Origin of the sequence: Nostoc sp., assembly GCF_036917155.1 — a bacterium.
In the GTDB taxonomy this organism is placed as follows: Bacteria; Cyanobacteriota; Cyanobacteriia; order Cyanobacteriales; family Nostocaceae; genus Nostoc.
On the sequence record NZ_JBALDZ010000143.1, the window covers coordinates 1 to 49935 of the forward strand.

A 49935-nucleotide genomic window follows, 5' to 3' on the forward strand; every position below is an offset into this window, starting at 1 on the left:
ACTCATAACTCATAACTCATAACTCATAACTCATAACTCATAACTCATAACTCATAACTCATAACTCATAACTCATAACTCATAACTCATAACTCCTAACTCATAACTCCTAACTCATAACTCATAACTCATAACTCATAACTCATAACTCATAACTCATAACTCCTAACTCCTAACTCATAACTCCTAACTCCTAACTCCTAACTCATAACTCATAACTCATAACTCCTAACTCCTAACTCCTAACTCATAACTCCTAACTCCTAACTCATAACTCCTAACTCATAACTCCTAACTCCTAACTCATTAAAGGTACTCGCGTAAGAATTCAAAGGGATCATCTTCCCAACAAGGTTCAGGTATCAGCCAAAACAAACTACCACTGATGTCGGCTTCAATTTCATCACCGTCGTCTCTATCAAATAGTTCTATCAAAGCTGTCCAATCACGTTCTCTCAGAGACGTTAACGATGGGGTATATACCTGGAAATTATTTGAGTAATTCACGCGCAAAGTTGTGCTTGACAGCCGTAAAAAGTTAGTATAGGAATTTGTAAATAATCAAATTTTAGCTTCGACAATCGCAGTTAAATAGTTATTTTGATACTATTAAATAGTAACTGCTCTCACAAGTGTCTCACAATTTAAATCGGACTACTATAGTATTTCTTACATAATTACAAGCTAAATTTACTCAGGCTGGAAAAATTCTTGAGATTCGACTAATTCCACACCAAAGACTTCCGCAAAGGACTGTGCTACATAAAAACGCACTTCTTGGCAGGTGATACCTGGAATCCATTCGGCTAAACTGCCTACAGGTTTATCAGAAATACCGCAGGGTACAATGCGCTCAAAGCCTGTCATGTCTGGACAAACATTTAATGCAAAGCCGTGCATAGTAATCCAACGGCTGACTTTAATACCAATCGCTGCAACTTTTCGCCCTTGTAACCAAACGCCAGTAAAAGCCGGAATTCTTTCTCCCTGTAATCCATAAACTGTCAATACGCGAATTATTACTTCTTCGAGTTGCCGTAAGTACCAATGGAGGTCTTTACGATAACTTTGCAGATTTAAAATTGGATAGCCTACCAGTTGACCAGGACAATGGTAAGTAACCTCACCGCCTCGTTCAATTCGATGTACATCATACTGACTTTTGTCAATATCAAATTTGAGAAAATCTGAGTTGCTTCCTTGTCCCAGAGTGTAGACAGGAGGATGCTCTAGTAAAATTAACACGTCATCTAGATTTGGGTTCTGGATGCGCTCGTTTAGGAGCGATCGCTGCCATCCATGAGCTTCTAAGTAAGGTATTAATCTTTGGTTATACAACAAACAACGGTTTTTCTCTGGTTTTATACTATGAATCATGCCAAAAATCAACTGTATTAAGGACTAAATATATTTCAAGTTACAGGATTAGAATCAACAAATATTAAGCTTTGCAAAGGATTTTAAAGGAAAGTCAAGGGAACCTGCATTAGAAAATACAAAGTGCTAGCTTGAATATTAACCTCAATAGGTTTTTAGGAGGAATTCTCTGCAATAAGCATCATGCCAAGATGATCAAGACGAATGCACTGGCTGATGATTCTCATAAAATTGTTTGCATTTCAAACAGAATCAAACTTCCACAAAGACTTGTATTATTTAACAACAGCAAGCAAACTTCAACCGAACACAGAAGGAGCAACTATCAACAGTTCTGTAAGCGTTGCTTTAAAGAAGAGGGTACTCATGGGAGCTACCATTCAGATTGCCTCACCCAAGAGTTCTAAGTGGATATCGAATTGGATATCAGCGCAGAGATAAGGAGGTAAATCAAGGGTATAGTTGACAACAACTCAAATGCAGGAAGCTGAGAGACAGCTTACCAGCACTATATACAATATAGTTCACAATTTGTTTTGGCGGGAATAATAAACCTTACCGCAACTTCTTTTCATAACAAAGCAAATTCACACATCCAAATATTCAGCGGGAGAGTATTACATGAAGCTTGTCATCCACAGCAAAAATATTGAAATCACCGATGCGATTCGTGAGTATGTACATCAAAAGATTGAAAAAGCAGTTAGTCACTTTCAGAATATTACAAACGAAGTGGATGTGCATCTTAGCGTCGCCCGGAATCCCCGAATTAATACAAGACAAGCAGCTGAAGTAACTATTTATGCTAACGGTAGCGTTATTCGTGCCGAGGAAAGTAGCGAAAACCTATACGCCAGCATTGACTTAGTTGCAGATAAAATTGCCCGTCAACTGCGGAAATACAAAGAACGACGCCAAGACCAGAAAACTCATGCTCTACCAACAGAAGTAGTTGTTGCAGAGACGGTAGTCACAGATTTAATTGGCGATCGCACCCCCGAATTACCCAACGAAGTCGTCCGCACCAAATATTTTTCCATGCCGCCGATGACCCTTGCAGAAGCCTTGGAACAACTGCAACTCGTGGGACACGACTTTTATATGTTCCACAATTCTGAAACTGGAGAGATTAATGTCATTTACGAACGCAACCACGGCGGTTATGGTGTGATCCATCCCCGCAATGGTAACGGTCATACTAACGGCAAGAATGGCAAGGCAAGCCACGCTAATATTGTCATGCCGGAAAAGTCGCATTCTAAATAGGGAATGGGGACTGGGGACTGGGGACTAGGGACTGGGGACTAGGGACTAGGGACTGGGGACTAGGGACTAGGGACTAGGGACTAGGGACTAGGGACTAGGAGAGAGTTTCCCAATCCCCAGTACCCAGTACCCAGTACCCAGTACCCAGTACCCAGTACCCAGTACCCAGTACCCAGTACCCAATCCCCAATCCCCAATCCCCAGTACCCAATCCCCAGTACCCAATCCCCAATGCCCTATTTCGCAATCTGTTGCAAAGTTTTCAGTGCTTCCTCAACATGACCTTTAAAGTTAAACATTGAATCAAACACGTATTGCACAACTCCCTGTTGGTCAATGACGTAAGTAACGCGACCAGGAAACAAGCCAAAGGCTGCTGTTGCACCATATAGCTTCCGCACTTGGTCGCCTTTGTCAGTTAACAAAGTAAAAGGTAGATTGTACTTTGCAGCAAATCGCTGGTGAGATTCGCTGGAATCAGCACTGACACCGACAACTTCAGCGCCAGCGGTTTTAAACACTTCATACTGATCGCGAAAGGCGCAAGATTCCGCCGTACATCCGGGTGTGTCGTCCTTGGGATAAAAATATAGAACAACAGCTTTGTTGCCGCGAAAGTCTTGGAGGCTTACTGTTGAGCCATTTTGAGCAGGTAGAGTGAAATTAGGAGCGGTATCTCCAACTTTGATTGGCATAGCAAATGTGGTAATTAATTACTTAACAAAATTTTACCTTGTATCCAAGTTTATAAATTTTGCTTGATTACCTGCATCAAGGGGAGTAGCTTATATACTCATCTAACACAAAATTCCGCTTATGCGCCTGACTTCATTAGATGTTTTTCGCGGCATTACCATCGCTGCGATGATTCTCGTCAATATGGCGGGAGTCGCAGATGATGTATATCCTCCCTTAGCTCACGCTGATTGGCACGGTTGCACACCAACTGATTTAGTATTTCCCTTCTTTCTCTTCATTGTCGGTGTAGCGATGACTTTCTCGCTGTCAAAATACACTGAAGGCAATAAACCAACCTCAGCTGTTTACTGGCGGATATTGCGCCGCGCGGCCATTCTCTTTACTTTGGGATTGCTACTAAATGGCTTTTGGAATCAAGGTCTTTGGACTTTTGATTTGAGTAGTATCCGCATTATGGGAGTGTTGCAGCGCATTAGCCTTACCTATCTACTGGCTTCTCTAGCTGTTCTCAACCTTCCGCGTAAAGGTCAATGGATACTTGCAGTAGTTCTACTTATCGGTTACTGGGTAACGCTGATGTATGTACTGGTGCCAGAATACGGTGCGGGAGTTTTGACGCGGGAAGGTAATTTCGGTGCTTATGTTGACCGCCTGATTATTCCCAAAGCACACTTATACAAGGGTGATGGCTTCAAATTCATGGGAGATCCAGAGGGACTCTTCAGTACTATTCCCGCTATAGTAAGTGTCCTCGCTGGCTACTTCACTGGTCAATGGATACGCAGTCAACCTGTACAGTCACGCACAAGTACAGGTTTAGCATTATTTGGAGTTGGTTGCTTAATTATCGGTTGGGCGTGGGGATGGACATTCCCTATTAACAAAAAGCTGTGGACAAGTTCTTATGTGTTCTTTAGCAGCGGTTGGGCATTATTATTGCTAGCAGCTTGTTATGAATTCATCGAAGTCCGGTTGATGCGTCGCTGGAGTAAGCCTTTTGAAATTATGGGCTTAAATGCGATCGCTCTTTTCGTTGCATCAGTTTTGTTGATTAAAATCTTAGTCAAAACCACTATTGGCAGTGCCAAAGACGCTCCCACTACTTACAATTGGATTTACCAGAATTGTTTCGCATCTTGGGCGGGGGCGTTGAATGGTTCCCTGTTATTTGCCCTAATCACTGTGTTGTTATGGTGGGCTGTTGGTGTTCTAATGTATCGGCAACGCTGGTTTTTGAAAGTGTAAATTTGCAACTAGGCGTCAGAAATTAAAAAGATTTTGGTTGTTATTTACGTTTTATTGTTGTCAATGTTACAACAGGTATTAAGTGATAGATTTGTAACAGTTTAGGAACAAAGGCAAGCGCAACTTTATCTATATTACTGGTGCGTTAATCTGCGCTTTCTTTTGGCGAACTAACTTAAGTTCTTGATATCGTTTCTAACTTTGGAAGCTTCCACAGACTTATCTGTGCGTTGAAAATTCTTATTTCTTCTAATTCACTAAATTAATCCATAGAAAAATTGTGAGGTAATGTGTGCGTCGCATGAAATTTTGGGTATTTTTGCCAATTGCCTTGATATTGGGCTGCTCAGATCAACTGTTTCAATCTAACCCCTCTGTAGCCAACCCTCATCCAGCAGTACAAACTAGTCCAACTTTGTTAGCAAAGGCGAGTTATCTTTCACCGCTAGAACAACAGGTAATTGTTGAGACAAATAAGGTCAGAACAAATCCCAAGTCATATCTCCCGATTCTGGAAAAGTATAGAAAGCGTTTTGAGGGGAACCGAGTCAAAATTTCTAATAATACTTATTTGCGAACTCAAGAAGGAGTTAAGGCAGTTGATGAAGCGATCGCATTTCTCAAATCAGCACGTCCTATAGGAGCCTTGAGTGCATCAAAGGGTATGTCTTTAGGAGCAAAAGACCACGTTAAAGACCAAGGGCCAAAGGGTGTTACAGGTCATGATGGTAGCGATGGTAGTAACCCTTTTACTCGCATCAACCGTTATGGCACATGGCAAACAACGGCAGGTGAAAATATCAGTTATGGGCCAAACACCGCTCAAGATATAGTTATGCAATTAATTATTGATGATGGTGTGCGCGATCGCGGTCATCGGAAAAATATTTTTAACGGCGCTTTCAAAGTCTCTGGCGTTGCTTATGGAACTCACAAAGCATACAGAACAATCTGCGTGATTGACTACGCTGGTGGGTATCAGGAAAAATAACTTGAAGTGGGGAATAGACATCTGGTGAAAATGAATGTAGAGACGTAGCAGTGCTACGTCTCTACAAGGACTCTGGATAACGCATATTTAATTTCTGGAGATGTCTAATGGGGAGATCGGGGAGAAAATAAGAAAAATAAAACTCGAAAAATCTTCCGTAAATGCAGGACTCATTTTAATGGAGCGATACCTGCGACGGGCTGCGCCTACGCGTTCTAATTTTTCGATCAAGACCGAAAGTCGGCAGAAGATTCTGCAAGGAAGCATTTGGGTGTACCTGCACCAACCTTAGATAAAGATAAGTCAATACTACCTCATGCTGTTTCGCCTAATGAAAATGTTTGATACTAAGATATAGGCATTTTTTGCCTATATACGCTCCGTACCATTATCAAGTTAGACAAAATGCAGATTTATCAACTTTTCAATCGATTAAACAGTAGAAAATTCGCTAAGTTACTCACTCAAACAGTAGCTTTAGGCGTAGGTGCTATTGTTCTATTCTCAACTACTAATGCTAATGCTGCCGAGCAAGTTGTTTTAAAATATGGTACTTTTCAGGGGCAAATATCTGTTGAAGAATTAAGTCAGTTTACAGAGACAGGCAAGACTACCCCAGTATTAACAGCTTATTTGCAGGCGGCTAAACAAGACCCCGCCTTAGCTCGTAAGGCACTGAAAGCACCAATCAAAGCCGATCCTGCTTTTTTAAATAACTTACTGTCTAGTTGGGCTGGGCCAATTTTAGTTAACCAAATTGGTGAGGTAGTTCATCCTCCCGCAGGACAACTAGATCAACAAGCGTTGCGAAGCGCTTTAAGTGCATCTATTAAACAAAAGGGTGAAGTTACACTACTTGGAGCTATTCAGAATTATCCAAATACTTCTGTTGAACTTGAAGGCGATCGCCTCATCTCTGTTTATGAGCGTCTAAGCAGACTTGCAGAACTTTTGTAAGTTAATACCAATGAGTCTACCTATGGGTTATACCCTGTGACTAAAAAATTCCCTAACCTAAATTTAGAGTTTAGTCTGAGCATAGGGAAAAGATTTGTATGACAACCGATGTTTCTAGAGATATTAAGAAGGATGTTAATGGGTCACTGATAACTGGTATTCTCCTGAGTGTTTTAGGGGTAATTGCGATCGCAGTGCCTAATTTCGCCACTATATTCGCCGAAACTTGGATTGCAGCGATTTTGATTTTCGCCGGATTTACAAAACTAGTTTATGCTATTCAAACCCGCGATCGAGGAGGTTTTATTTGGAAACTTCTATTGAGCGGACTCTATATTGCAACGGGCATAATGCTGTTTGTTTACCCTTATACAGGTGTTCTCACCCTAACTCTGTTGCTTGGTACCTTTTTGTTGACTGAAGGCACATTCGAGTTAATTCTGGCATTCCAATTACGCCCCCAAGACAACTGGACGTGGATACTAGGTAATGGCATTATTACGCTAGTCTTAGGTGCAATGATTTGGTTCCAGTGGCCCTTCAATGCGCCCTGGCTAATTGGGACACTAGTTGGTGTCAGCATTATTTTTACCGGCATTTCCCGCGTGATGCTGGGATTGAATGCGCGTTCTACCTGAATGGGGATTGGGGATTGGGGACTGGATATTGGGGGACTCTAGAGAACAATTTTCTGAACGCCTAATCCCTAGTCCCCAGTCCTTAGTACCCAAAAAAGTTTACAAGATATTGCAGCAGCGATTGCCAACAAAATTGCTAGATTAACTAAGGAAATCAAAATCAATGCCAGCTAGCTGCAATCAACAATGGTATCTATTGCTACTCCCTTCTCGGATATTCAAAACCATTGGGCACGCTCATTTATTACAGCATTAGCCCAACGTGGTATTGTCAGTGGGTCGCCTAACGGCATCTATCGCCCCGATAACTCAGTAACCCGCGCTGAATTTGCTGCCATCATCGCTAACGCATTTGGGACAATTTCCAAGAAGCGGCAGTATGTCCCCTTTGTTGATGTACCTACCAATTATTGGGCAGCAGCCGCCATTCAAACAGCTTACGAAAAAGCATTTCTGAGTGGGTTTCCTGATACAACTTTCCGTTCTGCTAACCGAATTACGAGAGTAGAAGTCTTAGTTGCTTTGGTAGGAGGGTTAGAAATTGCCACCAAGGTAAAATCTGACCTCCTCTCACAACTTCCACAGATTTATCAAGATTCTGTTCAGATTCCTGAGTATGGTAGAAATCAGGTAGCTATTGCCACCAGCGCGGGATTGGTGGTTAGTTTCCCAAATATCAAATTACTCAATCCCAATCTCGCAGCCACCCGTGCAGATGTGGCAGTGATTATTTATCAAGCTTTAGTGTATTTAGGTAAGGCAGAAAAAATTGCCTCTAGTTACCTAGTGCAGCCACCAATATCAACGCCGACACCGACACCGATACCCACACCCATACCAACGCCGACACCAACACCCACACCTGTCGGTAGCGTTAGGCTAAATCATAGCCGGGAATTCCGGGGTGCATGGGTAGTATCTGTGTGGAATGGTGATTGGCCTTCTAAAGCGGGACTGCCTGTTGCCCAACAAAAAGCTGAACTCACCGAGATTATTACTAAATTACAAGCGTTAAACTTCAATGCCCTCATTTTCCAGGTGCGACCAGAGGGTGACGCTTTATATGAATCCCAATTAGAGCCTTGGAGTGCTTGGATTACCGGAACTCAGGGGAAAGCACCAGAACCATTTTATGATCCTTTAGCGTTTGCGATCGCAGAATGTCATAAGCGCAATATTGAACTCCATGCTTGGTTTAACCCCTACCGCGCTAGCACTTCCACTGACCCAGCCAAAACAGTCCGTCCCCACATAGCAGTTACTAATCCAGAAAGCGTTTATTTATGGAAAACTCAACGGTGGATGGATCCAGGACTAAAAATAGTTCAGGATAGGGCGTATAACGTAATTATCGACGTAGTGAAGCGCTACGATGTTGATGGCATTCACTTAGATGATTATTTCTATCCATATCCCATCGAGGGACAGTCTTTCCCCGATGACAAAACTTACGCTGCATATAAAACAGCCGGTGGCACCCTCAGCCTTGGCGACTGGCGACGGGACAATGTTAACAAAATGGTACAGCGCCTCTACCAGGGAATTAAAGCAACCAAACCCGACGTTAAATTTGGTATTAGTCCCTTTGGGATTTATCGCCCCGGACAACCCGCTGGTATTACTGGGTTAGATGCTTACAACGTGCTGTATGCCGACTCGAAAAAATGGTTAGAGGAAGGCTGGATTGATTATATCGCGCCTCAACTTTACTGGCGCACAGATCAAGCACAACAAAGTTATCCGGCGTTGCTAAAGTGGTGGACACAGGTAAACACAAAGCAAAGGCACGTTTACGCTGGTAACAACTTAACAGAACCAAGCAACAAGAGTCGAGAGAGTGATGAGATTGAAAAGCAGGTGAAAATTAGTCGTAGCCAGGCTGGACAGTTGTCACTGGGTAATATCTTCTTTAACCTCAGTGTTTTGACAGAAAATAGTCAGGGCATTGCTGATAAATTTCAAAGTCTACTTTATAATAAACCTGCGCTACCACCAACTTTGCCCTGGCAGGATACAACACCACCTCCTCCACCTATTGGACTACAAGTCAATAACCGCAAACTGAGTTGGCAGCCTGGAGATAATCAGCCAGTTCGTTCTTGGACACTTTATCGGCTGAGTGGCGATACTTGGACAATTGGGCGAATTTTGTCTGCTGGCACAACCTTCGCTACCGTCCAACAAGCCGGAACCTATGCCGTGTGTGCGGTGGATAGATCGGCCAATGAGAGTGTGGGAACAGTTATTACAGTGAGTTGAACTGGGGATTGGGGACTAGGAATTGGGGACTGGGAAGATAAATATGTGGATTCAGACCCCAATCAAAACAATCAAGGAATTTATTGCCCAGTCCCCAGTCCCCAGTCCCCAGTCCCCAGTCCCCAGTCCCCAGTCCCCAGTCCCCAGTCCCCAGTCCGATAAAGGTAAATTATTAACAGTTGCACAAGTATATACACTTAAGTTAATGTTTAAGCTAGCTATAGGACTCCTATTTGATTTTTGAAAAAACTCAGTATATCTTTCTTCCCTGTTCCCTATTCCCTATTCCCCGTTCCCTTTTTCTACGAGTGATTCAGGAATAAAATTGGATTGCTATATGAACATTGCAATTAAAAACACATCTAAAATCAATTGGCAACAATAAAAAAGATGATCGACTTTTAACTTAATGACTAACAGACGCCAATTTTTAAAAGGAGTGGCAGCACTTTCTGGCTTATCTTTAGCTGGTTGTGGCTGGAAGCTGGCTGAAGTACGTGCTAATTCTAATACAAATAGTCAGCGTGACCAACTTTATATCTTTACCTGGACACAATATACTGACAACCAATTATTGAAAACCTTTAGCACCCAAACTGGCATGAAAGTGCTAGCGGATGTGTATGATTCTAATGATGTCATGCTGGCTAAATTGCAAGCTGGAGGCGGTGGCACTTACAGTATTATCAACCCATCTGATTACATGGTGCAGAAGATGGTAGACAAGGGTTTGCTAACAGAAATAAATCACGATCGCTTAATCGGTCTAGAGAATTTATTTCCTCGGTTTCAGAATCCTAGTTACGATCGCAATAACCGCTACAGTATCCCTTTTAACTGGGGGACAACAGGTTTACTTTACAATTCCGAAAAAATTAAAGATGCACCACAAGACTGGGATTATCTTTGGCAAAATCAAGAGCAACTTAATCAGCAGATGACTTTGCTCAATGATGTTCGAGAAGTAATGGGTGCAACGTTACGAATGCTAGGTTATTCTTACAACTCCAAAAATGAACAAGAAATCAAACAAGCTTATGAAAAATTGAAGGTGCTAAAACCTGCGATCGCACGTTTTGATACTGACGCTTGGCAAAATCAAATTCTGGCAGGAGATTTAATACTAGCAATGTGTTATTCAGCAGATGCAGTGAAAATCTCTCAAGAAAACCCTAAACTAAAATATGTGATTCCTCGCAGTGGTTCTTCATTATGGACAGACACTATTGTAATTCCCAAAACAGCCCCCAACAGGGCTGGAGCCTATGCTTGGATTAACATGATTTTGCAACCAGAAATAGCAGCCCAAATCAGTCAACGCTTAAACATTTCTACACCGAATAGCGCCGGATTTGAGCAATTGCCAAAAATAATCCAAAGCAACGTTAATTTGTTTCCGCCAGAGTCACTTTTAAAAAATTGTGAACGTGTTGCTCCTGTACAGGAATTTGAAGAGGTTTACGATCGTTATTGGACTCAATTAACTAGCAGTTAATTGAGTTAGGAGTTAGGAGTTAGGAATTAGGAGTGGTGAATTTGGAAAAAAATGATATTTCTAAAATAGAAGAATTGCATCGCCCACAAGTAAATTGGCTCCAACCCTTGGTATTACTTGCACCATCTGGGATTTGGTTATTACTTTTGTTGGTGTTGCCAGCTTTGATAATTTTCGAGTTAAGCTTAGTTGCAGATATCCGACCGGGAGATATAGTCAATCCTAACGGATTCAAAAACTACATCCGAATATTGGACTCTCTTTACCTGCAAGTAATTGGGCGATCGCTATTTTTTGCATTTGGTACTACAATCATTTGTTTAATTTTAGGCTTTCCTGTCGCCTATTGGATTGCTCAGATAGCGCCGCAGCGTTGGCGAAATTTACTGTTATTAGCCTTTGTCCTACCTTTGTGGACTTCTTCGTTACTCCGCTCTTATGCTTGGATTACCATTCTTCGTCCTACTGGTTTATTGAACGGTTTATTCAGCAATTTAGGCTTACCTACTTTGGAATTACTGAACAATAGTCAAGCCGTATTAATTGGCATGAGTTACAGCTTGTTACCATATATGGTTTTGATTTTATATGCCTCTCTCGAAAAGCTAGACAAGCGGTTACTAGAAGCGGCAGCTGATTTAGGTGCAAATCCTGTGGAAACTTTTTTCCAAGTAACTGTACCGCAAATTTTTCCGGGAATTGCGGCTGCTTCCATGCTTGTATTTATCACAGGTTTGGGGGATTTTGTCGATCCAGAATTACTCGGTGGTGCTTCTAGTATGACGGCGGCGCGGTTAGTTTATAACCAGTTTCTTGGAGCAACGCAAAATTGGGGATTTGGTTCGGCCTTGAGTATGACGTTAATTTTACTTGTTAGTATTGCGATCGCACTTTTGATTAAGTTTGGTGAAGCTGCACCCAAACCCTAAACTTTTCGTCACTCATTTATAATAAAGGCATCAAACGCCAGCGAGACAACGGTTATGCTCTCACCCGATCTCAAAAATGCGTTACCGACGACTGACGAACTTCCCTGTTCAGACGATACGCTTTCCAAAAAATTACTAATTCGTAATAACGCTTGTGCGTCTTGTAGAGATCGTTATTAGTAAATTACGAATTACGTAGCTTGCTTCTTGCCAGAGGCAATTATTACGAATTGTTAATGATTTGCCACTATTAGTAAATTGTCTAAACCATCTGTCTTACTGTTAATTAACTCCTTAATTTTAGAGATAAACTCATGCTCTAAAAAAGGCTTGGTCAAGTAAGCCTTTGCACCCAATTCTTGGGCAAGTTGGCGATGTTTTTCAGCGCTACGAGAAGTGAGAATCACCACAGGTATTTTTGCTAAGTTTGTGTATTGACGGAAATTACTCAATAACTCAAAACCGTTCATTCGTGGCATCTCTAAATCGGAGACGACAATTTGAATCTCAGGATGTAACTGCAACTTTTCTAGAGCTTCTACACCATTTTGAGCTTGTATTACTTGATAGCCAGATTTTTGCAGAGTGAGAGAAAGAGTCTGCCGGAGACTAATTGCGTCATCTACTACTAAAACAACTTTTGGTGATTTATGATCTGGCTCTTGAGAATAACTGGGTTGGGTTTCTATAATTGTTGTAGAAGTCGATGCAGCAAGTAATGGTGTAGATGAAAAAGTATGTCCTGATATTGGCAAGACTTTTTGATTTGTGGAAGAAGCTGAAGCGACTGGTAGCGCTCTGATATTAAGTGTTGTTTGTTGGATATCGCTAGATTTTACCAGCAACGAAGCATCAATTATTAAGATGAGATTACCATTAGCTAAACTACTACAACCATAAATGTATTTTGGCGGTGCGATCGCATTTCCTAAAGGTCTAATTACTAGTTCTTGTTCACCAATTATTTGGTCAACTTCTAAAGCAACCTTTGCCTGATTTCGTCGGAGCAAAAGCACAGGATTTTTCGCTACACTTGAGTCTTGAGTATTTGATGTGTTGTATGGAGTAGTACTATTCAAGAATGAATCATTATAATTAATCAACTTTGAAAGTTGACGGAGGCTGACCATAGTCTCATCATTGTCTGTGTTCCAAAGTAAGACTTTTTTACCTTCAATTTCTTTAATCTGTTGTTCAGAGGGAATCAATATTTTTTCAATACTGTCCAAAAGCAGACCATAAACAACACCTTTGGCTTGAACTAGCATTAACTTTTCTGTAGTCATAGAAAAAGGAATTTTGAGTATGAATATTGTTCCTTGCTTGGGTAAAGATTGAACGGAAATAGAGCCGTTAAGCGCGTGCATCTGAGTACGGACAATATCTAAACCCATCCCGCGCCCAGAAATTTCACTTACTTTATTAGCAGTAGAAAATCCCGGCGAAAATATCAAATCTAAAAGCTCAGGTTCAGCTAGATTAGAAGCATAAGCTCTAGTTTTTTCTTCAGTTTGTATGGGATAAAATTCAGCAGCTTTTCTGCGAATTCTGTCTAAATTTAGTCCCTGACCATCATCACGAACTTCGATAACAGTTTGGCTACCCTGATGATAGGCGCAGATTTCGATTAAACCTTGTTCTGGTTTAGCAAGCCGTCGGCGCACTTGTGGAGTTTCAATACCGTGGTCAAAAGCGTTACGTACTAAGTGTAACAAGGGATCGTAGAGCTTTTCTGCGATCGCTTTATCTACCAGTACTTCACTACCAGTAAGTTTCAATTCTACAAGTTTGGCATGAACATTCCCCAACTTATTTACCATGTGGGGAAAGCGATTCAGGATATTGCCCAAAGGCGACATTCGTGCTTCTACTAAGCTATCTATAATATTAAGAGTTAAATTCTCTTGTTTGTCACTAATTTGAGCAGCTTGCGTCACGAGCAAGTCAAGAGATTCTGTAGTTTCTTGTAGTTGCAGCGTCTCTTCTATTGCTTCATGCAATGTCAGATGAAACTCTGTATATACATCCATTTCCAAAGAGTCAAAATTCACTGCAAAACTTTGCGTTTCTTGTGAAGTAATATTTTGCATTTGTAATGGTAAATCGCGTAACTCATTTAAAGTTGTTTGATGTCTATTGAGTTGCTTGATTAATTGCTCAATTATTTCTTTGACTTGTTCATCTTGCAAACTACGCCGTTTTTGGTAAATCAGCAATTCTCCTGCTAGATAGTTGAGGTGTTGTAGTCTTTCTGTATCTACCCGAATAAATGAAGGTTGGCGAAAATTTTTAGTTTGAACATACTGTGATTGATCTTCTATTTCTTTATTGATTTGTGTAGAAATATCAGGCATGACTTCAATAGCTGTTTCAGGAACAGTTAAAGAATCAAGCTTTCTTGAAGAGTCATTAGTCTGGGTCTTCACGACTTCAACAGCAAGATTTTGGTTAGCTTCTTCTCCCCATATTGCTTCTAGCAAGTTATCAGTTGGTTGAGATATCTCTTTAATCACTAATAGTGTTTGTAACTTAGGACTATCCAACCAATTTTTTTCTTCGCCAGTCACAGGAGGATAATTTTTATATTCTTTTGCTAATTTATAAATTTGATGTTGTAATATTTTAATTTCTGAGAGGTAGCTGTCAGATGGTTTCAGAGAATATTGAAACTTTGCAACTGCAAATAGGATGATTAAGATGATCCCACGTCGATAAATACAAAGACTTGGACTATCTTCTTCATCTTGAACAAAATCGAGAAAATTTTTCAACCAGATTTCGATGTAATTAAGTAGACTTTTTCTCTCTAATGTGGGAACCAGTAATGTCAACTTAAGTTCTGACTCTGGGATTCGCATCTGGTGATTAAACCAGCCAAAAATGTAGCGAATTACTTTTAAATAAAACCTAGCAGTTGTGGGATTAACCGATTCATTCCTATTGTTATCAGATGTCGTGAGAAACTGGTAAAACTGTTCTTCATTGATGATATATATGCCAGGAGACGAATTATTTTGTAATTCTTCAGATAACTCATGACTTACCACTATTGCGAGTTTTCGTAAATCTGGAGAAGGTTCTCCACCAGATGTGCGATCGCCTTTTAGTACCAATTCTTGTGCTTTTTGTAAATCTGCAAGGGCAATTTCTGCAATTTGCTGCACCTGGGTGGGATTTGCTCGCAATGCTGATAGAATGGTTTGGGCAATTTCTCCCAACCCAGGTAAATTTAGAGATTCCGCCAAGCCAAAAAATACCTCACTTTGAGAGTGTAAAAACTCAATCAAATCAGTATCATTTGGTGGATTTTTAACAGCGTCAGCAATGCTATTTAAACGTTGCTCTACGCCCGTTTCAAAAACCGACTGCACAATATCAAATCCTAATTCTTCAGAAGTGGGAATCTGAGAGTCAGCACCAAAAGCATCACCCAGTTTGTCTTGTAAATGTGAAAACACTGAAGTTGCTCGATGGATAAGTTCTTGATCGTTAACAGTACTACCTATTAGCTCAGTATTTAATGCAATGCTCAGACATTCATAAGCTTGTAATAAAAGTGTTTGTAATTCAGCATCAACTACCACTTTTGGATTATAAAGAGCCTTAAATACATCTTCTAAAAAATGGGCAATCATCTTAATTACTTCTAACCCAACATTAGCAGCACCACCTTTAAGCGTATGAGTAGCTCGCATTAAGTTGTGAACTTTAGCAGTGCTATAACCTTCCGACAAGCTAAATAGTTCTTGCTCAATAATTTGGACTAATTCTGGGGCTTCAGCCAGAAAGTAGATGTACCCTTGTTCGCGAATTTCGTTATCTGTAATCATAAGTGGGGAGTTAGGAGTTAGGAGTTGGGAGTTGGGAGTTAGGAGTTGGGAATTGGGAATTGGGAGTTGGGAGTTAGGAGTTAGGAGTTGGGAGTTAGGAGTTAGGAGTTGGGAGTTGGGAGTTGGGAGTTGGGAGTTGGGAGTTGGGAGTTGGGAGTTGGGAGTTAGGAGTTGGGAGTTAGGAGTTGGGAGTTAGGAGTTGGGAGTTGGGAGTTGGGAGTTGGGAGTTAGGAGTTGGGAGTTAGGAGTTGGGAGTTAGGAGTTGGGAGTTAGGAGTTGGGAGTTAGGAGTTGGGAGTTAGGAGTTGGGAGTTGGGAGTTGGGAGTTAGGAGTTGGGAGTTGGGAGTTGGGAGTTAGGAGTTAGGAGTTAGGAGTTGGGAGTTGGGAGTTGGGAGTTGGGAGTTGGGAGTTGGGAGTTGGGAGTTAGGAGTTGGGAGTTGGGAGTTAGGAGTTGGGAGTTAGGAATTGGGAGTTGATCAACCAATTGATTTTTCAGTTGTCTTAACTATTGAACTCAAAATCCGAATGATTTCATCTGCATAGATTAGTTCATTGGTTAAATCAATATTTACTAGTTTGGACTGTTGTAGTAGACGTAGCCAGTATTTGGTTTCCCTAGCTTCTTTGTATGCAATATACATTTTTGCCAAGAAATCCTTTCTACTCTGACCACCGCTAGCCTCTTCAACATTCGCGCCAATACTTGTCCCACTTCGTAGTAATTGCTTAGAAAGCACGTATTCCCGCTGCTCTTGCAATTTAATATATAGGTGAATAATTTCTAAAGCAAATTGAAAACTTTTCTGCTGAATAATACTTTCTGCCAATTGCACTCCTCTTTAGTTGAAATCAAAACTCACAATCAAATATGGACAAAGCATTGAAAAATATCGGTATGATGTCACAATTTATCAAACGAATGCTTTGTCCCCATAACTCCTAACTCCTAACTCCTAACTCCTAACTCCTAACTCCCAACTCCTAACTCCTAACTCCTAACTCCTAACTCCTAACTCCTAACTCCTAACTCCCAACTCCCAACTCCCAACTCCCAACTCCCAACTCCTAACTCCTAACTCCCAACTCCTAACTCCTAACTCCTAACTCCTAACTCCTAACTCCTAACTCCCAACTCCTAACTCCTAACTCCCAACTCCTAACTCCTAACTTTTTATCATTTGACTTTAAATTTATCGGCAGTTTTTAATAACTCTTGCGCCATTCCTGATAAATCTTGGAACACAGTCGCAATTTCTTGAGATTCAGCAAAAGTTTTATCGGCAATTTCTGCGACATCTTGCATTGATTTTGTTACTGTTACAGATTGCGCCATTTGTTTTTGAGTCGCTGCGGTAATTCGCTCGATTAGCTGACTAATTTCAGCAGTTGCAGAAACGATCGCATTTAAGTTTTGGCGAGTGTCACTGACAAGATTTGTACCTTCCACTACCTGCTGAATACCAGTTTCCATCGCTACTGCAACTTCCCCGGTTTCTGCTTGAATCTCTTGGACTAATTTTTCAATTTCGATGGTTGCTGCTGCTGACTGGCGAGATAAAGAACGGACTTCATCAGCTACAACTGCAAAGCCTTTGCCATATTCACCGGCACGAGTCGCTTCAATGGCTGCATTCAGAGCCAGTACGTTTGTCTGTGTAGCAAAATTACCAATCAAATTCACCACTTTGGAGATTTTTTGCGAGGATTCACTGAGGCGTTTAATCTTTTTGCTGGTTTGAGCAACCGTTTCGCGAATTCCTTGAATGGCTTTTACAGTCAGGTTCATGGCGGTATCGCCAGACTCGACAGTTCGATTGGCTTGTTGCACTGCTAGTTGCACTAACTCTGCATTGGCTACTACAGCTTGAGTAGAGTCTGCCATCTGTTGAATGTCACCTAAAGCTGCGGTAATTTCCTCAGATTGTTGTTGCGCCAGATTGGTCAATCCTGCTAGTGAAGCCTCGCTATTGCTAGAAGTTTGGGCAACTTGTTGAGCAGCTCCCTGTACCTGAATAACGATTTGCCGCAGCGCTTGCAAGGTATTATTGTAAGCGTCAGCGATCGTGCCTAGCTCATCTTCTGTAATCGGTGCGCGTACTGTTAAATCGCCGTTGAGAGCAGGTCTAAGGGCTTTTAAGAGTTGAATAGATCGTTGTTGTAGTAACTCCTTGGCTGCCTTTTCTCGTCCTACTGCCTCTGCTAATTTTGCTGACTGCGCTTGGACTTGTTGCAAATACTCGGTATGTTGTAATGCTAGTCCTAGCTGGCCACCAATCCGTGCTAACAAAGTGACTTCTAATTCTTCCCAATCACGAGTTCCGGAATTTTGATAAGCTGCCAGCAATCCCCACAATTGTTCCCCAGCAAATACAGGAACAATTACATAAGCTTTGGCTTCAAATTGCTCTAAAATTTCAATGTGGCAAGGAGAATGACCTACCTGATAGATGTCATTGACAACAAAGTTTTCTCCTTGGGCGTATCGACCTCCCTGAGTTTCTTGTAAGTGGGTGTCTTCCCAGACGGTTTTGATATCGGGGCCGACCAGTTTTACCCAAAGATGACCTGCTGACTCTGCGACAAATTCACCACTCCAGTTAGGGTTGAAACGATAGACGGCGACGCGATCGCATCTTAGTAATTGTCTGACTTCTTGAGTGGTTGTTTTGAAGATTTCTTCGACATCTAAAGATTGTCTGATGCGGTTACTAATTTTGGTGACAGCTTTCTCTTGTTCCGCTATCTGAGCTAGTTTCTCAGATTTTACCCGCACTAATTCCAAATAATCTATCTGTGATTTAGCGAGGCTAAATTGCAAGCTAGTCTGAACCAAAAAGTTCACTTCCCAGCTTTGCCATTCACGGGTGCTGGAATTTTGATAAGCTGCCAGCAAGCCCCACAATTTATCCCCAAAGAATATCGGAACAATGATGTAAGCTTTGGCTTCAAACTGCTTTAAAATCTCAATATGGCAAGGAGCTAACCCTACTTGATAGATGTCATTAACGATAAAGTTTTCACCTCTGACATACCTACCTCCTTTAGTTTCTTGCAAGTAGGTATCGTCCAAAATGGTTTTGATATCAGGACCTACCAGTTTTGTCCAACCAGTACCCACAGACTCAGCCACAAATTCACCACCCCAGTCAGGGTTAAAACGATAGACAGCGACGCGATCGCATTGTAGTGATTGACGCACTTCTTGAGTGGTGGTTTTGAAGACACTTTCTACATCTGAAGATTGTCGGATGCGGTTGACTATCTTAGTGAAAACTTTCTCTTGTTCAACTATTTGAGCTAGTTGGTCAGATTTTGTTTGCACTTGTTCCAGATATTCTCCTTGCGAGATCGCCACACCAAATTGCAACCCAATTTGAGTTACAAAGGTTTCTTCCCAAGGTTGCCAATCACGAGGCCCAGAATTTTGATAAGCTGCCAACAAACCCCATAATTTTTCTCCAGCAAATATCGGTGCAATGATATAAGCCTTCATTTCATACTGCTCTAAAATGTCAATGTGACATTGAGCATGGCCCGTTTGATAAATGTCATTGACTACAAAGCTTTCACCCTTGGCATAACGTCCTCCTTGAGTGTCTTGTAAGTGGGTATCTTCCCAGACCATATAAAAATCAGGGCCGACCATTTTTACCCAACCGTTACCCACTGACTCAGAAACAAACTCGCCACTCCAGTCAGGTTTGAAGCGATAGACGGCGACGCGATCGCATTTTAGTAATTGACGTACTTCTTGAGTGGTTGTTTGAAAAAGCTTATCGACATTTGATACCCGTAGAATTTTGTCGATGACTTTAGCTACTGATTTTTTTGCTAGTATCCGCTGTTGCTGTTCTTTTTGGAATTCAAAGCTCTGTAATTTGTAAGTCAGTTCTGTTGTAATTTGAGATAATAGACTAATTTCTACTTCTTGCCACTGTCGTGTCGAGTAGCAATTATTTACTGCTAGTAACCCCCACACTTTACCTTCTACTACAATCGGTAAACTCAAACTCGCTTTAATTTGAAATTTTTCTAGGAGTTGCTTTTGATAAGGGGTAAGTTGAATCTGATTGATATCATCAATAACTACAGGTTCTATATAGTCTTGGCTAGTATATAAGCCAAAAATAATTCCGGGAATATTTTCGCCTAAAGTTGGTGTCCAACCTAGTGTTCTGGATTCTGCTAAAACATTACCTGATTCCCTGGAAGTAAACTGATAAATTAAGGCGCGATCGCAGCCAATCTTTTCTCTAAGTTGCGCGACAGTGATTTTGAGTAGTGTATCAAAATCTGGTGCTTGGCGCATGTGGGTTGCAATATCTTGTAACTGTCGCCGCCAAGTTTTAAATTCCTGAGCGATCGCATTTAATAAAGATATTTCATTACTAGCAATATTCGCTATATTGGCATTGCCATTCTGATTTTCTAATTCAGAGATTAGATGCTCATTATCATGGCTGTTGTTATACAAAAATGTCATCGAAATTAACCTCAAAAAATGTGACGGGTAATAATTTGATATTTGGCAGGTAAGAATGCTATGGTATTTGCTTATTAATGATTAGATTTTTTTAACCATGCCTAATCATTCCTAAATACTCAATTATGAATACTCCATATTGGAGCTTGGATAATAGTTGTAGCATCCAAATTAAAAATCATATCCTCCGAATCATTAATAAAATATCCCTGTAAGAAAGGTGATATTTTAGGATAAAATATTTCAGCAGTTGCCGGCTTCATTTGGTTAGTATCCAGCCATTCAATATCTATAAGTTGTCGTACTAATAATCCCAAGTACTTACCCTTATTTTGCAGAACAATCGCCATCATTTTTGAAAGCAAGTTTGTCCCTTGAGAAATTGGAGGATAACCTAACATTGCGTCTAAATCAACCAACCAAAGCATCTCACCACGCCAGTTATAAATACCCAAGACGCTACTTGGCATCTGAGGAACGCCACATATTTCTGGTAATGATACTTGCAAAACTTCTGTAATGTGTTGTAACGAAATTACGGCTGTATCACTTGCTCCCAAATTAAAACTTAAAAATTTTTCCTGGGTTTCCAAAGCTATTGATCCTTTGTCTTTGATTATTTATCTTTTGCCACTATTTGCAGTTATTGTTTGTTCTTGCAGAGGTTCTATTTGAGAAACAGTGATTTCTAGTATTTGTTGATTTATGACATTTTTTCTAATTAAGTAATCGCTTTAAAATTACCGCTAGTTCTTCTCGATCAATTGGTTTTGATAGATAACCATCAGCGCCTAACATATTACCCCAAATTTTATCTACATCACTATTTTTTGTAGAGCAAAAAACTACAGGTATCTTGCTAGTGTCAGGATTATTTTTCAGTTCTCGGCAAATTTCAAAGCCACTTTTACCTGGTAAAATTACGTCGAGAAATATTAGGTCTGGCTTGTTTTGATCTATTTTATCTTGAGCCTCTTCACTGCTAGTGGCGCTAATCACAGAATAACCTGCCTGTTGCAAGTAACGGCTGATTATTTCCATATCTGTTAAGCCATCTTCAACAACTAAAACAGTATTCATGGCAATTACTCGTTAACTTTTTCTCAAAATGTAAACAAAACATGTAAATCCTAAATGATTACTCAAAAAAGACATGGAAGGGACTAGAGACTAGCCCTAACCCCTTTGCCCTAATCACTATTTCACAAATCAAATAGGACTGCTATAAATACAAAAATTTGTATTTGTTTAATTTTGATTCAATCTTTATATATCAACCTCAGAAAAAGTACGTAATCAACATAACTTAATATATATTTAAATGTAAGATAGTTTTATCACCGAATTTTTGATTGCAGACTGAAAATTAAAAAATACCTGAAAGCAAGCGAATTTAAACGCGAAAATAAATCTTCAATCCAAAATTAATTGACAGAGCCAATGACTTGATTGTTTGAGTAAATCTAAAATTCAAAATTGTTTTATCTCAATAATTTAATTTTTACTTAGGTGGAAAAATCTATAAGTTTTGAGGAAGAATGCAGAATCAAAAATCGTCTCTAATTCTCCCTAATTACAAACCTCTAAACTAGATTTACTTTTGTCAGTGGATACATTTGATGTAGGCAAATACTTGCGAACAATACTCATTACCTTATCAGCCACTACAGGTTTAGTGAGAAAATCTGTAGAACCAACTACTTTGGCACGAACTCTATCTAACAGACCATCACTGCCTGTTAATATAATTATTGGCGTGTTGGAAAAGGTAGATATTCGTCGTAACTGAGTACAAATTTCGTAACCACTGGCAACTGGCATAATCAAATCCAAGAAAATCAAGTCTGGTTTATCCTGAATGAGGGTTGGTAAAGCTTGTACAGCATCTTGAATTTTGACAAACCTCAAGCCATTGGAAGTGATAATATCCTCTAGCATTTTACATACTTGAGGGCTATCATCGACACAAGCCACTAGTGGAACAGTCCGCTTCTTTGCTTGTGTGGTAGTAGAGTTATTGTTGACTTCAGTAACTCCTAAAGGCAAGTCAGGTACTTCTACCAATTCAATGATTCCTTTAAGGATATAGGGAAGCAATGAACGGGTGAGTGGCAGTACACTCTGCTTCATTTTCATGGCTAAATCTCGCAGAGTGAATTTACCATTGATTAAATTCACAAAGTTTTTGTAGACAGATGGACTAACCATCTGCTGAAGTTGTTCTGGTCGTCGGAGAACTGGTGCCAAGTCAGGAGAAAAATTTGCTAAACCAGCTTCTGACCAAATTTTCCACGAGTCTTGCATGTGCTTTACAGACATTTCTGCACTCGTGAAGCTCATTGGGGTTTCTAAGATAACTTCTTGGCTGCGATTGCAACTTATAGAAGCAAAGTTTCCTTGTAAAGCTAGGTCAAATAATAGTTCTGCTATCGTATTTTCTGCAATAGATTGAATCTGTTCCCTCTGGATTTTCTGTTTTTTATAAAAGACTTCTATCAGTTTATAGTCCCAGTAATCAATTGATAGGTCTTGCACACGTAACTGCAACTTATCAACATCAATCTGGGGACAATTTTGAGCTATATGTCTACGCCAACGTCGGAAGGGATGAGTTCCCCCAGTTGCCCAAACTATTCGTCCCAGTCGATAGTAAAAAGTCCATTGACTGCCTTTTGAACTCTTAATACTTAACTTGCCATTGTATTGTAACTGAGTACAAGTTTTAAATTCATTTACTAGGTTATTTGAAATAAGTTCCTGATGGGGCATAGTTTGTTCCTTTTATTAAAAATATAGCCATTAAAACCGACACTAGTATAGAACGGCACAAATTCAGCTAGCATCTCAATTAACCTAATAACTTACTCAAGTTCCTTGTGAAAGCCAGGCAATACTTCCGCCACAGTAGTGTTCAGTAAATATGTAAACAAGTATAAATGCATTTGGTATATAACAGTCTAAATTAAGATTATTAAAAGCAAGGTAGATGGAAAGATAGCAAAACCGTTGCTAGTAAATAATTTATCTAGCATAGAGTTTTTATTGATAGACTTTATTTTTCTGCTAGTTCTGCTAAATATTTATGACTAAAGTAGGTTGCCATCGTCCACATCATGATGTACTGAGTATTAATATATCATTTTAATAATTTTCATACAAAATCATATCCGTATAAGTTCTGAATTTTTGTTTAAGAAATATTAGCAGTCTCTAGAGAATTGTGCTTTAGTTATTGAAATTGACAATTTATGTTAAAAATACTTATTTAAGTTTGCAATTATTAATACATTTAGTTAATGTCAGCTTTTTTAGGAAATATATTTTGAAAAAGGCGTACTACTAAGACAAGTAGCAGCCATATTATAGAGTAGACATCTCCAGAAATATGCTTTATCAGCAAAACTTATAAAGACATAGCACTGCTATACCTCTACATTCTTTTTCACTAGATATCTAGTATTTATTTAGGAAAATTTATTCAAGTTGTTTGTGGTTTTGATAGCTCACAACAGCTGCTCTGAGATTACTTTGGTGTTCTGAAAGCAGTCGATCGCCCTCGTCTTTTTCCAAACCAGTCCAGTGCATCAATAGCGCTAGCTTAACCCATTTCCCACTGCGTTCTAGTAAAAAACCAGCAGCTTCCCGACTTAAACCTGTGAGGTCTTGCAAAATTCGCAAAGCGCGATCGCGTAACTTTTGGTTTGTTACCGCCACATCCACCATGCGATTGCCATAAACTTTGCCTAGCTTGACCATCACCCCACTAGAAAGGATATTTAAAGCTAATTTAGTGGCTGTACCAGCTTTCAGGCGAGTTGAACCGGCGATGATTTCTGGCCCTGTCAATAGGCGAATGTCAATATCAGCATCAAAGCTAACTTGTTCAGCGGGAACACAGGCGATAAAAATAGTTGTGGCTCCCCGCTGACGAGCAGCATGAAGGGCACCGTGGACATAAGGCGTTGTTCCACCAGCGGTAATGCCAACTACGACATCTAGTTGGGTAATATGTCGCCCAGCGATCGCACTTTCACCATCTTCGATGCTGTCTTCTAAATCTTCAGAACTGCGTACCAGTGCGCCAGCACCACCAGCAATAATCCCCTGTACCAACTCTGGGGGTGTACAAAAAGTAGGTGGACACTCAGCAGCATCTAACACCCCTAACCTGCCACTTGTCCCTGCACCGATATAGAATAGGCGTCCTCCGTGGCGCAAACGCTCTGCGGTACGCTCAATTGCTTCTGCCAAGTGAACTTTCGCCGCTGCAACTGCTGCGACAGCTTTTTGGTCTTCGTTATTAAACAACTCCACCAATTCCAGAGAACTGAGCTGGTCTAAGTTCAGACTGTTAGGATTTACCAGCTCAGTTAAAAGATGTCCGCGTTCCTGCAAGTTTGTCATTTGTCCTTTGTCCTTTGTCCTTTGTCAGTTACCAATGACCAATGACCAATGACCAATGACCAATGACCAATGACCAATGACCAATGACCATTTACAACAATCCTTCCAATTTGCGACGAATCTTCTCTAGTTCAGAATCAGACAATTCTGGTTCTTCTAGTGGCTGTTGATTGAGCAAGAAGGTGTCTTCAACAGTATCCTCCTTCTTGGCATCTGCTTGCCAGTCAGTTTCTTCTACATTCAGTTCTGGGGGAGTGACAACTAAATTGCTGTTTTCTGGGATAATTTCCCATTCATATCCAGCACTTTCGCAAAATTCCTTGATTTCCTCAGCATCGATCGGCTCTGGTGTCGGTGCGGGGAAATCCTGAGCTTCTAACATTAGGGCAAAGCGCGTCGCATCGTCTTCTGACTCGAACATCAGAATTTTATTGCGATTGCCCTCCCGAATCGTGTGAATCCCCTCATTTTCCGTTCGAGCATTAAAAATTAACACAAAGACACGCATTGGTGTAATCATCTGTCCTTTTTAAGGTTTATTCATATTAAAGTTCGAGATTGTGCCTCAAGGGAAGTCACAGGAACAATTTTCACTCTATTCAGATTTTCCTGAAAACGCCAATATTATTAAGCATAAGTATTAGATTGAGATTAGATCGAGCAAATACCGTAACTTAACCAATGAGGTCTTGGGTTTAGTTGGCGTATCCTGGAAATGGCATACTGAATCAATGTGCCAGTTAATGCTTGTGTGTGCCAGCGACATCCGGCAATTAATACAGTGAAAGCAAATGATTAAATCTCCCAATCAAGATTGTCACTCCCCTTACCCTAACCGCAAGCGTATGTGGTTGCTGGTGTTGAGTCGGGGTAGCATTGCCTTGGGCGGACTTTTACTGTTAGGAGTTATTGTCGGTATTTGGCGGTTGTGGACTTTTGTCCAAACACAGTTAACACCTTTGGCACAACAAAGTCTCACGACTACACTCAATCGTCCGGTAAACCTAGGAAAAGTCACGCAATTTTCGTTGACGGGAGTGCAGTTTGGGGCTTCCACTATCCCCGCGACAAGTACAGATCCAGACCGAGCCACAGTGGAATCTGTAGAGGTGGGTTTTGACCTGCCACAACTAATCTTTAACCGCCATTTAAAGCTAGATGTCACCTTAGTCAACCCAGATATTTATATTGAACAGGATAACCAAGGGCGCTGGGTTTCCACTACTATAGCGTCGTCAGGTGAAGGCAGCCCGATTAAAACCGATTTGGACAACCTACGGTTTCGCAATGCCAAGCTGGCGTTGATGCCGCAGAAGAGAGTAGGGGGAGCAGGGGGAGCAAGCTCCTCCTCCTCATCTCCCTCATCTCCCATAACATTTTCTCAACTCAACGGATCTGCTCAACTCCTAGCAAACAACCAGTTGATCCGGTTTGAAGTTGGGGGTCAAGCAGACAGTGGTGGCAGTATTTCTATTCAGGGAGAAACGCGTTCCAGGGTGCTAGCAGGAAACTTCCAGGTGCATGCACAAGACTTGCTGGCTGCGGATATTACTCGGTTGATTAAGTTACCAGTGAACTTACAAGTGGGTCGAGCCAATGGCGACTTGCTGGTTCGCTTGACGCCAGGACAGCAAACTTTATTGTTTGGCAATGCTGCTGTACAAGGGGTAACACTTCAAATACCCAAAGTCCCGCAATTGTTGAGCAATAGTCAAGGAAACCTCCACTTCCAAGGAACGGAGTTGCAGTTAAATAATGTTACTAGCAACTACGGCAAAATTCCCCTAGTGGCTACGGGAATCATCGACACTCAAGCAGGCTTTAAGTTGGCAGCGCGTGTAAATGCGGTGAGTTTGGCCAATGCCCAGGAGACTCTCAAGATAAAACTACCTGTGCCGATCGCTGGACAAGTACAAGCAGACTTACAAATTACCGGATCAACAAAAGAGCCAATTCTCTCTGGCTCAGTTGCCACAATCCAAACTGCCCGAATTGATAAAGTTGATTTTAATAGTATCAGTAGTAAGTTTGAGCTTGTTACTAGTTCCTCTTTAATTACCCTGAAAGATATTCAAGGTAAAGCTAAAGTTGGTGGTGACATTACGGGCGCTGGCACAATTCAACTCGGTAAAAGCCCACGACTGGATTTAAATTTTGCTGCCAAAAATGTTCCAGGGGATGCGATCGCAAAAGTTTATGAAACAACACCCGCTTTTCAAATTGGCAATGTCTCAGCTACAGCCGAACTAACTGGCGCTCCCACCAATGTCCAAACTGTGGTACAGTTTCAAGCTCCTAACGGAACTTACCCCGGAACAGGCGAAGTTGCAATTGCTCCAAATCGCACCGTCTCCTTCCGCAATGTGGCTCTAAATGTCAGTGGTGGCACAGTCCGGGCAACTGGTAGTTATGCCAATGAGCGTTGGCAAGCTGTGGCTATTGCCTCTGGGGTAAAATTGGAACCCTTTGTAAACAAAAGTCAACTGCAAAATGTCTCTTTGGCAGAGGCACAATTCAATGGTCGTCTCATCCTCTCAGGAAGTACAGCACCATTTAAAATTGCCACGGTTCGCAGTGATGGGGCAGGAGTTCAAATTGGTGGTGGCACAGTTGCAATTTCTAATATCCAACTGCAAGACCAAAGCTTTTCTGCTCAACTTGTAGCTAATGATGTGCGGCTGGGACAAATATTGAAACAGTCTCCCCCAGCTTTAAATAATCCTTTGGCGGGAACGTTCCAAATCGCAGGCAACAGAGATAATTTCAGCCTGAAAACCCTCCGTGGCAGTGGTGAAGGTCGCCTTGCTATTGGAAGTGGCACGGTTACAGCCAAAAATATCCAAGTGGCTAATGGTGTTTATCAGGCGCAAGTTCAAGCTAAAAATATTCCTGTGCAGCAGTTGGCAACATTACCAAAGCAGTTCCAAGGTGCGTTAACTGGTCAGTTCAACGTGGCGGGTTCTGTTGATTCTTTTAAACCGCAAACTATTCAAGCCAGTGGTCAGGCGCGGATAAATGTTGGAAGTGGAACGATTACAGCCTCTAATATTCAAGTGGCTAATGGTGTATATCAGGCGCAAGTTCAGGCTAAGAATGTGCCTGTGCAGAAGTTAGCAGCAGTACCAAAGCAATTCCAGGGAGCGTTAACTGGTCAAGTAAACGTGGCGGGTTCTGTTGATTCTTTTAAACCGCAAACTATTCAAGCTATGGGTCAGGCGCGGATAAATGTTGCAGGTGGAATGATCGCAGCCTCTAATATCCAAGTGGCTAATGGTCGCTATCAAGCTGTAGTTAATGCTTCTGGTGTGGAATTAAATCGGTTAAATCAGCAATTACGAGGTCAGTTTGGCGGTCAGTTGCAATTAGTTGGCACGCTAGGATCTTCCAAATTAGCTGATGTGCGTGCCGCTGGACAGGTGCAATTATCTCAAGGTATCCCTGGTCTTGAGCAACCCCTAAGTGCTGCGATCGCTTGGAGTGGTGAAAGGCTGACCATTGAGCGAGCAACTGCTCCCGGCTTAAGTGTGACTGGTAACATATTAGCCAATACTAAACAGGCAGGCATACCGGAAATTACTGCCCTAAATCTCAATGTCCAGGCTCAGAATTACAACTTAAAACAGTTACCAATCAATCTTCCTAATCAGGTTGCTGTGGCGGGGAGAGTAGATTTTAATGGTCAAATTACTGGTAAGCTACCCTTGCCAAATGTGGTAGGACAAATTAACTTACGAGACTTGGTTGTTCAAGATATTGCCTTTGAGCCGTTGTTAACTGGAAACATCGATTCCGCACAGGGACGCGGTTTAAATTTGAACTTAGCAGGTAATAGCGATCGCCTCTCCTTCAATTTAGATGCCAATAATCGCCCGAAATCCTTCTTAGTCAAATGGCAGCAAGCATCAGCCACAGGTAATATTCAAGGGAATGATTGGGCACTAAAAGTTGCCAATTTCCCCTTACAAGTATTGAATTTGACTCCACCAGCAATGACTCGATTGGGTGCTGGTAAGATCGCTGGATTGTTGACTGGGGATTTACTATTTAATCAGCAGACATTGGCAGCAACGGGGAATTTAGCGATCGCCAATCCGCAAGTTGGCTGGCTTCGCGGCGATCGAATAGCTGCTCAATTCCGCTACAGTAACGGTAAAGCCACACTCGCAAGCAGTGAATTTGTCAAAGGTAGCAGTAGCTATGCCCTTGTCGGTACTTTTGCTCAAACTCCGAAAGGCCCTCAACTACAAGGTAAACTGAACGTCAAACAGGGTCAAATCCAAGATGTTGTAGCTGTAGCAAAAGTATTTGATTTACAAAATTTGCCAGGTGGTTCAGCAGCAATCTACGGTACAGCAGCAGATCTAACCACCACCCCCCAAGGAGCGCCAAATCAACCCTTATTAACCCAAATCCAACGGTTTTCTGAAATTGAAGCCCTAGTAGCAGAAGAAGAACAACAGCGACTTGATTCCACTCCCATACCGGATTTAGCAGACTTAAAGGGGACTTTCAACGGGGAAGTGGCTGTAAATACAGCTACAACCAATGGATTATCAGTGGAATTTAATTTGAATGGAGAAAACTTTGCCTGGGGTAAAAAAGAAGAGAGAAATCGTTTTTATACTGCCGACAAAGTTATTGCTGAAGGCAACTTTGAAAACGGTGTATTGAGTTTGCGACCATTACGCCTCGAATCTCAAAACAGGCTAATTGCCTTCACGGGTAACGTTGGCGGTGATGAACAATCTGGTCAGCTGCGGGTGAATAATTTTCCGGTACAAGTACTGAATAATTTTGTCAAATTGCCAGTTGGAATCACAGGTAATCTTAACGCTACAGCAGCTTTAGCAGGCAGCATAGCTAATCCCCAAGCTAGAGGGGAATTGCAAATCACAGAAGGAATGCTGAATCAAAGCAAAATAGAGTCAGCAACAGCAAGTTTCAGCTATGCCAACGGACGCTTAAACTTTGATAGTACTGTAGCAATTGCTGGGCCAAAACCTGTTGATATTACTGGCAGCATACCTTATAAATTGCCTTTTGCTTCCGTTGCACCAGACAGCGAGCAAATCAGTTTGGATATGAAGCTAGAAAACGAGGGATTGTCACTGTTAAACGCATTGACTAATCAAGTGGTATTTGAGAAAGGTGAAGGAGAAGTAGATCTCAAGGTGCGGGGAACATTGCAAAAACCCCAAGTAGATGGAATTGCTACTGTTAATAATGCTACTTTTTCAGATCAGGCTTTGCCAGGTAAGCTGAGACGTGTCACAGGTAGAGTACTGTTTAATTTTGACCGCATATCAGTAGAAAATCTTCAGGGTAGATTTAGTCATGGGAAGGTAGAAGCTGCTGGAGAAATTTCCATTTTCAACAATGAGAACGTGACTATTAATAATCCCCTGACTGTTAACCTCGAAAAGTTAGCGTTGAATCTTAAAGGACTTTATCAGGGAGGCGCTAGCGGCAATTTGCAGATTACTGGTTCTGCCCTTAACCCCATGATTGGCGGTAGAGTCAATTTATTTGATGGTCAGGTATTGCTGGCAGAATCTACCGACACCACGACATCTGGAAATGGTAGTATTGGTGTATCACCCACAAAAGCCGATAAGCAGAGCAAACCTGAAATTGAGAATGGAAAGGGAAATGCAAACGCCAGATTTAATAATCTAGATTTAGAACTAGGTAAAAACGTCCAAATTACCCGTGCCCCCATTCTTAGCTTCCGCGCTACTGGTAATCTCATCGTAAATGGCTCAATCAATCAGCCTATACCCGATGGGACTATCCAGTTAGAACAAGGTGGAGTCAATTTATTTACTACCCAATTTAACCTTGCTCGTGGCTATAAACACACTGCAACTTTTAGTCCTTCTCAACCTCGCGACCCCAACTTAGATATTAGGCTATTTGCCAAAGTACTGGATGTAACTCAAAGTAATGATTTCGGACGGGTAAATGCCACAGGTTTATCAGCCTTAGAGAGTGTTCGAGTCGAAGCTACTATCAACGGTTTAGCGAGTAAACTGAATGAAAATTTAGAACTAACAAGTAGTCCGTCACGTAGTCAAACCGAAATTGTTGCTCTTTTAGGAGGTGGATTTGTAGACACCCAAGGACGTGCAGACAGTACTTTGGGTCTGATTAACATCGCAGGTTCGGCTGTATTCAACAATTTTCAGTCAGCTTTTAACCAGATTGGGAGTACCTTTGGCTTAAGTGAATTGCGGATATTTCCTACCGTTATTTCTGAGAATCCCGAAGCAGGAAGAAGCAATTCAACTTTGGAATTAGCAGCTGAGGCTGGAGTTGATATTTCTTCTAAGATATCTGTTTCCAGTATCAAAATTTTGACAACAAATGACCCATTCCAATGGGGTGTTAATTACCGGATAAACGACGAATTTCGTGTTCGTGCTTCCACTAACTTAACTGATGACAGTCGTGCAGTCGTCGAGTATCATACCCGATTTTAAATCCCCGTCTCAAACTATTTAGAATTTGGAATTTGGAATTGTTAATTACTTCCTATTCCCTCTTATCCTTGCTTCTCAATAGCTTGTTGTACCTGTTTGATATCCAATTCTAATGCTTCGGCGATTTGCTCTATACTTAAACCAAACTTAAGCAGACGGGGTATAGTCTCCAGCTTTGTTTCTTCTCGAACCTCCTCTTTTACTTCCTGCTTTGTTTCTTCCTTTACTTCCTGGTAAAATTTAGTTTGTCTCCAATCAGTTAATCCAAACATCGCTTCCAACTCCTGCTGACTGTTATTTACAAATTTATAGATAAGCATTCTCTCTACTAATTCTAAGAGATTACTACGGTTAGCTTCATGCGTTTGTTGTACTTGATTTATCAAGTTTTTTGCTTGCTGTATGGCTTTATCTTCTGCTGCAACTACTAACTTAATCACACCTAGCCCAATCGAAGATGATGGTACATCATCTAACTCGTCTAAATAAATTATCCGAATTTGCTGTTGAGCTAATGATGTTTGATAAATAATTTCTCAAGGTTAGTATTAATTATAGGAAATAATGGACTTAATCTCAATACTGCATTTTCTTCTAAGCTCCACTTTATGCAAAATTAAGAACTTGGTTCCCTCTATACGGCAAAACCCTAGCTTTTTGGCAAAAGCTTAGATTTCAGCTTAAATTAAGGCAATATCAAATTGTAATATTATCATCCCCTTGCTGATTAATAACTAATCGCAAAATCGATAACCCCAAAATTATCAAAAATAGCACTAACCCAATCGTGCAAGCATAGCTAATTTCCAAGTTGTTAAAGGCTTGCTCATATAGATAATAAACTATTGTTTTCGAGCTATTGAGTGGCCCTCCTTGAGTCATAATGTAGACTTCTTCAAACACTTTGGTTGCAGAAATAGCCGAAATAACCGCCACTAGTGCTAAATACGGCTTCATCAAAGGTATGGTAATATCCCAATGTTTGCTGATACCATCAGAGCCATCGATGGCTGCGGCTTCGTACACATCAGCCGGAATTGATTGCAACCCCGCTAAATAAATCACCATGTAGTAGCCTAATCCCTTCCACACGGTGACAGCCATCACGCTAGCAAGAGAAATTGGTACGATGCCAAAAATTTTTGCTGGGCTAGTTAGCCAAGGAATACCTTCTGGAAAAATACCTAAAGCTTTAAATAACTGATTGAGTAATCCGTTTTCTGCATACAGCCATTTCCAAGCTATTCCCGCAACCACCATTGAAATTACCACTGGGGTATAGTATGCTGCTCTAAACCAATTCATCCCTTGCAATTTCTGATTTACCAAAATTGCTAGCACTAAGGGAGCAATTACTAAAATTGGTACTACACCCACAAGATATAAAAAAGTGTTTTCCAAGGTTTTCCAAAAAACTGCATCCTTCCAAAGCTTGAGGAAGTTGGCGAAACCTATCCATTGTGGTGGCTGGGCAATATCTTCATAGCTCGTAAAGCTTAGGTAAAATGCTTGCAGTGCAGGCCAAAAGACAGTTAACCCTAAAATAACTAAGGCGGGTAGTAAAAATAAATAAGGCGTTAGACGCTGTTTGATGAACATCCAATTCTGAGGTGTCAATTGATTCATAGGAAATTTAATAGTTGTTTTTGCTTTGTCAGAACAAGAATTTGGAGATGTGAGTAGATTTAAGCTTCAATATTTTAAGGGCATATATTTGCTTGCGTAGCGCTTCGCGCTTGTCGTAGGCATTACTAATTAATAATTCAGAGATAAACTGCGATGGAAACTCAGCACAATCCACCAATTGAACATCAAAATGTCCCCATAAACCACCGTGGACTACATGATTTTTTGTACAGTTCTGAGGACGAACACGCCGCCGTTGAGGTGAGTATAACTCCTGAACTGGCAAACAATGGTACTGAAATCATTGATCTTGAAGCTTGGAGTGCGGCTACTCAGAACGCAAAAATTGCTGGTGTTTACGCAGTATTGGACACAGAACGCCACAGTCAGTACATTGGCTATTCTCGAAATGTATTGCTTTCCCTAAACAGTCATCTTCGCCAAAATGGTAAGCAAAAGTGTGCTTTTGTACGTGTGCAATCATTCAAGTTCCCCAAGCGTCAAGAAATGGAAGATTTACGAGATGCGTGGATAGCAGAACTCGAAAGTACACCACCTGGTAATGCTTCCGAAAGTGGAATGTGGGCTAGTACAGTAGGCGAAGCTACTAAGGCGGTAATGTCGGAGACGGAACGTCAAACCTATGAGGATAAAAAGCTAAAACTGCGGAAAGCAATGGCTGATACAACCCTTTCTAAAGAGTCAGAAACAACAGATGCAAGTCAAGCCGAACGTCAGCGTCAACTTGAAGGTGCTGTGAAAAACGATGACTGGAGTGTAATTATCGACGCACAGACACAGGAAACTAAGTCTTAGGATGAATGTTCAGTCTTCTCAGTATTTCCCCACTTGGATACCCCATCTCTTTACAGGATAGAGGTATCCAAGGCTTTTTTGTGATAAAAACTTTAAGACTAGAATCTTAAACAGCAGAAATAGCACAAACTTGTAATCCAACGGGTGTGTGAATAATCACTGATTCTACGCCGAACACTTGGGCGATCGCATTTGGTGTCAGAACTTCTTTAGGTGTACCAACTTCCCAAATATGACCCTGTTTTAATAATGCAATGCGTGAACTATACCGGGCTGCTAAATTCAATTCGTGTAAAACTGTGACAATAGTTAATTCCTGCTGTTGATTCAGTCCTTTGAGCAGTTCCAATAGTTGCAATTGATAGTTGATATCTAAAAAAGTTGTCGGCTCATCTAATAATAGAACTTTGGGTTCTTGCGCCAGCGCCAGAGCTAAAAAAGCCCGTTGTCTTTCACCACCTGAAAGTTGTTCGACTAAGCGATCGCTTAATTTCTCTAATTGCGTCTTTTTAATTGCAGCTTCAACTTTTACCCAATCTTGGGCATTTAATTCCCATTGCCACCAAGGTTGATGCGGCGTGCGTCCTAAGCTTACTAATTGTCGCACTGTTAAGCCAACGGGAACTGTTTGTTGTTGCGGTAATAATGCCAGCTTTTGTGCAACTAGATTTGGAGGTTGAGAGTGAATTGCTTTGCCATCCAGTAGCACTGTTCCATGTTGTGGCGAGAGAATACGACTCAGTAATTTGAGTAAAGTCGATTTACCTGAGCCATTAGCACCAACTAAACTCAACCATTCTCCTGTTTGCAGAGTAAGGTTAATGTCTTGGACAATTGGCACTAAGGCGTAACCGCCTGTGAGGTTTTGTAGTTCGAGTGGCATTTCAGAAAATCAAAAATGAGAAATTTATTTAATCTTACAAGATTTGATTTGAGTGGATTATTTGACAATTTCAATTCAAAAAGTTAGTCGTCGCTAAGATTTGGCTGCAATCTTCTTTAAGATATAGCAACCGCCAAGGTGGTTAGGACAAAGAATATAATCTATGAGTAAAGTAATACTAGAGAGCCAGTCCAGTAGAGGTGCTTGACCTAAAACGCAAGATATGGGTGTTGTTAAAATTGGGGATTTGAGTGTTCAGTTTTTATGCGATCGCTAAAAATCAGACCCAAATATTTCACCCAAAATAGGCGTTTTATCCTAACGCACATACTTTAACCATCAGCAAGATTTTCCAAGTTTGCATTATCGATGCCCCACCCCAGAGATCGCAAATTTGTTTAACTTTGATTGCGATAGAGACACAAAGCGCCTTATAGCCCAAATGGGTGTAGAGAAAATTACAGTTTGACAGTTATTTTAATTGCTGCTATTGGGATCAGCCGCTTATATTTAGGACCATACTCCCCACTCCTCACTTAATTGATCCCCAAGTTACCAATCCAAGATAGGATGGACGTTGATTTACGTATTCTTTTACTTAATGCATATGAAACGCTATTGGTCGCGTTTGCTTGCGCTGGTTTTGGTTGTATCTATCGGCTTAATGGGATGTTCTGGTAGTCCAGATAGTTTGACTGGGGATTATCGTCAAGACACCTTAGCTGTGGTCAATATTATGAGACAAGCTTTGGATGTTTCACAAGATTCGCCAGACAAAGCAGCAGTTCAAGCAGAAGCGCGTCAAAAAATTAATGACTTTTCAGCTCGCTACCAGCGGGTTAATTCTGTTTCTGGTCTTGGTTCCTTTACAACCATACGAACAGCCCTCAACTCCCTAGCTGGACACTACAGCTCTTACCCAAATCGTCCTGTACCCGAAAAACTCAAAAATCGTCTAGAGAAGGAGTTACAGCAGGTAGAGACGGCGCTGAAGCGTGGTGGTTAGCTATTAACTATTGCCTATTCCATCATCAATAGTCAGGAGTCAAAACTTTTGACTCTTGGCTATTTTGTCAACTTTATATAAACCTGAGCTTTAAATTTTTAACTATATTAACGTGAGTCTCCGTTGGAGGCGCACGTTAATATAAGCCGATGCATTGGTATCAAAGTATATTGGCAGATTTAATTCACTACGAATTAATGAAATACTGTATCTATGTAAAAAATATTACTATTTTTGTCAGATTTCCACTAACTAAGGTAGAAACAGAATCTACCCAATAGTAGACTAAACTTGCCTTGTATTCAGGTATTGTGTACTGCCATTTATACGTTTATGTGTTTATAAAAGAATACGGCAACAGAAATATGTTCTTGGGAGTCTTAAAAAAATAGGTTTCAGAACCTTTACTAGTTAACTATATAATTCGATACACGTTGCCCACAATTATCTGATTTGGGATTGATTTGAAGTTTGAATTTGTTCATCTACTGCTAGGTATGTCTAACCGTCCCTTGAACTTTATAAGATCAACATTATTTTGGCGGCGCTTATTCGCTGTTGTTTTCACTAGTAGTTCGTTGCTCCCCAACTTGGGGAGCGAACCAGCAAGGGCGCAAGTGAGTGAGTATTGTCAGTTATCATCAGCGGCGGCGCAAGAAAAAGAAAGCTTACGTTTGTCAGCCCTTAAAGGCAATGAAAATGCTCAAATGCGCTACCAAAATATGCTAAAAGAACAGGCACAGGAATTACAGGAGTGCCGGACTCGGACTTGGCCGCAAGTTCAAGCTATTTGGTTGCGCTTGTATCCTTGTGACATTCAGCCAGGAACAATCGATCAGATTATGGATCGGATTGTTAATCGTGGCTATAACCAAGTTTATGTAGAAGTATTTTACGACGGGCAGGTATTATTACCAGCAAGAGCTAACCCGACAGTTTGGCCTGCCGTGATTCGCACCCCTGGGGCAGAAAACACTGATATACTCGCCACAGCAATTAAAAAAGGTCGGCAACGTGGTTTGAAGGTCTACGCCTGGATGTTTACCACAAATTTTGGCTATACTTACGCCCAACTTCCAGACAGAGAAAGTGCGATCGCTCGTAATGGCAAAGGTCAAACGAGTTTATATGTGGTAGATAACGGCTCTCAAGTATTTATCGACCCCTACAACCTGCAAGCAAAACGCGACTACTATCAATTGGTACAAGAAATTTTGCGTCGTCATCCAGATGGCTTGTTATTGGACTACGTGCGTTATCCCCGACAAGCTGGAAGTGATTCCATTGCCACCAAAGTTTCAGATTTATGGCTATTTACTCCCGCAACCCAAGAAGCTTTATTTAAACGGGCACAAAATTACAAAGGGCTGGACTTGATTCGCCGCTTTTTGAGTAAGGGATTTGTCACTGGTGGAGATATAGCGGAAGTCGATAAACTTTATCCCCAGGAAGGGGAACCCCTCTGGCAAGGACGCCCTCTCCCACCAGCAGAAAAATCAATCCTGCCTGCAACCGATAGACAGCCGCTTTTACAATGGGAGTTGTGGCAGCTTGCCGTTGCCCACGCCATGCAAGGAATTCTAGATTTTGTCACCATAGCTAGTTACCCAGCAAAGCAGCAAGGTATTTCCACAGGAGTGGTGTTTTTCCCAGATGGCAATCAAACTGTAGGACAAGGGTATGATTCCCGTTTGCAACCTTGGGATCGGTTCCCCACTACATTAGAGTGGCATCCGATGGCTTATGGAAATTGCGGTGATGTTAGTTGTATTGTGTCGCAAGTGCAGCGGGTTTTGAGTATGGCAAAACCAGGTACACAGATCATCCCGGCTTTAGCTGGTAAATGGGGAGAATCCGTCAGTAATCGTCCATCCCTAGAAGTACAAATGCAGGCACTCCGAAAATTTGCCCCCCAATTGAAGGGAGTGAGCCATTTTGCTTATTCTTGGCAATATCCTGAGAGTGATAGCGATCGCAAATTCTGCCGAGTTAAGTAGACTTCTTGCAGAAGTAGTAAACATTCCCTTTGGGAAAAGCAGCTCTGGCAATTCGTGCTGTTTCTTCTGGTATTACCCATAGTTCCATTGGATGGAGTGTCATAATTTTTGCCCCCCGATTTTTCCTCAACCTGCGACTTCTTTTCTGCCCGCTCTCACTATCATTTCAATAACTGCACACTTTTCTCAAATTAATTGACCATCTACTTGTGGATCTGACCCCTGACTAATTCGCCAACAACATCATTTATTTATGGACAGGTGAACCGAAAGGTTCTACAATTTGACTGATTGCGGTAAATTTACCTATTGCCCAATCCATATAAGCATAGTAAAGATTTTCTAGTGATTCCGTTTGATTGCGGAAGCACTAAATTAATATAGGAAAGTCTTTGAGTAAAGGGCAGCAAACAAATGGATGTAAAGCTGATTCTAGCTGGATTAACAATTATATTTACGCTTTCGTGCTTATTTTTCGGCACGAAAAATGGATTCTATGATTCAGATAACTATCATGGCAATGGCTCCGCACATTGAGAGAAGTCTGTAGACGCTTGATCGACTTCCCAGAGGGTGAGTTGGCTAAGAGCGTTCATAACTTGCAAAGGGAAAAGAAACAAGAGGCAAACTCCTTGAGCTACTAGTTTGATGGCTTCTCGTTAGCCCACCTTTCCGAACCAGTGCGGGTTCGGTGGAGGTGTCCTCCCCAATCCAAAATCTGTATTCTCAGGGTGTAGGGGCGCACAAGAAAACTTACCCCTAAGTCACAAAACCAAAATTTGTGTAAATTTTGGCTTTTGGGATATGTCCATGATGATGAGGTTTGAGGGGAGGAGAGCATGAGGGATAATCTGTCGGCATCCTCTCGCGTAGATGGTGCGGAAGCGGGTAGTGAATTAGAATGTTTGCCCTATAGTGTCCAGCATGACAATGAGGGTGTGTGTTTATTGGTGAAGATGGGGCCACACCGTATCCTGCTGGACTGCGGTTTGGAGGATATTTCATTGCTGACCAAGGGGCTTACTAAGTCGGTACGTGGAGCTAGCTCGACCCTACCAGCAGATTTAGTTTTGATTAGTCACGCCCACCCAGATCACTCCAGAGGCTTACTGGCACTGCATAAAGCTTTTCCCAAGTTACCTATTTATGGTAGTGAGGTGACTAGCAAGTTACTGCCGCTGAATTGGCTAGAGGAAGACCCTCAGAAAATTTCCCAATTTTGTCATGCGCTGCCGTTGCGATCGCCTGTGGAACTCCAAGATGGTTTGGTGGCAGAATTATTTCCCGCAGGGCATCTACCAGGGGCAGTGGCAATTCTCCTGACCTACACCACCCAGCAGCGTACATACAAACTACTGTATACAGGAGACTTTTTCTTATCCAACTCCCGGCTGGTAGAAGGTTTGCGTTTAGAGGAACTGCGGGGCTTAGACTTGGATGTGCTAATCATTGAAGGTAGTTATGGCACATCCCGTCATCCTCACCGCCGCAACCAAGAAAATCAACTAGCCGAGCGAATTAATCGAGCGATCGCTGACCATTGTTCTGTAATTCTTCCCACTCCGGCTTTAGGATTAGGTCAAGAATTATTAATGCTTTTGCGATCGCATCACCACTTCACTGGACGAGATTTAGATATTTGGGTAGATGGTGCCGTCGCTACTGGGTGTGATGCCTACCTGGAACTGCTACCCCACCTCCCCCCATCGGTGCAGAATTTCGCCCGCCATCAACCCTTGTTTTGGGATGAACGGGTGCGTCCCCGCGTGCGCCGTTTGCAACCAGAACATCGTTCCAATGTGGGCAAGTCACCTTGTATTGTCCTCACCGACTCGACATCTGATTTAGGTGAACATTGCCAACTAGACACCGGCCCCTGGCTAATTCTGCTACCAGAAAAAATTGATATAAAAGTTAACAAAGAATATTTAGCACCTACCAGTGTCGAAACCTATCTCTTAGCTCAACATAGTGATGGCCCTGGTACTACGCAGCTAATTCATAACTTGCGACCCCAGCACGTCATTTTCGTCCACGGTTCTCCTGCCTACTTGGCAGACTTGACTAGCTTAGAGGAGTTGCAAAACCGCTACCATATACATTCTCCGGCTGCTGATACCTTGGTAGAACTGCCCATCGGCGATACATTTTTACAACCGGCAGCACCAGAAACTAATTACGAAGGCGAACTGACAGAGTTGGGAACAGTAATTACAATCACCCTAGCCGATGTGATTACTACTGATCCGCGTTGGCGGCAATTTGCCGACACTGGTTTGATCGAAGCTCGTTGGCAAGGGGAAGAATTAGTATTAAGGGGATTGTCTCAACGAGAACTGCTCAACCAAAATAGCGATCGCTATACATGGACAGATGTAGACTGTTGTGGTACTTGCCGACATCAAAGGGGGCAGCGGTGTTGGAATCCAGCTTCCCCGTTGTATAACTTCAAAGTAACTCTCGAAGGTTACTGTCCTGCCTTTGAAAGTTTATCTAATCCTGAGTCCTGAATGCTTAATACTGAGTTAGGATTTTTTAACTCAGCACTCAGCACTCAGCACTGATTATTTATTCTGGATTCGAGTCAGTGTAACGGTTGTGGATGCGCTCTGCTTCGGGACAATCTTCAGTCATCAGAGGTTCCACATTCCCGCGCGGTACTGAAGCCAATTTTTGCGTTACAGCACCAATGCTCTCAAGGCGAACCATTTCTTCCCAAGAACAAACTTCATCCTCTTCTTCTGTTTCATAGCGTAGGGTAACTAAATCTCCCTCTATGTCTATGATGCGGGCGCGTTCAATCCAGCGTTGCTGGTCCCGCAAGAAAACACATACCTCGCGCCCATCGCAACACAGTTGATAAATCTTGCGGTGTAGCATGTATTGTTTCTGCCTTTTTAAACAACGTAGTTAAACCTGTCAAAATCTGGGTTCTACCCCATTACATTACACCTTTAGGAGGTTAATTTCACTCTTCAGAACAAGTACGCTTCATCACCCAATCCCAAGACTTGCTTCTAGTTGTCAAAATATCGGGAAATGTTGGGTCATGAATCAATGGTTGCTCTCACAATGAACTAAGTCTCCCTCCGGCTCATTCTAGGGAATGTCTGCTTCATCGAAGAAGTCAAACAATTCAGTACCTGTCCTAACCAGGTTCATATTTGTTGGTGAGTCATTCTTACCATTGTGTAATAAAGAATACTCCAAAACAATCGTTGATTGCGGTTGTTTAATTTGCCTACTTTTAATCATTGGCATTACTGGGAAGTCCGGGGACTTGGTTTTACTTTTACCCACTTGTATCTGATCTTAACTCATTCTCTTGCTGACCTTGATGGTTTTCTACAAGAACACCCAAAGAGTTTTGAGTTTTTAAGATTTTTGCCTGATTATAACTAAGAAAAAGGCAACGGAGTTGGGAGAAAAGGCAGATAAACAAAAGAGATAAGGGGCAGAGGGTAAATACCCTGAGAAGATTGATTCTCTTCTGCTTCTTTTGTGGGAGTGTCAGCAAGATTTAGGGACATCCAAAAATTAAATTACTCAATTTTTGCATCCAATAGGAGCAGCAGGACTTGGTAGACAAGGGGGACAAGGGGGACAAGGGGGACAAAGTAGCAATATCTCTCCCAAGTCTCCCCAAAGCGATTGATTATTTTTTTATTTGTCAGTCCCTTATCAAGAAAGGCGGTTCTTGCTGTTCGCGCAGCGTGTTGTAGACAGGCTAGGAGACAGGAGGAAAACTTTCAGTAAAGCGACCAGATGGAGCTTGCGGTTTAAGACTATCACTGAATTTCCGTTCAGTGACTCCAAATCATTCGGGGTCGAATCCTCTTGGAGTTTGCTCATCCTGCCTCCTGCTACCTTCAACCGATAGAGGAAATTCCATAAGCACGTTCGACGAGGACGCTTCTCGTTTAATTTGACCTGCGCGAACTGCATTGTATAGGGATGCGAGAAAAGGCAAATCCTCTGACTGATAGCATTTGGTGGACAGTACTTGCTGGAGTAAACCCTCAGATTCAACACTAAGATATCCAGTTTCAAAAGCAGATTCAATGAGTGTGCGAATCATCTTGATTAGGGCAGAGTAAACAATTTATTATGTCAAGTGTGGAACATTTTCCTCTGCTACTAATTGATATGGAACATTAACAATATGTGATTATAGTTACACGTATTAAGTGATTTAAATCACAATAATGGTTAAAAATAGAACTTTATGTGCATCTGACTATTAACTTACGGATATTAATATTTATAATGTTAATAAGTATTAATAAGGTTAACCTACATGATTCAAAAAATTTTTAGCAAGCATCCAAAAAATCTAGTGAAGCAGAGACAATCAAGCAAAAAACTGGCGGAAATCTTCATCTTTTTGACTTAATTGCACCCAGTCTAGATTTAAGGACTGGAATTTTTGCACTAAGCGATCGCAAGCCGGACGTTCGGTAGCGTAATGTCCAGCATCGATTAAAATAAGATTGCAATCGCGGCTTTCTTGAAACTGATGGAATTTACAGTCAGAAGTCAGATAGGCTTGGGCACCAGTTTTGGCGACGGCTGAAATGTAACTAGCCCCCGAACCACCCAAAACAGCAACTCGTGAAATTGTTTGCTGTAAATCAGCAGTTGGGGAAAAAATTAAATTAGGGGGAGAAAGTCGGGTTTGAATGGTGGCGAGTAATTCCTGTAATGTCAGAAATGGCTCTAGCAAACCAACACGACCATATCCTAATCCTCCTTGTGTAGGTTCTATGGGAGTAACTTCTTTGAGTTCTAAAATCTGAGCTAAAACGTCAGCAGTCCCATCTTGCACTTGGTCAAAATTCGTGTGAGCAGTGTAAATACCAATATTGTGGGTAAAAGCTAACCGTACCATTTCTGCGATCGCTTCACCAGTGCGTAAAGATTTGAGAGGATTAAAAATTAAAGGATGATGGGCGAATATCAGATTAGCATTTTCTGCGATCGCTTCCTGCATTACCGCCAAAGTTGGTGTCAAACAAACTAAAACCCGTGCTTTTGCTTGTAAAACTCCTGGTTCAATTTGCCAGCCACAATTATCCCAACTTTCACACCAAGCAGGATTTGCCCATGCTTCAAACCAAGTAATTAAATCAGCAATTTTCATAATTATTTTATTCAGCAATTTTTAATTGCTATCAGTGTCTCTGTGGTTGAATATTTAATTTTAATGCTAATTGCTGGCGCATTTCTTGGAAAGGTTTGTTCCACACAGGGCTAGCATTCCAGTTCCACACTGCTACTGGAATAAGTTGTTCTTCAGCAAGATAACTTAACAGACGGTATTCGTCTTCTGGTTCACGAGAAAAAGTGAAGGGGTTGCGGTAGCCTGTATCACAAAGTTTATAAGATACGACCTGACCATGATTAATCCGTTGTAAAAGTTCCTTACCTTTGACAAGCAAATAATCCAAAAATAATAGACTAAAAGGCTCTATATGTGCGCGTTTTTGTGGCTCTTTTTGTACCCATCTTGCCCACTCAAATCCATATATAAAATCATGAACATAACGGAAGCGCATTTCCGTTTTATTTCCGAACATCTCCGTTAGAGAAATCATCTTTTCACCAAAAACTTTTAAGAATGGAATAGCGCCCTCATCCGCAGTTAAAGCCTGTCTAAGCATACTACTTACAAGAAAATCAAAGTCCCAGAAGATGTTTTCTGGGAAGTTTTGTAATTGAGTACGGACGATACTTTCGAGAGTTTGTTGAATGGTTATGATAATTTGAATGTCAGTATTTTGTTTAGTAATCAAATTTCCCAATTCTGCAAAGCTGGTAATTAATGTCTTTTCAGGACTAAGTGACAATAAGCTAACAGACTGCTGGGCAAGGACTTCATCAATAAATTTAAAGTTATGAGTTGGTGTCAGTTTTTGCTTCATAGAAATAGCCCACACAGCTTAACACTAAATATTAGTGTATATCGGCATAAGTAGATTATTTAATAATCACAAATAAACTTAACTTTTGAATTTACAAATATACACGAATTATTTAGTCTATATAGTAATCCTAAATGAGTTGTGAAAATCTAGAGACTCAGATCCCCAACTTCTTTGAGAAGTCGGGGATCTGATTGTTCAGTTTTGTACCAATAATTTTTATGATAAAGGTATCACGGCGAAATTTATTGAATGCATATTACCGGGAGTTGAGGAGATTATATCCAAAAGTTAGGCAGTATAACCAGAGTATTTAAACTCTATCTAATTACACTTTAAATAAAACTTGAGAATGGGCTATCCAGAAATGTGAATCACCAATTCTCTGGAATGACTGCGCTGGCGGTGTTCCCAAATATAAATTCCCTGCCAAGTTCCCAGTACCAGATGGCCACGGTTAATGGGGATATGTTCAGAAGTGTGGGTGAGTGCGGTACGAATGTGGGCTGGCATATCATCGGGGCCTTCTGCATCGTGAATGTATTTGCCCGATTCTGGCACGAGTTTCGCCATAAAATTAGCTAGATCCACAAGAACATCAGGATCGGCATTTTCTTGGATAACTAAACTGGCTGAAGTATGGCGTAAAAATAAAGTACAAAGACCAGTTTCAACTCCCGATTCTGCAACTGCGGCTGCAATTTTTGCAGTGATATTGTAAAAAGATTTACCAGTAGTGGAAATTTTTAGTAACTTTTGGTAGTGAGTCATTTGAAACAGTAATTATTGATGACAGTAAAAGCTAGTTAGCAGTTCAATCTGCTTGATTTAGTTGTTGGTTTGCCGTTAGTTGATCACTAGATTGAGTACGGTTATTATAAATCTTTCTGAAGTCAGCTAACATCTGTAAATTGTATTCTTGAGACGTAGATTTATTTATCTATGGTTGGAGATCAGATTATTACATTGATGTTGTTTTGAATAACTTTATTTTGTCTGTAAATAATTGATAACAGCTTTAGCGATCGCTTCATTACCATCCTTAGCAATTGGTTGAGATTGCTTTGGTAGTTGGGGTAACTCATGGAGAAAATTCCAAGTCCCTTGAAAAAACTCAGATGGGGTGATGATTTGATGCTGGGTGTAATTAGTTATGCCTTCTACTATAAAAGTTGCTTCGGCAAAATCCTCACGCGGTATGGTAACAATGGGTAATCCTAATAGTGTGGCTTCAGAAAAAGTACTGTACCCAGGTTTAGAGACGACTCGCGCACAAATAGGCATAAAATCTACAGGGCGGTATTTGCGGTCATTAATTTTTACTAAATTAGGCAAATCAGGTGCAGATTGATCAAAGACGATAAATTGCCAATCTAGAAATCGCTGTAAGTTATCATAAGGAATTTGCTGTAAACCCAAGCCGCCAAAGGTCAACAAAATAGTTTTTTCGACTGGTGCAGTTATTCCCCAAAGAGAACGTAAATCATCAGCAGAGTAACGGGGGGAACCGCCTGTTAAGCCGACATCTGTGATATTGTTAAAAGCTGGCATTGGTTCGTAGAAAGGGAGACGAAACAGGCGATCGCACTTTGAATACCAATCACTAATCCAATCTGCAACTGCGGTAAATTCGCCTCCCCAATCCCGGTAGATCAAGTCCCAGCCAAAGTTACTCATCATCCAGCAGGGAATATTTGCAGCTTTTGCAAACCCAGGAGCGAGGAAGGGAATATCTGCCAAAATGAGATTAACACGATTTTGGCGAATAAAATTTACTTCTGAGGCAATCAGCGAATTTTGATGCTTCTTAATATCGAGCAACTTTTCTAAAGTCGCTACTTTATCCATTGTCAAACTATCCGCTTGCACCACACCCAAATCAAATGCACGGGGACGATAGATAAAATCGCCTTGTATATAACACTCTAACAACCAGCGTGGGGCAGTACTCGCCAGAATTAGCAGAACTTCTGGACATAATTTTTGAATGGTTGCAGCAACAGAAGCCGTGCGGGTAGCATGACCAAAGCCGTGGTTAGTTATGGCTATGTATAAGATTGGACGTTCCATTTTTAAGTTAGGAGTTAGAAGTTAGGAGTTAGGAGTTAGGAGTTAGGAATTAAAATCATAATTTCCACACTACTAACTTACAAATCCTAACTTTTAATTAATTTGGCAAAAATTTTGAATCGCCTCAACCAATAGGTCAATTTCCGATTCTAAAGTAAAGTAATGGACACTGGCGCGTATACAGCTAGGATCAGCAATTGTCCGAGTTAATATCCTTTGTGAGTCTAAAAATTTTACCACCTTCAAATGAGCTTGAGATTGATTATTTGCAAGTTGAAAGGAGACTATACCGCTTTCAGGTGGGGAAGTTCGCAAACATTTAATATCTGGTAACGCCGTCAATTGTCGCCAGAGGTACTCACTATTGTGGCAGATTTGCTCGTAACGTTCTTGTGAGGTTCCCCATTGCTGATGAATTGCGATCGCTTCCTTTAACCCAAGATACAACGGATAAGATAATGTAGACACTTCGTATCGTCGCCCATCTGGAAGCCAGTCCACAGGCTGAGATTGACTATCCACAATAATGCCACTCAAGCCAATAAACGTAGGTTTCAGGCTTTCTCGTGCTTCTGGGCGGACATACAAACCACCAGCACCGGCAGGGCCACATAACCATTTGTGACCAGTGAAAGCATAAAAATCTACTCCCAATTCTGTCAAGTTTAAAGGCAATAAACCAGCAGATTGGGCAGCATCTATTAATAATGCAGAATGATTATTTCTGCATACTTCGGCAATTTTATCAAGAGGTAAAACTTGACCAGTATTCCAGAAAACATGACTTAATATTACAAGACGAGTATTGGGGCGCAAGTGCTGGGCAATGACTTTTATGGGGTCGCCCTCATTTAAAGTCGCCTTTAGGGGACAGGTGGTAACTTCTACTGCGAATCTCCGCGAGATTTCTTGGGATGTAGCAATTACGCCTGGATGTTCGCAGTCAGAGAGTAGCAGATGGTCGCCAGCCCGCCACTCAATGCCCCACATGGCGATATTGCAGCCAACAGTGACATTTTGGGTGAGAGTAATTGTTTCAGATGGTGCATGGAACTCAGAAGCGATCGCAACTCTAGCAGCTTGAATCTGGGGCGCGATCCAGCTATATGCCTCATTGCCGAAGGGGCCTATTTGCTGAACATGAGCTTGAGTTTGGGCCATAGTATCCATTGCCCTTTGGGGCATCGGCCCTTGTCCCCCATAATTGAAATAAGTCTTATTCGCTAAAGCCGGAAATTGCTCTCGATGGCTATGCAACCTGGTTTGTGCAACAGAAGTACTAGTCATATCAATTTTGGATTTTAGATTTTAGATTTTGGATTAGCATTAGTTTCTCATCTCCCCCATCTCCCCCATCTCCCCCATCTCCCTCATCTCCCCCATCTCCCACTCCATTATTAATTGTCTGAGTTACTCCCAGAGTGTGCTAAATCTTGTTAACTTAAAAGGATGCTAATTAATGCTGAACTCCTACTGCAATACCAACGCTGTAAACGCCGACCTTTTCTAGATATCCACGGTGATAAAAGTCAGCGCGATGCCCCCAATGAGTTGCTAAGGAAACTGCAACAGGACAAAATCGCTCATCAGTTGAGTCTTTTGACAAAGGTAATTTATCACCAACCAGATTATTCTTATGGAAACTGGGAAAGGGCAGAGAAGGCAACTTTAGAATTGATGCAGCGTGGGGTTGAGTACATCTATAAAGGAGTGCTGTCAGCAACTTATTCTGAAGCAGACACCCTGCTAAGTCGTCCAGATTTACTCGTGAAACAACCGGGACAATCAAATTTTGGAGATTGGATCTACGTCCCGGCGAGTATTGAACTGGGTAAGCGCCCTAAGCAAGAATATCAGGTTGTCGCGGCATTCCATGCCCAAGTGTTGACAACAGTGCAGGGAGTTCCACCTGGAACAGCTTCACTCATATTGCGAACCAAAAATACAAATTATGCAGTGGATCTATTTAAATGGATGCCACGGATGCAGCTAATTCTGGAAGAGTTTATCCAAGTTTTAGAGTTACCGAATCCGCCAGAAGTGTTTATTTCTCGGCAAAAGTGCAATCTTTGCCATTGGTATAGTGAATGTTATGCGATCGCTCAATCTGAAAAACATCTCTCACTAGTACCAGGCGTAACACCCATTCGCTACACTCAACTCCAAGCTTTAGCCATTACCACACTGGAATCTCTTGCTAATACCAGTCCCAGCGCCTTAGAAAATCTACTTGGTTTTGACAGCGAAGTAGCACCCAAATTAGTAGTGCAAGCTCAATCTGCACTAGAAAAACGACCATTAATTTTACCTTACCCGCTACCGACAGAAGATATTACATTTACAGCACCCATAGAGCTTTATTTTGATATTGAGGCCCAGCCAGACTTAGATTTAGATTATCTCTTAGGGGTTTTGGTCGTTAATAGACAAGCTAATACAGAACAGTTTTATTCCTTTTTAGCAGACAAACCAGAAGACGAAGAAGTAGTTTGGCAGCAATTTTTGGATTTGGTTTGGCAATATCCCGAAGCGCCAATTTATCATTTTTGTGTCTACGAGTTTGATACAGTCAAACGGTTGGCAAAACTTTACGGTACTCCACCCTCCTTAGTGCGTCCTGTACTGAATCGATTTGTGGATGTGTATGAACAATTAACCCAAAGTGTAGCATTACCGGTAGAAAGCTATGCCTTGAAAGCGATCGCTCGTTGGATAGGATTTGAGTGGCGTGATCAAGAAGCCAGTGGTGCCAAGTGTATTTACTGGTACGATGAATGGTTAGAAACAGGCGATCGCACCTTACTAGAAATTATCCAACGCTACAATGAAGATGACTGTCGTGCTACTCATCAAGTGAAAGATTGGCTTGTCAATTTTTTCCAAGATGAATATGGTTTACGACGAGCTTAAGTAATTTCCTATGTTCTAAAGTTTTTCAAATAAAAAATTAATAAAGCCTGATTTGATAAAGGTTATCAGGCTTATATCTGTCATTTGACATTGTTTTTTCATTGGTATTATTTATAGGGATGCACAACTGGGCATTTATAACGCAATACAAACCATCATGTAGAGACGCGATTTATCGCGTCTTAAAAGACCAATTATCTACACCGACAACCCTTAACTGAACCATATTGGTTTATACGCAATACAGTTCAATTAAGCTTCTCTTCCTTCTCTTCCTTCGCGTCCTTTGCGGTAGCCTGCGGCAAGCCGCTCCGCGTCTACGTTAAAAAAAGGATTTTAGCCTTAACTGAACCATATTGCCTTATAACGCATATTTATTTAACAAAAAAATCTATGCAGCTAATTAAAAAAATCTTTGTATTCCCACGAATTCTTTACTTTTTGCTGCCAATTATAATTATCGGCTTCGTATTCACAAACTTAGCGTCAAACTCTGTTGAAGTCAGTAGCATAGAATTTATTGGGGAAGCCACCTTACCAAAAGGTTTAATCTTTCAAAAGACTGAAGTTGGAGGTTTATCTGGAATTACATATAATGCCAAAAGCAACCTTTATTATGCTATTTCCGATGACCGTGGACAAAAAGCTGCCGCTCGTTTCTACACATTAAAAATCGACTTGAGCAAAGGGGTTCTACAAAAAGGTGGAATTACCCCAGTCAGCGTTACCACATTACTAAATGAAAATGGTCAAACATTTCGCCCTGGTGAAACTGATACAGAAGGTATTGCCTTAACTAATAAAGAAACTGTATTCATTTCTTCTGAAGGCGACGCTGCAAAATTAATCAATCCTTTTATTAAAGAGTTCTCACCATCTTCTGGCAAAGAAATTGTAACACTCCCCATACCAAACAAATTTTTGCCAGATCAGAATGGTCAAAAAGGTATCCGTAACAATTTAGCTTTTGAAAGCCTCACCATCACACCCGATAAAAAGCATCTATTCACAGCTACCGAAAATGCTTTAATTCAAGATGGTGTCGCAGCTAAACCTAATATTGGTAGTCCTTGCCGGATTTTGCAATACAACTTGCTCAACAATCAACCAGAAAAGGAATTTCTTTACCAAACTGAACCAGTTGCACCATTTTTGAATCTGATTGGCAAATTTGCGAGTGGATTACCCGATTTACTTGCACTCGATAATCAAGGACACTTCCTAAGTTTAGAAAGGTCTTTTACTGGTTTAGGATTTGCTATTTCCCTGTTTCAGATTTCTTTAGAAGGAGCCGATGATATTCATAATATTGATAGCCTTTTAGCAGTTGATTCAAAAAATATTAAACCAGTTCAGAAAAAACTGCTGTTAGATTTGAGAACCCTAGATGTACTGCTAGATAACATCGAAGGCTTAACTCTTGGCCCTAAACTACCTGATAGTCAGCAATCATTAATCCTCGTCAGTGATAACAATTTTAACTCCCTGCAACGCACCCAAATACTAGCCTTTAAAATTAAAATTGAAACTCCGCTAATGAGATTATTACGCCGTTTACTCTTGGACTTTGGACAAAAAGAAGAAGTTCGCGAGTGTGACTCGCGAAATAAAAACTACGCATCATAAATTACACCAGTTATTTTTCAAACTGAGT

General features: G+C 41.2%; 39 protein-coding genes. 16 read left to right on the plus strand and 23 right to left on the minus strand.

Features of this window, described 5'->3' with window-relative positions; genetic code table 11:
- Window positions 1-306: 306 nt before the first annotated feature.
- Both V7K67_RS19410 and lipB read right to left on the minus strand, forming a co-directional pair.
- Complete coding sequence (locus V7K67_RS19410; protein WP_334705698.1) at window positions 307-507, minus strand: hypothetical protein; 201 nt, start codon at window positions 505-507, stop codon at window positions 307-309.
- Window positions 508-690: 183 nt separating this feature from the next.
- Window positions 691-1377, minus strand: coding sequence for a lipoyl(octanoyl) transferase LipB (gene lipB, locus V7K67_RS19415; RefSeq protein WP_334729043.1), 687 nt, complete (start codon window positions 1375-1377; stop codon window positions 691-693).
- 621 nt (window positions 1378-1998) lie between these two features.
- Here lipB and hpf point away from each other — a divergent pair.
- Window positions 1999-2643 (plus strand): ribosome hibernation-promoting factor, HPF/YfiA family, encoded by a 645-nt coding sequence (gene hpf, locus V7K67_RS19420; protein ID WP_334729044.1) that lies wholly within the window; start codon window positions 1999-2001, stop codon window positions 2641-2643.
- 94 nt (window positions 2644-2737) lie between these two features.
- Here the strand turns inward: hpf and V7K67_RS19425 are convergent, their stop codons facing one another.
- Window positions 2738-2875 (minus strand): hypothetical protein, encoded by a 138-nt coding sequence (locus tag V7K67_RS19425; RefSeq protein ID WP_335167969.1) that lies wholly within the window; start codon window positions 2873-2875, stop codon window positions 2738-2740.
- A 4-nt stretch (window positions 2876-2879) separates the two neighbouring features.
- Window positions 2880-3338: a peroxiredoxin gene (locus V7K67_RS19430; protein ID WP_179068657.1), complete on the minus strand. Its 459-nt coding sequence runs from the start codon at window positions 3336-3338 to the stop codon at window positions 2880-2882.
- A 121-nt stretch (window positions 3339-3459) separates the two neighbouring features.
- On the opposite strand from V7K67_RS19430, the gene V7K67_RS19435 reads away from it, so the two are divergent.
- The 8 genes from V7K67_RS19435 (at window position 3460) to V7K67_RS19470 (ending at window position 11856) form a co-directional block, all read left to right on the plus strand.
- Window positions 3460-4587 (plus strand): acyltransferase family protein, encoded by a 1128-nt coding sequence (locus tag V7K67_RS19435; RefSeq protein ID WP_335167971.1) that lies wholly within the window; start codon window positions 3460-3462, stop codon window positions 4585-4587.
- A gap of 292 nt (window positions 4588-4879) precedes the next feature.
- Window positions 4880-5578, plus strand: coding sequence for a CAP domain-containing protein (locus V7K67_RS19440; protein WP_334729046.1), 699 nt, complete (start codon window positions 4880-4882; stop codon window positions 5576-5578).
- Window positions 5579-5983: 405 nt separating this feature from the next.
- A complete protein-coding gene (locus V7K67_RS19445; RefSeq protein ID WP_334705694.1) occupies window positions 5984-6535 on the plus strand; it encodes an alpha/beta hydrolase in 552 nt (183 codons plus the stop codon).
- A 98-nt stretch (window positions 6536-6633) separates the two neighbouring features.
- Window positions 6634-7173, plus strand: a complete 540-nt coding sequence (locus V7K67_RS19450) for an HdeD family acid-resistance protein (protein ID WP_334729497.1) — start codon at window positions 6634-6636, stop codon at window positions 7171-7173.
- On the plus strand, window positions 7157-7318 hold the full coding sequence (locus V7K67_RS19455; protein ID WP_335167975.1) for a hypothetical protein: 162 nt from the start codon (window positions 7157-7159) through the stop codon (window positions 7316-7318). The genes V7K67_RS19450 and V7K67_RS19455 overlap by 17 nt, the downstream gene beginning before the upstream one ends.
- Window positions 7319-7359: 41 nt before the next feature.
- Window positions 7360-9432 carry a glycoside hydrolase family 10 protein gene (locus tag V7K67_RS19460; RefSeq protein WP_335167977.1) on the plus strand — a complete coding sequence of 691 codons (2073 nt, stop codon included), beginning with the start codon at window positions 7360-7362 and terminating at the stop codon, window positions 9430-9432.
- A 409-nt stretch (window positions 9433-9841) separates the two neighbouring features.
- Window positions 9842-10927: an ABC transporter substrate-binding protein gene (locus tag V7K67_RS19465; protein ID WP_334729499.1), complete on the plus strand. Its 1086-nt coding sequence runs from the start codon at window positions 9842-9844 to the stop codon at window positions 10925-10927.
- Between the two features lie 35 nt (window positions 10928-10962).
- Window positions 10963-11856 (plus strand): ABC transporter permease, encoded by an 894-nt coding sequence (locus V7K67_RS19470; protein WP_334705719.1) that lies wholly within the window; start codon window positions 10963-10965, stop codon window positions 11854-11856.
- A gap of 233 nt (window positions 11857-12089) precedes the next feature.
- Here V7K67_RS19470 and V7K67_RS19475 read toward each other — a convergent pair whose 3' ends face one another.
- From V7K67_RS19475 to V7K67_RS19510, 8 genes are all read right to left on the minus strand, one after another.
- A complete protein-coding gene (locus tag V7K67_RS19475) occupies window positions 12090-15686 on the minus strand; it encodes a hybrid sensor histidine kinase/response regulator (protein ID WP_334729500.1) in 3597 nt (1198 codons plus the stop codon).
- Between the two features lie 476 nt (window positions 15687-16162).
- Complete coding sequence (locus tag V7K67_RS19480) at window positions 16163-16519, minus strand: four helix bundle protein (protein WP_442943873.1); 357 nt, start codon at window positions 16517-16519, stop codon at window positions 16163-16165.
- A gap of 341 nt (window positions 16520-16860) precedes the next feature.
- The gene (locus V7K67_RS19485; protein WP_334729413.1) at window positions 16861-20169 is read right to left on the minus strand and encodes a GAF domain-containing protein; all 3309 of its coding nucleotides are present in this window, start codon (window positions 20167-20169) and stop codon (window positions 16861-16863) included.
- Between the two features lie 119 nt (window positions 20170-20288).
- Window positions 20289-20762, minus strand: coding sequence for a chemotaxis protein CheW (locus tag V7K67_RS19490; RefSeq protein ID WP_334729414.1), 474 nt, complete (start codon window positions 20760-20762; stop codon window positions 20289-20291).
- 124 nt (window positions 20763-20886) lie between these two features.
- Window positions 20887-21249, minus strand: coding sequence for a response regulator transcription factor (locus V7K67_RS19495; protein WP_334705685.1), 363 nt, complete (start codon window positions 21247-21249; stop codon window positions 20887-20889).
- Window positions 21250-21738: 489 nt separating this feature from the next.
- Window positions 21739-22938 (minus strand): response regulator, encoded by a 1200-nt coding sequence (locus V7K67_RS19500; protein WP_334729415.1) that lies wholly within the window; start codon window positions 22936-22938, stop codon window positions 21739-21741.
- A gap of 705 nt (window positions 22939-23643) precedes the next feature.
- Complete coding sequence (murQ, locus tag V7K67_RS19505; protein ID WP_334729416.1) at window positions 23644-24573, minus strand: N-acetylmuramic acid 6-phosphate etherase; 930 nt, start codon at window positions 24571-24573, stop codon at window positions 23644-23646.
- Between the two features lie 91 nt (window positions 24574-24664).
- The gene (locus V7K67_RS19510; protein ID WP_334705683.1) at window positions 24665-25093 is read right to left on the minus strand and encodes a DUF3110 domain-containing protein; all 429 of its coding nucleotides are present in this window, start codon (window positions 25091-25093) and stop codon (window positions 24665-24667) included.
- A 271-nt stretch (window positions 25094-25364) separates the two neighbouring features.
- Between V7K67_RS19510 and V7K67_RS19515 the strand changes: the two genes are divergently transcribed.
- Window positions 25365-31052 (plus strand): translocation/assembly module TamB domain-containing protein, encoded by a 5688-nt coding sequence (locus V7K67_RS19515; protein ID WP_335167981.1) that lies wholly within the window; start codon window positions 25365-25367, stop codon window positions 31050-31052.
- 62 nt (window positions 31053-31114) lie between these two features.
- Here V7K67_RS19515 and V7K67_RS19520 read toward each other — a convergent pair whose 3' ends face one another.
- Window positions 31115-31585 (minus strand): Rpn family recombination-promoting nuclease/putative transposase, encoded by a 471-nt coding sequence (locus V7K67_RS19520; protein WP_334729490.1) that lies wholly within the window; start codon window positions 31583-31585, stop codon window positions 31115-31117.
- Between the two features lie 163 nt (window positions 31586-31748).
- Window positions 31749-32678 carry a carbohydrate ABC transporter permease gene (locus V7K67_RS19525; protein ID WP_335167983.1) on the minus strand — a complete coding sequence of 310 codons (930 nt, stop codon included), beginning with the start codon at window positions 32676-32678 and terminating at the stop codon, window positions 31749-31751.
- Window positions 32679-32831: 153 nt separating this feature from the next.
- On the opposite strand from V7K67_RS19525, the gene V7K67_RS19530 reads away from it, so the two are divergent.
- A complete protein-coding gene (locus tag V7K67_RS19530; protein WP_335167985.1) occupies window positions 32832-33494 on the plus strand; it encodes a GIY-YIG nuclease family protein in 663 nt (220 codons plus the stop codon).
- Between the two features lie 106 nt (window positions 33495-33600).
- On the opposite strand, the gene V7K67_RS19535 is transcribed toward V7K67_RS19530, so the two are convergent.
- Complete coding sequence (locus V7K67_RS19535) at window positions 33601-34377, minus strand: ABC transporter ATP-binding protein (RefSeq protein WP_334705679.1); 777 nt, start codon at window positions 34375-34377, stop codon at window positions 33601-33603.
- A gap of 601 nt (window positions 34378-34978) precedes the next feature.
- Between V7K67_RS19535 and psb27 the strand changes: the two genes are divergently transcribed.
- The 3 genes from psb27 (at window position 34979) to V7K67_RS19550 (ending at window position 39890) form a co-directional block, all read left to right on the plus strand.
- Window positions 34979-35383, plus strand: coding sequence for a photosystem II protein Psb27 (gene psb27, locus V7K67_RS19540; RefSeq protein ID WP_334705678.1), 405 nt, complete (start codon window positions 34979-34981; stop codon window positions 35381-35383).
- Window positions 35384-35880: 497 nt separating this feature from the next.
- Window positions 35881-37380 (plus strand): family 10 glycosylhydrolase, encoded by a 1500-nt coding sequence (locus tag V7K67_RS19545; RefSeq protein ID WP_334729491.1) that lies wholly within the window; start codon window positions 35881-35883, stop codon window positions 37378-37380.
- Window positions 37381-38219: 839 nt separating this feature from the next.
- The gene (locus V7K67_RS19550) at window positions 38220-39890 is read left to right on the plus strand and encodes an MBL fold metallo-hydrolase (RefSeq protein ID WP_335167988.1); all 1671 of its coding nucleotides are present in this window, start codon (window positions 38220-38222) and stop codon (window positions 39888-39890) included.
- A 58-nt stretch (window positions 39891-39948) separates the two neighbouring features.
- Here the strand turns inward: V7K67_RS19550 and V7K67_RS19555 are convergent, their stop codons facing one another.
- The 8 genes from V7K67_RS19555 to V7K67_RS19590 form a co-directional block, all read right to left on the minus strand.
- Window positions 39949-40260, minus strand: coding sequence for a DUF6679 family protein (locus tag V7K67_RS19555; RefSeq protein ID WP_012408115.1), 312 nt, complete (start codon window positions 40258-40260; stop codon window positions 39949-39951).
- Between the two features lie 219 nt (window positions 40261-40479).
- On the minus strand, window positions 40480-40641 hold the full coding sequence (locus tag V7K67_RS19560) for a hypothetical protein (protein WP_334705674.1): 162 nt from the start codon (window positions 40639-40641) through the stop codon (window positions 40480-40482).
- A gap of 556 nt (window positions 40642-41197) precedes the next feature.
- Window positions 41198-41458 (minus strand): hypothetical protein, encoded by a 261-nt coding sequence (locus tag V7K67_RS19565; RefSeq protein ID WP_334705673.1) that lies wholly within the window; start codon window positions 41456-41458, stop codon window positions 41198-41200.
- A gap of 273 nt (window positions 41459-41731) precedes the next feature.
- Window positions 41732-42520 carry a Nif3-like dinuclear metal center hexameric protein gene (locus tag V7K67_RS19570; RefSeq protein WP_334729421.1) on the minus strand — a complete coding sequence of 263 codons (789 nt, stop codon included), beginning with the start codon at window positions 42518-42520 and terminating at the stop codon, window positions 41732-41734.
- 31 nt (window positions 42521-42551) lie between these two features.
- Window positions 42552-43301, minus strand: a complete 750-nt coding sequence (locus V7K67_RS19575) for a hypothetical protein (protein ID WP_334705671.1) — start codon at window positions 43299-43301, stop codon at window positions 42552-42554.
- A 357-nt stretch (window positions 43302-43658) separates the two neighbouring features.
- Window positions 43659-44072 carry a secondary thiamine-phosphate synthase enzyme YjbQ gene (locus V7K67_RS19580; protein WP_179067165.1) on the minus strand — a complete coding sequence of 138 codons (414 nt, stop codon included), beginning with the start codon at window positions 44070-44072 and terminating at the stop codon, window positions 43659-43661.
- Window positions 44073-44288: 216 nt separating this feature from the next.
- The gene (locus V7K67_RS19585) at window positions 44289-45371 is read right to left on the minus strand and encodes a glycosyl transferase (protein WP_335167991.1); all 1083 of its coding nucleotides are present in this window, start codon (window positions 45369-45371) and stop codon (window positions 44289-44291) included.
- A 93-nt stretch (window positions 45372-45464) separates the two neighbouring features.
- On the minus strand, window positions 45465-46658 hold the full coding sequence (locus tag V7K67_RS19590) for an aminotransferase class V-fold PLP-dependent enzyme (protein ID WP_335167993.1): 1194 nt from the start codon (window positions 46656-46658) through the stop codon (window positions 45465-45467).
- A 162-nt stretch (window positions 46659-46820) separates the two neighbouring features.
- Here V7K67_RS19590 and V7K67_RS19595 point away from each other — a divergent pair, with 162 nt between their 5' ends.
- Window positions 46821-48281, plus strand: a complete 1461-nt coding sequence (locus V7K67_RS19595) for a TM0106 family RecB-like putative nuclease (protein WP_334729424.1) — start codon at window positions 46821-46823, stop codon at window positions 48279-48281.
- Window positions 48282-48674: 393 nt separating this feature from the next.
- On the plus strand, window positions 48675-49907 hold the full coding sequence (locus V7K67_RS19600; protein WP_335167995.1) for an esterase-like activity of phytase family protein: 1233 nt from the start codon (window positions 48675-48677) through the stop codon (window positions 49905-49907).
- Window positions 49908-49935 lie beyond the last annotated feature (28 nt).

Coding starts and splice junctions, on each gene's coding strand:
- V7K67_RS19495 (WP_334705685.1), bottom strand. CDS start 21,249: ATGAATACTGTTTTAGTTGTTGAAGATGGCTTAACAGATATGGAAATA.
- V7K67_RS19575 (WP_334705671.1), bottom strand. CDS start 43,301: ATGAAGCAAAAACTGACACCAACTCATAACTTTAAATTTATTGATGAA.
- V7K67_RS19515 (WP_335167981.1), top strand. CDS start 25,365: ATGATTAAATCTCCCAATCAAGATTGTCACTCCCCTTACCCTAACCGC.
- murQ (WP_334729416.1), bottom strand. CDS start 24,573: ATGACAAACTTGCAGGAACGCGGACATCTTTTAACTGAGCTGGTAAAT.
- V7K67_RS19585 (WP_335167991.1), bottom strand. CDS start 45,371: ATGGAACGTCCAATCTTATACATAGCCATAACTAACCACGGCTTTGGT.
- V7K67_RS19485 (WP_334729413.1), bottom strand. CDS start 20,169: ATGACATTTTTGTATAACAACAGCCATGATAATGAGCATCTAATCTCT.
- V7K67_RS19565 (WP_334705673.1), bottom strand. CDS start 41,458: ATGATTCGCACACTCATTGAATCTGCTTTTGAAACTGGATATCTTAGT.
- V7K67_RS19460 (WP_335167977.1), top strand. CDS start 7,360: ATGGTATCTATTGCTACTCCCTTCTCGGATATTCAAAACCATTGGGCA.
- V7K67_RS19560 (WP_334705674.1), bottom strand. CDS start 40,641: ATGCCAATGATTAAAAGTAGGCAAATTAAACAACCGCAATCAACGATT.
- V7K67_RS19545 (WP_334729491.1), top strand. CDS start 35,881: ATGTCTAACCGTCCCTTGAACTTTATAAGATCAACATTATTTTGGCGG.
- psb27 (WP_334705678.1), top strand. CDS start 34,979: ATGCATATGAAACGCTATTGGTCGCGTTTGCTTGCGCTGGTTTTGGTT.
- V7K67_RS19475 (WP_334729500.1), bottom strand. CDS start 15,686: ATGATTACAGATAACGAAATTCGCGAACAAGGGTACATCTACTTTCTG.
- V7K67_RS19530 (WP_335167985.1), top strand. CDS start 32,832: ATGGAAACTCAGCACAATCCACCAATTGAACATCAAAATGTCCCCATA.
- V7K67_RS19535 (WP_334705679.1), bottom strand. CDS start 34,377: ATGCCACTCGAACTACAAAACCTCACAGGCGGTTACGCCTTAGTGCCA.
- V7K67_RS19455 (WP_335167975.1), top strand. CDS start 7,157: ATGCGCGTTCTACCTGAATGGGGATTGGGGATTGGGGACTGGATATTG.
- V7K67_RS19570 (WP_334729421.1), bottom strand. CDS start 42,520: ATGAAAATTGCTGATTTAATTACTTGGTTTGAAGCATGGGCAAATCCT.
- V7K67_RS19465 (WP_334729499.1), top strand. CDS start 9,842: ATGACTAACAGACGCCAATTTTTAAAAGGAGTGGCAGCACTTTCTGGC.
- lipB (WP_334729043.1), bottom strand. CDS start 1,377: ATGATTCATAGTATAAAACCAGAGAAAAACCGTTGTTTGTTGTATAAC.
- V7K67_RS19595 (WP_334729424.1), top strand. CDS start 46,821: ATGCTAATTAATGCTGAACTCCTACTGCAATACCAACGCTGTAAACGC.
- V7K67_RS19500 (WP_334729415.1), bottom strand. CDS start 22,938: ATGCCCCATCAGGAACTTATTTCAAATAACCTAGTAAATGAATTTAAA.
- V7K67_RS19445 (WP_334705694.1), top strand. CDS start 5,984: ATGCAGATTTATCAACTTTTCAATCGATTAAACAGTAGAAAATTCGCT.
- V7K67_RS19430 (WP_179068657.1), bottom strand. CDS start 3,338: ATGCCAATCAAAGTTGGAGATACCGCTCCTAATTTCACTCTACCTGCT.
- V7K67_RS19525 (WP_335167983.1), bottom strand. CDS start 32,678: ATGAATCAATTGACACCTCAGAATTGGATGTTCATCAAACAGCGTCTA.
- V7K67_RS19590 (WP_335167993.1), bottom strand. CDS start 46,658: ATGACTAGTACTTCTGTTGCACAAACCAGGTTGCATAGCCATCGAGAG.
- hpf (WP_334729044.1), top strand. CDS start 1,999: ATGAAGCTTGTCATCCACAGCAAAAATATTGAAATCACCGATGCGATT.
- V7K67_RS19435 (WP_335167971.1), top strand. CDS start 3,460: ATGCGCCTGACTTCATTAGATGTTTTTCGCGGCATTACCATCGCTGCG.
- V7K67_RS19580 (WP_179067165.1), bottom strand. CDS start 44,072: ATGACTCACTACCAAAAGTTACTAAAAATTTCCACTACTGGTAAATCT.
- V7K67_RS19450 (WP_334729497.1), top strand. CDS start 6,634: ATGACAACCGATGTTTCTAGAGATATTAAGAAGGATGTTAATGGGTCA.
- V7K67_RS19600 (WP_335167995.1), top strand. CDS start 48,675: ATGCAGCTAATTAAAAAAATCTTTGTATTCCCACGAATTCTTTACTTT.
- V7K67_RS19510 (WP_334705683.1), bottom strand. CDS start 25,093: ATGATTACACCAATGCGTGTCTTTGTGTTAATTTTTAATGCTCGAACG.
- V7K67_RS19550 (WP_335167988.1), top strand. CDS start 38,220: ATGAGGGATAATCTGTCGGCATCCTCTCGCGTAGATGGTGCGGAAGCG.
- V7K67_RS19555 (WP_012408115.1), bottom strand. CDS start 40,260: ATGCTACACCGCAAGATTTATCAACTGTGTTGCGATGGGCGCGAGGTA.